Origin of the sequence: Pedobacter sp. KBW01, assembly GCF_003852395.1 — a bacterium.
In the GTDB taxonomy this organism is placed as follows: domain Bacteria; phylum Bacteroidota; class Bacteroidia; order Sphingobacteriales; family Sphingobacteriaceae; genus Pedobacter.
Genome location: NZ_QAJQ01000010.1, coordinates 339327 through 396997, shown reverse-complemented (window position 1 = coordinate 396997; position 57671 = coordinate 339327). Strand labels below are relative to the sequence as shown.

The following is a 57671-nucleotide window of genomic DNA, read 5'->3' as shown; positions in this document are numbered from 1 at the left end:
CGGAAACTGTTCCACCATTAATCAGCACCACCAATTTTCCATTAAAATGATATTCTTTGATTGGATCAAATTTCTCTAGTGCGACATCGGATTTTGTCACCTTAAAAGTTCCATCCATTTGCTTAGCCAAGCCAAAGTCTTCATCTAATTCAAGTTTAACGCCGGTTGCTTTCAAAAAGTAGTTATCATTCCCCAATGTAGTTACTTCTTTAGCTGGAATTATGGGCTTATTAATAAAGTATTGAAGTAAATAAGCGGCATTTTCCGCCTTACCACCACTATTATCTCTTAAGTCGATGATTAAGTCTTTAATTTTGTTAGCAGAAATTTCTTTAAAACATTTTTTATAATAATCAGGAAAGGTATTTTTGGGTTCATTAAAACTGTCTTTGAAAAATCGATCGATTTTGAGAATTGCATGATTTCCATGCTTATTAAGCGTAAAATTAAAAGCATCTGTCGATTGGATGGTTAATGGATAACGTTTTCCTTTGAGTGCCATGTAGTTTTGTTCAGAGACGGGTTCCACTTGTGCGGTTAAAATTTTGTTAGACTTATAATCCCGGTAAGAAAGATTGTAGGACAATTTTTCTCCAAAAATCTGCGGATATAGTTTACCAAACAGATGGAAGTAAGAAACTCCTAATTTATGTAGTGTAGGAGATTCGCTGGTACCATCGGAAGAGAAATATTTCAAAGTTTCAGATAAAATCTTATTGCTTAAATAACCATCTATTGCCAGAATTTCAGAGCCTTCAGGGATTTGTAGATTACTCAAGTTGTTGACAATGAAAATGCGCTCATCTTTAACGTAAATTTGAAAGGGTAGCCATTTTTGATTAGCTATAATATCACCCAAATGGTTAAAAGCTTTTACACTCGTATGGTCATCATGAATATTAGCAATCATTTGGAGTACAACCTTGTAAAAATCTGCAGCCTGCATAGGTTTGGAAGTTTCCAACATCAATTTGTCTACCATTTCTTCAAATTTCTCCGGGGATTGATTTGTATAAAGGCCTGGATGTGTTTTGATAAGTGCATTTTTAAATTTATTGAGATCAGCCTGCATGGCTTCAGGCTGATAGATTATGGGTTGTTGTGCAATTACCGTTTCAGGTGTAAAGTTATCCTTGGTAAACAAAGATATGTCGCCGCCCTGGTTCACTGTCATTTCACCTTTGGTAGCATCAAATAACAACTCAATGCCAGCCTTATAATACAAGAACTGATCTTTGGCACGGGCCTCCAATGGAAATGCGTTCTGCCCGGTTGCTTGGGCTATTAGTGTCGTATTATTTTTGCTGATGGTTATTTTGAGCGACGATTTTTTACTGCTATAAATGCCTAGGTAGCTGTCTAGGGGTGGCATCATGATGGTTTGTGCCGCTACGCCAAAGGTAAATTTAATAAAGATTGATAAGAGTATAAAGATTTTTTTCATGATAAGAGCTTTCTTATAAGACGAATATAATATAAAAGACATCACTTTTAACAAACTTTCCAGATGGCCTTTAAACGCTGAAGATTGAACCAAGTTCATATCACAGCGGGATCACAGAAAGCCTCACAGAAATGTGGGGCTTTTTGCATTAAAGATCCTTTCTAACCAAGTTAAAGATACTTAGCTGCAATTTTGTTCACCGTTTTTTTGTTTAGTAAGTGAATCAAGGTGTTTCAGTAATTTTGGAATTCGATAATCTCCAGCCATACTAGCAATGTATTCAACTGCTTTATCAATATTAAGACCAATTGAAGTGATGAAAAGAGGATTTTGACTATCTCCTCTCTTTAGTTCTCGTTTGTTTTTTACAATTGAGGCAAAATTAGTTTTAGCAACCCCTATTATTGGCACCTTTTCTTCCAATTGTTTGTATAAATGACCGCCTAAGCCCAATTTATCATTATCATCTAAAAATACGAATCCGTCAACTACAATCATCTCTATTTTTTCGAACCTGATTTTTTTCAATAAACTTAGAATGCAAGGTAATTCCCGCCTGTAAAATTCACCAGGAATATATTCTTCAATATCTTCAAGGATTTCACAATAGACCGAGAAATCATCCATTGTTTTCCAGTTTTCAAAAGCCAGACATACTGTTTTAGCTTTATTCTCGTAGTAATAGGTATCAAAAGATAAAATCATCCAATATTCAAATTTTATTGATGGGCATCAATCTGTCTGCTATACTTAATGTATATGTCAGTTCTGGATAATCGAAATTTATAAGGCGATTTTCCTGCCCCCGAAGCTTAAAGAATTCTGCTTTTTGTTCTTCACTAGCAGACTCTAATAATTGACCGTTAGCAAAATAAGGCAAGTTATCCTCAAATTGGATAAATGTTTTTGACTTTCTAAATGTTATGCCCAACCATTTATTATCTGACTGTAATGTTTTTTGATGGAACATACGATCTAATATAATTTTATGAAGAAACTTACTGTTCGTTTCTACAGAAAATAAAATCAATGAATTATGTGTTAATGGAATTTCAAGTTCTTCATCACTACCTTTTTCTTTTACTATTAACTTTCTCAACTGGTTATCGGACAATTCTTCTGGATTTTTATAACAGGAAAAAAGCCCTATATAAGAATTAGCGTCCAAATCCAGGCCTTGGTCGGAATGATAATTCATTTTGGAATAATTAAAATCATAGACTTCAATCAAAGCATTATTGAAATCAACTGGTGGTAAGTTATTCAATTCGCTATCTTTAATTGCAAAATTTATATGTTCGATAATAAAATCGTGAATACTAGAAAAATTTTGTGCGGCTATATGATATGCTGTTGTAGTTCTAACGATTGGAACACCCTTTTCTTCGATTTTAACCAGATGGTTACCTATTCTTCCTTTGGCAACGCATTCAAAATCAACAGAAGTAATTAATTTCTCATATAAATTTATATCGAATGAAAGAGTGATTTTTTGAAATCCAGGAGTACTCATAATTATTTAATGAAGCATGTTAGTATATTGGCCTTTCATAATCACCAGAATTCATACTAAAATGAATTCTACCATAATCAATTATGCTTTTAGTTGTATTTTCCCTGTAATAAGAATTACGTAAATCTTCAAGCATTTCAGAAGTCATATCCTCAAGTTGGAAAAGATTATTATTCTCCTTAATGTATGTTTGAGCATTCATATATACGGCCTCAAGGTTAGAACAACGTACCACATATCCCATTCTGGTAGGAATTTGATCAATGTTTAAAATGGATGGTTTGATTTCATGAGTATATAATCTATTTGTTGAAAGAGGAATAATAAAGACTGAATTTGGATATAGCGTTATACTAAACTCATTGATCAAAGCAGGATCGTCAACTGATTTTTTTAACTTGAAGTGAAGTCTTGTTAAAGCACTTGTTTCCTTATAACACCAATCATATTTATCCGTCTTGGAAGGCTTTATATTGTCCATAGCCGACATGTCATAGAAAGTACAAAAGGCGATAAGTCCATCTTTGGGCATATCTTTCGTTTTGTCAGAATGTGCACTAATCTTCGATTTTATTTCTTTCTGATTTTCCTTTCTTTTGTTTTCATAGATCTGTGCTAATACGTGATTCAATTTCGTTTCTTTCTCAAAAACAAATTTTACAGAATCATTTAAAAGATCAATTATTTTACGGTCCGTTTCGCGAAAGTTGTCTGTTGGCCCTGTTAAATTACTTGAACATCTCAATAACCTAAAATGGAGTACTTCATTGTTATCAATTGTTTCTTCTTTTAAGATTTCTGTCAGATAGATTCCTTTTCTAAAGGATTTTGACTCTTTTGTAGATTCCGTCAATTCCTGAAATTTATGTTCAGTCTCTATGCTATTAAAATAATCATCATTAAATAGATTTCTAAAATAAACCCCAGCATTATTAACAACAATAGGAACTTCGCCAAGTTCAACAACATCTATATTGTCCTCATTAACCAAATTCTCATAATTACTTGAAAATTCTCGAATGATATATGTTTGTATTTTATCCAACTTGATGCTACTCAGATCTCCACATACATAGAGCCTTTTACCTATTGTGGTCTGTACTTCCGGAACTGTATTTACTACCTTTCCACAGAAATTGTCAATTAAATCACTGATTTCTAAGTGTAACTCTCTCCTTTCAAACAAAACAAGCAGTATATTTTTGTCTTTAGAAATTTGATTTTCAATCCCTTCCATTTCATTTTGTTATTTAATAAATTTTGGTCCCCTATCAAATATACAGAACTAACCATTGTTTCAAAATTTTCAACGAAAGAGAAACATTCGCTTAAATCATCCCACCCGATCTGTGTACCCTATACATTAGCTTGACCTCCTGCCCTTTCCCTTCTCTAAAAATGAGACTATTTGTAGGGATTTTGATACGATTAGTTGAGTTCGGCTATCTGATTTATTTAATTTTACAAGTTCAACAAATAACCATTTATAAGCGAAAACATAACCATCACAATGTCTGATAACCTTTCTGCAAAACCACATTATCCAATACTAGATGGATTACGTGGTATAGCTGCCATTATCGTTGTAACCTTTCACCTCACTGAGCCACTAGGCACCGGACATTTCGATATCCTGGTTAACCATGGCTACCTGGCGGTCGATTTTTTCTTTCTTTTATCGGGTTTTGTAATCGGCTATGCTTACGACGATCGCTGGAATAAAATGACTGTGGGTACTTTCTTTAAACGCCGTATCGAACGGCTTCAACCCATGGTGGTATTAGGCATGACCCTCGGCGCAATCGGTTTCTATTTTACCGATTCAACCATCTGGCCACTCATCCACACCATTCCACTGTGGAAAATGCTACTGGTAATGCTCATTGGTTACACCATCCTGCCTGTTCCCCTATCGCAAGATATACGCGGCTGGCAAGAAATGCACCCGCTAAACAGTGTGGGCTGGTCGTTATTTTTCGAATACATTGCCAATATCCTGTACGCCGTCGGTATCAGAAAGTTTTCTAAAACGGCACTAAGCATTTTGGTATTAATTGCAGCCATAGCGCTGGCTCATTTGGCTATTACCAGTCCCAATGGCGATGTTAGCGGAGGCTGGACACTAAACGTAGAACAGGTTCGTGTAGGCATAACGCGCACAATGTTTCCTTTCTTTGCGGGTTTACTACTCTCTCGAATAGCGAAACCCACGCACATTAAACATGCCTTTTTATGGTGTAGCCTAATGGTTGCCATCGTTTTATATATGCCACGCATAGGTGGTACCGAACACCTTTGGATGAACGGAATCTATGAATCCATATGTATTATCCTTGTTTTTCCGTTCATCGTTTACCTGGGGGCCAGTGGCGTAATACACAGCCAAACGGAAAGCCGGATATGCAAATTCCTGGGTGATATTTCCTACCCGCTTTACCTGGTGCATTATCCACTGGTGTATTTTTATGTCGCGTGGATTAGTAACAATAAAGGTACTTCCATTGTGCAGGCCTGGCCTTATGCTTTATTGATTTTAATCGGCAGCATTATTTTAGCTTACATCACTTTGAAATGGTATGATGAACCTGTTCGCAAATGGCTGAGGAAAAAACTGGGATAAATTTGAGGTTTACGAAATTCTAGCTTGCTGTTTATTCAGTGCTAATACAAAGAATATTATAAAGGCATCCACAGCGGTGCCTTTTGTGCAAATAAACAATCCTGCATCGCAGCCCAACCTACCCAAATTACTGATCCACTACCAAAATTACCGATCAGCAAACTTTTACCGTACAAAATTGTAAATTAGTGTATTGAACAAAATTTAGCTGTTGTTATCTCATCCTGGCGCAGTTAAGCAGTACAACAACTGCAATAATTAACAAAACATAAAACGAATCTTATGATTTCATTAAACGTTAATGATCAGATTTTCGACATTGATGCCGATCCTGACATGCCCTTACTTTGGGCCATCCGCGATTTGGTTGGCTTAACCGGTACCAAATATGGTTGTGGGGTAGCTCAATGCGGAGCCTGCGTGGTACACCTCAATGGCGAGGCAGTGAGATCGTGCATTACCAAAGTGAGCCGTGCCAAGGGCCAAAAAATCAGAACAATTGAAGGTTTATCTAAAAATAACGATCATCCTTTACAACTGGCCTGGAATGAGGTAAATGTTCCGCAGTGTGGCTATTGCCATTCAGGTCAGTTAATGTCGGCGGCGGTATTGTTGCGCGAGAACCCCAACCCTAGTGATGCTGATATTGATCAGGCCATGGCCGGTAATATTTGCAGGTGCGGCACTTACCTACGCATCCGCAAAGCGATACACCTAGCTGCCGAACTGCAAAAGAAAGGAGAAAGTAAGGGATGAGGAGAAAATTTTCAAATTTTACCAAAGCCCATGCAGGTACCCTACGCATAGCAGCGGTAATGGGTGTAATCCTCTCATTGGTAACCCTTATGGCTTTTACGCTTCATCACGATGTTAAACCAACCACTACTCCAGCTGTGGTTAAAGATAGTGTGGCTTCGGTTGCAGCTTTCAAAAAGGTGTACAGCGTGCTCAAGAGTCCGCGGTGCATGAACTGCCATCCCAGTGGCGATATTCCTTTGCAGGGCGATGATAGTCACCAGCACACCATGAGTCCGCGCCGCGGCTTAGATGGTAAAGGTGTGTATGCCATGAAATGTAGTAATTGTCATCAACCCACCAATACAGCCGGAAAACATACGCCACCTGGTAACCCTAACTGGCATTTACCACCAGCCAACATGAAAATGATTTTTCAGGGCCGTTCGGCCAATCAGCTGGCCAAACAATTGGTAGATCCAAAGCAAAATGGCAATAAAGACCTGAAAAAATTGCTCGAACATGCCGATGATGGTCTGGTTTTATCGGGCTGGAACCCCGGCGAAGGTCGTACCTTACCACCTTTGAGTCATGCAGAATTTAAAAAACAATGGACCATATGGCTTAAAACGGGAGCTTATGCGCCTGCCAAATAGCAACAAAGAAATTAAAGCATTAGCCCTCACTATCAAACCGATAAACTTCGAGCAGATATGAACGAAATTACTGAGATCCTGAAAGCCTACCATAAAGCCAGCAAAGCCAATATCAGGACAGCGCTGGCTACAGTAGTAAAGGTAGAGGGCTCCTCTTACCGCCGGCCCGGGGCCAGGATGCTGGTTACTGAAACCGGCCAGCTCACCGGAGCTATTAGTGGCGGATGCCTGGAAGGAGATGCACTCCGCAAGGCACTGGCAGCCATACACCTGCAGGAAAACCGACTGGTTACTTACGATACCAGCGATGAGGATGATGCAAAGCTTGGTGTACAACTGGGCTGCAACGGCATTGTATATATTCTTTTTGAACCCTTAACTGCAGATGCAAAGATCAACCCGATAGCGATACTTAACGAAGTGGAAGGAAAGCGCGAGGATGCGGCTATTGCGGTTCTATTTTCATTAGAGGGCCAGCAACATGCCGGTACGCAATTACTTTTAAAAGCGAATGCCGATTTCAAAAACATATCTGGCTTAATAAACAGCAGCATTGAAGAGGATCTTCAGGAAGTGTTGCTGAGCAAAACCTCAATATTTAAAGCTTACAGCTTCGATAATCAGCCCGTTACAGCTTTCCTCGAATTTATCAGTACCCCGATTGCGCTTGTTATTGCAGGTGCAGGTAACGATGCCCAACCACTTGCTCAAATGTGCCATTTACTGGGCTGGCAGGTTACCGTTATCGATGGCAGGCCTGCTCAGGCAAGCAAAGATCGTTTCCCAACAGCCGATTGTGTACTGGTTGCCAAAGCAAGCGAAGTTGATGTAACGAAAAGCGATGCACGCACGGCATTTGTACTAATGACGCACAATTACAATTATGATGTAGAACTGCTCGGCAGATTACTGGCCACCAATACACCATACATTGGTTCGCTGGGGCCTAAAAAGAAACTCCTGAAAATGCTTGATGAACTGGGCTTAGATACCGAATCAAACAGGCTCAGGGTACATGGCCCAGTTGGCCTTGATATCGGTGCCGAAACTGCAGCTGAAATTGCCGTTTCTATTGTTGCCGAAATCAAGGCCTTCTTTTCCGGCGCGGCGAAAGAACCATTGAAAAACAAAATCCTACCCATCCATCAACATGTTGGCTTATGAAAACAGGAATCATTATGCTGGCAGGCGGAAATTCGAGCCGGTTGGGCCAAGCTAAACAGTTGCTTACCTTTAATGGAAAACAGCTGATTGATATTGTAACGGAAGCCATGCTTACCAGTGGTTTCTCGCCTGTACTGGCCGTATTGGGCGGGCACGCAGGGCAACTTACAGCAAAACTGAAAATAGATTTCATCATCAATCAGCAATGGGAAGCAGGAATATCAACCAGTATTGTAGCCGGGCTTAGTGCAATGTTGCAAAGTAATCCAGATTTGGATGGCGTAATCTTATCCGTTTCCGACCAGCCATTTATCAGTGCGGCTGTATTTAAAACCCTTTTTGAAACGCAGCAAATAAGTGGAAAAGGAATTGTTGCCAGCCAATATGCCAGCACCATGGGTACACCGGTATTATTTACCAAAAAATATTTTGCGCCACTTTTAGCCTTAAGCGGCAACAGCGGTGCAAAGGCTATTATTGTCGAAAACCCAAATGATGTAGCTACAATAGCCTTCGAAATGGGCCATATAGATATAGACACAATGGCCGATTATACCAATTTAACTCAACAACACACCTGAAAAGGGCAAAATTAAAATATACAGCTATGGAAGAAATTTCGAGACGCCATTTCATTAAAAGTGCAGGTACTGCAGGCTTTGCAATTTGGTTAGGTTTATCGGCAAAAGGAAATCCATTAATGGCGATGGACATTGCTTCAGCTAATTTTAGTCCTTACATCCTGATCGAATCCAGCGGACTGATTACCATTTTCAATACCAAACCGGAAATGGGTCAGGGAACGCTGCAATCTTTTCCGGCATTAATTGCCGAAGAGCTCGAAGTTTCCATGGATCAGATCATTATCAAACAATCGAATGGCGAAAAAGTGCTTGGAGGTGGGCAAAGTGCCGGCGGAAGTGCATCAATCCGCACCAACTATCTGCCCATGCGTAAAGTAGGTGCGGCAGCCAAAGAAGTACTGATTATCGCTGCCAGCAGGATTTGGGGAGTTGATGCTGCTGAATGTTATGCCGAAAACGGAACAGTAATTCATAAAGCCAGTAAAAAAACACTTCCATACGGTAAACTGATTGAGGAAGCCTCGAAAATAGAATTACCTAAAAATCCTAAACTAAAAGATCCGAAAGATTTTAAAATTTTAGGAAAAGCAACCAAAAGGCAGGATATCCCACTTAAAACCAATGGAAAGGCTGGCTTTGGTATTGATGTAAAGCTACCGTGTATGTTGTATGCTGTGGTAGAAAGAAGTCAGGTTTTTGGGGCCACTTTAAAAAGTTACGATGCTACAGCGGTGATGAAAATTGCAGGTATTAAAAAAGTTGGACCGATAGAGCGTATTGTTGGAAAATACAAATATACAGGCATAGCCATTATCGGGAACAGCTATTGGACGGTTAGCCAGGCGCGTAAAAAGTTGAAAGTAGTTTGGAAAAACAATGGCCACGAAACGTTTAACACCGTTGATTATGAAAACCATTTGCGCAAACTGGCTGCAGAACCTGGTGTAACGGGCAAAAATATCGGTTCGGTTGAAACGGTGCAGATTTCGCCCGAAAATACCTTCGAGGCTTTTTACGAAACCCCTATGGTGGCGCATCATACCTTGGAACCCATGAACTGTACAGCCCATGTGCAAGGCGATAAACTGGAAATATGGACATCGACCCAGGTAGCCAGTGCTATGACAGGAAGCGGTGCGAACGATTTACCCAAACAAGTGGGCTTTGCACCCGAAAATGTGAAGCTAAACAACCAGTTTATAGGTGGTGGCTTTGGGCGCAGATTGTATTTCGATTATATTGTTGAAGCTGTAAATGTGGCCAAACTGGTTGATGTACCGGTAAAGCTAATCTGGTCGAGAGAAGATACCACCACACAGGGACCATTTAGGCCAATGACTTTTTCGAAACTTTCGGCAGGCTTTTCTACCGATGGAAAACTGAGCACCTTTCAGCACAAGGTAATCAGCCCATCTTATTTTGAATCGATGCAGGCCAATTTCGACCGTACAAAAGTGGATAGCATTATGATGGAAGGGATTGCTGAGCAGGCTTACGAAATCCCCAATTTAAAAACTACTTACGTTAGGGCCGACCTACATATTCCCGTAGCTGCATGGCGTTCGGTTACCAGTTCTACGCTAGCTTTTGCACATGAGGGTTTTATTGATGAACTGGCCTATAAAGCCAAAAAAGACCCGATGGATTTTCGGCTGGAGATGCTCACTAAACCTTCCGATACTAAAAAAGTGCTGCTTAAACTAAAAGAAGTATCCAACTGGGAACAAAAACTACCTCAGGGTAAAGGTCGTGGTGTTGCCGTATGGGATTTTTTCGCCGGCCTCGCCGGACAGGTAGTCGAAGTAACCCATCACCCCGATAAAACCATTAGCATTGATAAGGTGATTGCCGTTATTGATCTCGGAGCGGTGGTGAACGCAGATAATGTTAAAAACCAGATAGAAGGAGCCATCATCATGGCGCTGGGTGCTGCAATTAAACCCGGTATTACCTTTAAAGATGGTAAAACGGTAGAACAAAACTTTTACGATAATCCGCTGGTGCGTATTAATGAAGCGCCTGCTGTTGAAGTGCATATACTGGCCGATGGCGGAAAAGTGAAAGGTGTTGGCGAACCGGGCTTACCTCCTTTTGCCCCTGCCCTTGCCAATGCCATTTTTGCTGCCAGCGGAACCCGGTTTAGAAAAATGCCTTTTGAGCTAAAAACAGTAGAATAAATATAAAATGGTGTAATGCTGATTGGCATTTGTATCAAAGGCTTTGCCATTACTTGTTTCGATTGGTGAGGATACCAACCGATAGGATGAGCTACTGGTTGGTGTCTCCACCAACCAGCAAAATTAGTTTTAGCGACACCAGCCAATAGCAATATAACTAGTCAAATTTCAGGGTATAGCTTTTATTCGCTACGGTATTCATCTCTTTTAATTTACCATTATACATCACTTTACAGTTACCACCTTTACGGGAAAGCATAATGGCGCTTGTTAATTTTCCGTCTTTCCAGGTCATATTCACCACAAAATTACCTCTGGCTACGAAACCTTTAACAGCCCCGGTTTTCCATTCAACAGGCAATGCGGGCAATAATTCAATGTAGTTCTGATGGCTTTGCAAGAGCATTTCGGCTATACCTGCCCCACCGCCAAAGTTTCCATCAATTTGAAAAGGTGGATGAGCGCCAAACAAATTGGCATATATACCGCCGCCGCCATATTTAATGGCCGCATCTTTACCAACAAAACGCATCAGTTTTTTTACGGCATCGTAAGCCCGCTCGGCATTTTGCATCCTGGCCCATAAGTTTATCCGCCAGGTAATGGCCCAGCCTGTACCTTCGTTTGTGCGTAGTTCAAGCGACTTACGTACAGCATCGGCCAGTTTTGGTGTTTCGGAAGTCGTAATGCTGTAACCCGGATACGCTGAAAACAGGTGTGATAAATGCCTGTGGTGCGGTTCGCGATCTTCCCAATCATGATACCACTCCTGCAGGTTTCCTTTTTTACCCACCTGATAAGGATAAAGTTTAGCCATGGCCTGCTTCACTTTGGTTTGGAAGGCTCCGTCTACTTTTAATACCGCAGCTGTTTTTAGATAGTCGGTAAACAACTCCCTGATCATGGCCAAATCGGCAGTACTGCCGTATAAGGTCTGGCCTACATAACCTTTATCGGTTATATAAACATTCTCGGGCGAAGTTGAAGGTGCGGTTACCAGGTAGCCTTTTTTATCGGCAGTTAAAAAATCGAGGCAAAACTGCGCCGAACCTCTTATTAAAGGGTAAGCCTGTTGTTTTAAAAATTGCTGATCGCCAGTAAAGGCATAATGCTCCCATAAATGAGTGCTTAACCAGGTGCCACCCATTGTCCAGTTGGCCCAGCAAGGATCGCCCTCACCACTATCGCCTACAGGGTTAGTCATGGCCCACATGCTGCTGTTGTGGTGACATACCCAGCCCCCTGCATTATAAAAATTCTTTGCCGTAAGGGCACCGGGGCCGGCCAAACGACCAATAAAATCTAACAAAGGTTGGTGCATTTCGGGTAAGTTAGCTGCTTCGGCGCCCCAATAATTCATTTGTGCATTAATATTAGTGGTATAATTGCTGCTCCATGGTGGGCGTACCGATTCGTTCCAGATGCCTTGTAAATTAGCGGGCAATCCACCCAGGCGCGATGAACTGATTAACAAATACCGGCTGTACTGATAAAATAAAGCGATTAAACTGTTATCGGTTTTACCTGAGGCAAAACGGTTAAGGCGGTCTATAGTGCTTAATTTTTCGTTTTCGGTATCGCCGAGTTGTAGCGATACCCGGTCAAAATATTTCCTGAAATCGACCTGATGTGCAGTTTTTAAGCTTTCGTAATTGCGGTTGGCTACGTTTTTAAGGTAAGCTGCCGCTATCGCATTTTCGGCCTTGCCTGCTGTACCCGGATTCTTGTCAACCCCATTGTAACTGGTAGCCATTGATAGTGCTAAAACCACTTCAGTTGCGCCTTTAATGCTTAAAGTACTGTCTTTCAAAACCTGTTTACCGTCAGTTTTTAGCACTTTCAGCATCGAAACAAAGCGCATGGCATTTACAGTATCGTTTACTACAGCATTGGCAATATTGCCGCGATAATTGGGTTCAGTGTGCACCGGAGCCCAGCCTTTAAGCAACAGCATACCTTGTTTAACCAAACTTTTGGCCAATAGTTTACTATCGAAATTACAGGTGAAATTAAGTTTATCTTTACCGGAAGCGGTTAGCCTAAAAATAATAAGCTGTTGCGGATGCGAAGCAAAAGATTCGCGTGTATAGGTGGTCTGATTCGACTGATAACTAACTTTCGACACCGCGTTCTGAATATCGAGCTCCCTCCTGTAATTGGATACCTGGCCGGTGTTGGCAAAATTAAAAAACAGGTTGCCCAGGGGCATAAAAGCTTCAGAGTATGGTCCCTGCATAAAATGTACCAGCGAATCGGCCTTTTTATAATCTTCGGCAAACAATGCTTCCCTTACCGGAGCCAGGTAATTTTTAGCATTGGGATTGATTTTCGAAGCATCAATCGGCCCACCCGACCATAATGTGGCCTCATTAAGCGAAATCTGCTCTTTATCAATACCGCCATAAACCATCGCACCTAAGCGGCCATTACCAAGCGGTAAAGCTTCTTCAAACTGTGTGGCGGGCTTGGTGTACCAGAGCTTAAGGGCATTATTTTGCTGTGCATTAACGATTAGGCATACACTCACATAAAGTAAAGTCAATAAAAATCTCATTTTCATTTGGTTAGTTTATAGGAACTGGAAGTAAATTAAACAAAAAACCAGGCTTTAATCATCAATTGTTTTGGCAAAATCCTAAACTTAATTATCATGCTTGCCTAATTCGCTGTTTACAGGTATATCAAACTTAATATCAGATTTGATATCTGCCTTAACCATATCTTTCAATTGTATTGTTGGTTTTACGTTGCCAAACTGGTTTCCTTTAATTAGTACGCCGCTACAACCCCAAAAATTTAGCGCAGCACGCACTTTACCTGCTGGCATAAAATCAGATTTTTCTATCTTGTTATTAATAAAACTCAGTCCTTTTGTACTTTTTGCCGATAAAACCGGATAGTCGTACTGCTTGAAAGTATTATTTTCGATCCTGATGTTGCGGTGCACATAATAATTCTTAACCCACTCGCTGTTTTCGGGATTGATTTTAATGGCGTAATTATCAGACCCACTATTAAAACCACATTCTATAAACTGGTTATTGCGGATGGTTACATCTGCTACCGGGCCCGATTCGTACCAGCCCATGGCATCATTTTCGATCAGGATAGCATGCATGCCTGTACGGTAATACACGTTATTTTCAATGAGTACCTTGCGCCGCGTAGTAATTAAGGTTCCGCGCGAAATGGTGCCTTCAAACCTACAATTGGTAATTTTTACGGCTGGTGTCCAGGTTACATTTTCTAAAGCGTCGCCCACTTTTAATTCTGTAGGAAAAGGTTTATCGAGCTCTACGAGCATTTCGCGTGCTGAGATTAATTTAGCTGTTTTAACTACACCTTGCGCAAAAATCTGTAGGGCGGCACTGTGTAAATAAGCCACGGTATCACCAGGTACAAAAGCATTAAAGCCATAGGTTTGGTGGTGCATAAATTTTAGCTTTAAGACATTGGGCGATACAATTTCACTTACTTTTAAATGTGTTCCGTGCACATTAACCGGATCATCGTGCATGCCATTATACCGGCAATTATTAAGCGTAATCTGCCCTTTGCAACCCGAAAAGTGCATGCCATCGGCCGATGAAGCAATTACACGACCGCTACCCGGCTCTGGTGCTACGGCAACATTATCGTAATGCAGGTTTTCGCAAAATTGCGATACAATGCCTAAACCATGCATCGAATACATATTAACGTTTTGCAAACTGATGTTTTTAGAATGGTTGTTAAATGCGCCCACATAATCGCGGTAACGGTCCCTAACCGTCAGCACATCGCCAGGCTGCGCTTTAAACCTTGAAAAGTTACCAGTAAATTTCACTGTTGATGATGACACCTGTTCGGCTTTGCTTTTGGCAAAAACATCCCAGTTGCTGTAAAACAAGGTACCAGCCGTTGGCCTTACCAATACGGCATGATGGTTTTTGGTAATCCACTTTTCGCCATACCACTCCAGCTGGCCGTTAATAATCGCAAATTTGCTGTCAGGATGTACTTTAACGGTAACCGATGTTGGAGTAATTTCCTGCAAGGTCATTTCCGACATCCCTGGTCTTTCGTAATTAACCGAAAGGTTTTGAATGCGGATGTTTTCGCTGCCATCAATTACCCAGGTAATCATTTTACCATGAAATACAAAAACAGAACCGTTGCCTTCCAGAGTCAGGTTTTTTAAATCTTTCAGATATAAACCCACCCTTTGCTTCTTTACCGGAAATTCTACTTCCGACGAGCTGTTTGAAATATAATAATGGCTTTCTACAGCACTGTCGGGCCAGAAATCGTATCTTCCTTTGGGGAAATTTAACACGGCATTGGTTTGGCTTTTTGCTACTTCAATTGCCTTTTGTACACTTGCAGTAGCATCGGCAAAACTGTTGGGCTGGGCACCAAACCCGGTAACATCAATGGTTTGGGCATAGAGCTGATGCCCTACGCAGCATAGTAAGAAGAAAATATATTTTTTCATCGTGCGTGGTTATAAATATAGCTTTAATCAATTAATAAAGCATCTTTACAGCAGAGATTAATGCTTCAAATTTATAATAGTTTGATACTGTGGAACCGCAGTAATCGAAACAAAGCTTGTTCCTTTGGCTTTTATTTCCTGTACTTTATCTACTGCTACACCTGTCGTTTTATCGTCCCAATCTTTTAAATTAAGGCTAAAGCTGCCTTTTTTCCAAAACCTTTGGAGGCTGATTTGCCAGGTTTCGCCATTAAACAGGTTATCGGTTTTAACTAGTCCTTGCTGAACCAGATCGCAATCATTGCCCAGATAATTTACATTTAAAATAATATCATTTACATTTTTAGGTAGTGTAGGGTTCAAAGTAACTTCGGCTGTTTTATTGCCTGGATATTTAACTTCTACTTGTGGCTTATAAACTGGCGACTGCCAACGATAGGTATCGAAAAGCGTGCTGGTAGTTTTTGCTGTAACCGCGCTAAAAACCTGCAAACCTTTGGGGTAAACCATTAAATCGAACACTGGTTTGCTTAACTGTTGTAATGTAACCTGGTCTTTTTGCACCAAAACATCGGCCTGAGTAATTAGCAGTGCATCTTGCCCCTTAAGTTTGGTACACCAGGCATTTTCGGCCTGCGAGGTGGTAATAAACACCACATTAATCTGGTTTCCATCTACATCAGCAAAACTACAATCGGTGCGACTGCCTGCTTCGAGCTGTAACTGATTAGCGGCTTGGGTAACTTTCCAACCTGTAATATCTTTGCTTTTCAGCGTACGGGTATCAATTGCCAGCTGGGGATTTACACCGTTTAGACGCTTAAAAAACAAGGTAATATTTTTATCATTTACAAGTTTAGCGAAAGGCTGTGCAGTGGCATATTTAATTAAAGCCGAGCCCACTTTTAAATTAAATGGCAAAATGGCCGTAGTTTGTCCTTTCAGCAATAACGCCGGGAAATGAATGGTTTCGTTGGCTAAATTAACCTGCATCGAAACCGTTTTATCGGGCATGGTTATGCGCGCCTGTGTGTTGCCTAAAAAGAGAAAGCCGCTGTTACCACTGGCCCTGGCCACATACCTTAAATCGCTGGTATTTTTTTCATCCCGTACCGGATTTTCGGGTTCGTAAACCTGCATAGGCGCCAGTTCAGTACCGAAATCGTTAATAAAAGTATGCAATACCTTAAGCTGTTTGTACGAAGGTCTGATCAAGCCAAATTCGTCAATAGGAGACTGAAAATCGTAACTTTCAGGATAACCGGGTTCTTTTAATCCGGGTGTTTGGGTACCGCCATGAAACATATAATACCCCACCAGGTTCATTCCGCGACCTATCTGATTTTGCAAATGTGCCGCCACAACTTCTGGCGCAACTACAAAACGGTTGCGGTAAGTCATTTGGCTACCAGCGCCCTGCTCGCATAATCCTCTCGGAAATTTATTTACATCGTAAAAAACTTTGCCCAAAGCATCAGTCATGATCCATTGGTCGTTACCATACAAAAAGTCTTTGGTGGCTACTCCTCCGGCCCTTTCCCAACCCCTGTAAGCATAAGAACCCTGCAAAGGAATTACTTCCATTTTGCTATCGTCGAACACAGTATTGGCCGTTACACTCCAGTAAACCGGATTAATTTGTGCTTTTTGAGCCATTTCTTTCAATGTACTGATATGTGCGGCCTGTCCGCTGGCATATTCATTTTCTAACTGTGTACCTATAATCGGCCCACCAGCTGCAAAAAACAAATCTTTGGTTTGTTGTGCAATCTGGTTAAACAAAACAGCCGATTCTTTCAGATACTCGGGGTTATTACTCCTATGTCCCTTAAGCTTTTGTATCCATTCCGGATAACCGCCATTTAACTGCTCACCATGGCTCCAGGGTCCGATCCGTAACCACACATACAGACCATGTTTCTGGCAAAGCTGAATAAATTGACGTAGATCGCGGTTTCCTTTCCAGTCCCATACGCCTTTCTCTCTTTCATGTTCGTTCCAAAAAACGTAGGTAGCCACAATGGATAAGCCTCCGCTTTTCATCTTTAAAATTTCTGTTTCCCAATCTTCGGGCCTTACTCGGTTATAGTGTAGTTCGCCCATCATCGGAAACCAGGGCTTGTCGTTTTTAGTGAAGTATTGATTGTTTACGCCCAGCTTTGTACCGGCTGGGTTTGTGCCCAACATTGGGATATTATCGCGTTTGGGTGTTGTTGCGTTTTTGATGTTAATCTGGTAAACCTGTGCTTGTAAAACGGTTACAAAGAGCATAAGTAAGCCAAATAAAAATGTTCTAAACATAATCATCTTAATTAATTTCAAATGTGTGTGTGAAAAAAGAGCCGTTAAAAATTTTAACGGCTCCAAACTAAACCAACTTAACTAACTAATTATTTGTAAATGAGGTTATATTAATGGTCCATACCCGGCTTGCGCCGTTTGCTGCAGTTACTACATATTTAAGCTGCTTTGTTGCATCAGTAGGATCGCCAAGTGTAGGCGTTCCGCCTGTTGGTGAAATACTTGCTGCAGTAGAGATATTCATATAAAACCACAGTTTACTTTGCACTACTTTGGCTTTCTCGGCAGCTGTAAACTGGCCATTCGCAGCGGGCACAGTTATTTGTACGTTTATTGTCGAATTTGCCTGGTCGATTTGTTGTGCCAATCCCAACTTTTGATAAGCTACAATGGGCTGCCCGTTCATGGTTTGCGTACCATTAAAGCGGTGCTCAACATTTACGAGTGTAATTTCGTTGGTATCAAATACCGCGTAATCAGTTAGTCCCTTTTTTAAACAAGAAGACAACAAACCCAATGATAAGATCATCATCAGTAAGGATATATGTTTTATTTTTAGTTTCATGATTTTTACTTTAAGGTTACCATCCTGGATTTTGTGGACCGAACTTGGCATTATTATCGATATAGCCTTGCCCTATCGGGAAAAGGTATCTCCTGGAAGCATCGAATTTTCTATTGTTATATTGATTGTTAAATGGCCCGGTTACTATCGAAAAAGATTTGCTATCTTTTGATAAATCCATTACACGGATGGGTTCAGTTAACTCACTAATGGACTGACCAGAAGCCAGGCCATTGTTTGCATCGCCGCCAAATCTGCCCCAACGCAACAAGCTATAATAATGATCGTTTTCTTCTGCGAGTTCTACCCTTCTTTCAATTTTATAATCTTTCCATGCAGCAGTTGTTGTACCTGCTGTAGAAGCAGGAAGCTTACCATGTAAAACCCTGGTTTTGTTTAGGTTTATGAGCGCATTGGCAATATCTCCTTTAAGTAAATAGGCTTCGGCAAGGTTTAAATATATCCTGCCCAACCGCATACAAACCCAATGGTAGTCGGTATTAACACTATTTAAATAACTTGGCGCTACATTGGTATACAATCCCTTACGCCAGTACATATTACTTAAACTGGTTTCGTATCCACCACCATTAATAGTGCCCAAAAACCTACCCGAATTACCTTTTAAGCTCGTAGTAAATAATTCTCCGTAAAATGTATTTTGATCGCTAATGATAGAAGCTTTCCAGCGTGCATCCCTATTCTCGTTGGTTAAGGTTAACATGGTTTCGGTACTTCCAGCTTTAATGCGACCCATTTTCACCAACACGTCATTATTCAGTTTAGCTGTTTTATCATCAGGGAAGCCTGATTTAGCAAAGGGTGCAATTACATTTACGCTTTCATCAACAGCATTAAGGTACTGAGAGGTTTGGTTCCAGGGCAACGCTTTGGTAGGATCGGCCTTATCGATTGTTAAGTAATCATCGGTAAAGTTCTGCGTAGGAAAGTTCTCTGGCCAAACCTCAAAAGGCACCGGCTTGTTAAATAAAGGTGAGCCGCCAAATTGCGTAATTGTTTCTGGCTTAATATTTGGCAGTTGGTGTTGCATTGGCGTACCACTCAATGAAGTGTTAATCGCTTTTCTGTACACAGCGAAAATAATTTCATTTGATGTACTTTTGGTTTCGTTAAACATGCCTTCATAATCCGTATCGAGCACATAGCCGCCACCAATTACCAATTGGGCATTGGTTATAACTTTATCAAGCAATGGATCGTTAGCCGCAACATTTGGTGCTGCCGGATAATTTTTATAAGCAAGCGCTTGCAAACAAACTTCAGTTAAAAACCCTGCTGCCACATATTTATTAGTTCTACCCGATACTTTGGTAGCTGGCAAATCAGCAACTGCATCTTCGAGATCTTTGATGATGTAATTGTAACTTTCGGAGGGGTTTGCGGTACTTGGTAATTTAAGCTCATCATTTTCAGTTAAAACCTTATCTATCCAAACAATGCGGCCTGTTTTTCTGGCAATACTGAAGTAAGACATAGCCCTTAAAAACTTGGCTTCGGCAATCAGTGTTTTTTTATCAGCGTCTGCGATACCTGCTGATTCGGTTACGTTTTTAATAATTACATTGCAACGACGAACCGCTGCCCAGTTATTAAAACCGTAATCGCTCCTATTGGTTAAAGTTTCTGTAAAAACCGGGAGTGCATCGCTTGCATTGCCATAAGCACCTATAATGTTTGCGGTATAAGTATCTTCAGCACCCTTAAGACCACATGTGTAAGCGTTCATGATCCCCGAGTAAGTGCCATAAATAAAAGTTTCGGCATTGGCCTTGCTACTCCATACTACATCAGGACTGATCAAACTTAAAGGTTCTGCATCCAATACTTTTTTACATGAGCCTAATACCAGCAAACCAGTAAAAACTCCAATTATTGTTATAATTTTTTTCATGATTTTTAATAGTTTAATTAGAAACCTACACTTAAACCCAATGCAAGTGTGCGCTGAATAGGGTAATTGTAATTATTGGTATCTGATTCCGGATCAATAAAATATTTCTGGCTTTTTGCCGATGTTAATAAATTCGTACCCGACGCAAATAACCTCAGGCTTTGAAATGGCGATTTTTTTAGCAAACCTTGTTTAAAATCATAACCTATTTGCACATATTTTAGACGTACATATTTAGATTGAATCAACCAAAAATCACTTCCACGCGAACTATTACTGCCGTTAACGGCATCATTACTAATTGCTCTGGGAAAAATAGCATTTGTGTTATCTGGTCGCCAATAATCAGTTTGAAAATCATAAACGAGTAAATTTTGTCCGCTTACACCCTGAATTACATCTCCGATATAACGATCTCTATTACCTGCTCCCTGTACAACGGCATTTAAAGAGAATCCTTTATAAGCCAAATCAACCGTAATACCATAATTGGTTCGTGGAGTTGTATTACTACCTATTCTTCTAAAATCATCTCCGTTAAGTTGTCCGTCTCCATTTAGATCAAGGTATCTTAAATCGCCTGCACCTACATTAATTGAAGTGATACGACGAGCTCCGGTTAACAATTGGCTGTTATCTGTATAAAATCCACCATTTAAATAACCAGTTTGTAGAAAACTGCCAGTTGTATTGGTTGTTCTGGTATATGGATTTTTCAATGTAGCGTCATCATCTGCTGCCGAGCGCTCTGTCAATGAATTGAATCGGGTAAAGTTGACACCAATTTTATAGGTCAGGTCGCCGATGTTACTCGCCCAATTCACATTAAAATCAAAGCCTTCAGTTCGGGTAGCGCCTTCGGTAAAGTTTATTTGTGGCAAACCAATGCCCAGTGTTTGAGCAAAACGAGGGTCGCTGGTTACAAATCCGGTTCTACGGGTATAAAAATAATCGAAGGTGGCATTTAACCGATTATTCAGGGTTCCAAATTCTAAGGCTAAATCTCTGTTACCAATAGTTTGCCATGAATAAGTATTACTAGGCAAACTACCAGGTTCTGATGTACCCTGAACCATATTGCCGTTAACTACATAAGCCTGGGCATTAATGCCATATGCGGGTACATATCCAAATGCACCAACACCGGTTTTATCGCCCAATACACCATAAGAACCTCTTAATTTCAAAAAGTCCAAAATATGTTTTTCTTTTAGCGATTTCATAAACGGCTCATCAGAGATGATATAACTTCCTGAAACGGCGTAAAAAGTACCCCATTGTTTACCGGGCACGAAAAGATAGTCACCATCCCTTCTAACCGATCCCTCTACTGAATATCTTGATTTGTAAGTATAGGTTAACCTACCTAATAACGCTGCTCTTGCTGCTTCGCTTTCGCCACCACCAACAGTTTGGTTTAAAGCTGGCCCAGCTACTAACTGATCAAAAATAATCTGATAACCTACTCTACTCCCATTAACAGATGATAATTCATCTCGCTGACGTTCTGCTACCCCTGTAAAATCGATACTATGATCGCCAAAAGTTTTATTGTAAAGTACGTAACCTTGCAGGGTTAATGTACTTCCCTGTCCTTGCGATACGGTTAAGCCTGGTGCATTACCAAATATTGGTGATGTACTGTTTAAATTATAGGCAGGTGCAAGATAATTCCAACTTTTACCAACGTTATTGTAGGTAGTATAAGCACCATTAAATTTAAATCTTAAACCATCTAAAAAGTGAGCTGCATACTCCAGACCTAAATTGGTATTTAAAATTTTAGCAAAGCCTTTATTATATCCGGATTTAGGATCCAACTCCCTTACCGGGTTATCAGACTGCGTAGTTGGCAAACCAAATTCGTTAACAGCCAATTGCTCTGGTGTTCTATTTTGAATGTGGCTATATATATTTCCATAACCTGCACCAGGCTGAATATTACTTTCAATAAAACCATCTAAACCTGCAGTTACCTTTAGATTTATATTTTCAAACTCGCTGGTTGTATTTAAACGGTAAGTAGTACGTTTGTTGTAATTGTTATCGGTTTTTAAAATGCTACTCTGATCGTAGTAAGAAAGACCCGCATAGTAAGTTAATTTTTTAGTTCCTGATGTAACTGCTAAATCATGGCGCATTTCCGGCGCAAAATTCTTCATAGTCAGTGCCTGCCAATCGGTATTGGGGAAATTAAAAGGATCTGAGCCGGTACGCAATTTTTCTAATTCAGCATCCGTTCTAAACGGGGTTCTACCTTCGGCTGCATATAATTTATTTTTTGCAAGCGCCTGGTCATAAGAACTAAGTTTTTCAGGGAATAAGGTTGGTTGAGAAAATATTTGATTGTAGGAATAATTAATTTTGATTACCCCTTCTTTACCTCTTTTGGTAGTAACAAGTACTACTCCATTTGCACCCTGATTACCGTATAAAGCAGTAGCACCAGCATCTTTTAAAATCGAAAAGCTCTCAATATCGTTAGGGTTAAGATTAGAAAAATCATTTGCAGAACGCACAATATTATCGATAACATAAATTGGACTTTGGCCACGAATTAAAATACCACTTTTAGTACCCGGGGCTCCATTACTTGCTGTCACGATTATTCCAGGTACCCTACCTGCCACAGCATCGTTAATAGATTGTACCGGCAAAGGTGCTACATTACTCATATCTAAAGTACTGATGGCACTCGTAGTTTTACGCTTGGTTGTTGTACCATAAGCTTGTACAACAACCTCATCCAAACTATTATCATCGGGCGTTAAGGTAACTGCCATAGAAGTTTTAGCTGGTACTTCCAGTGTTTTATATCCTACCATTGAAAATATCAAAACTGCATTATCGGGTACTTTAAGGGTAAAGCCTCCATTACCATCGGTAGAAGCGCCTATTCCCTTTGTACCTTTCACAATAACGGTAACTCCCGGGAGCCCTACACCTGTAGTGTCGCGCACCGTTCCTTTAACAATGATATCCTTGCTGGCTTCTCCGGCAGGTAAAATAGTAATGAGGTTGTTCTGTTGAATATTAAAATTAAGTGTGGTCCCTGATAACAACGCACGCATCACCTCTTCCAACGAGGCTTCGCTTGTTTTGATATTGATTAATTTGTTAAACGGCCCTTCTGTTGGGCTGTATACAAAACGGTATCCGCTTTGTTTTTCGATGATCTGCAAGGCTTTTTCGAGTTTGATATTTTTCATATCAAGCGAAAGTTTTTCTTGTGAGAAAACCTTGGCAGAAACATTTAAACAAGTAACAAATACTAATAAAAATGCAATCTTCATGGGGATGATGATTTTAGAAAGCAGCCTGAGCCATGGCGAGGCTTGACTAATGTAAATTTTAATCATATTTTTGTTTTTTGATTGGTTTATTTGGGGCTACGCATTTCCAGTGAGGAACCCCAGATTAGAAAAAAGATCAAAAAATTTAATTGGGGAATGTGTTCGAGCACTTCCCCTTTTTCTTTTTGATACAGGTTTATTTTGGTTAGTTTGTTTATTTGGTTATTGTAATGTGATCTCCTTTCTGTTTAAAATTAAAATATTTAACCTGTTGCAAATTGTGCAATACCGTTAGGATGTCTTCATTTCTAAAATTGGCGGTATAAATATATTCGGCTACTTCTTTATCCCCGAACTCGATAGTTACATTAAACCAGCGTTCAAGACGCTCTTTAATCTCTTCAAAATCGTTGTTTATAAAAATGATATCGTTATTGGTCCAGGCCGATTCTACTACCTGTTTATTCATTAGCGTAAGGTTATTGACCTCAATTTTAGGTAACCTGTACTGGCGCTCTTTAATTGATTGACCCGGATCTATCGGTGCCATTAACATGTGATAGGTGATTTTTTGCCCTGCTTTAAGGATAATGGTATTTTTATTTAAGCCGGTATTGTCTTCAAGCTTAATCGTACCCCGTACCAGGGTTGCAGCCGATTCGTTCTCATTTGCATAACTTTTCACATTAAATGCAGTACCCAACACCGTAATCTTAAAATCTTTGGTGTGTACAAAAAAGGGTTTGGCAGCATTGTGCTTTACGTCAAAGTAGGCTTCTCCGGTTAGCTTAACATTTCTATCTTTTTGATCGAAGTTATCTCCCAGTTCAATTTTACTGTCGCCATTTAGATAAACCAAAGTACCATCGGGTAAGGTAACTTTCTTCTTCTCTCCTTTTTTAGCTGCAAAATTTTCGGCATAATGCAAGCTGTTATTCGGTTGATTATAAATGTTGTACAATAAACCTATAAACAATACGACCAAAAGAGAAGCGGCGATAGCATAATGTACAGATCTGAAGCGCTTAACTTTAGTTACAGGACTTATCTGGTTAGTAAGGTAATCTAGCTGTTTATTAACCGGTTTTAAATTACCGCTTAATACCTGGTATAACTTTTTAGCTGCCTGCAGTGTTTTATGTTTTTCAGGATGTTTGGCTATCCATGTTTCCCAGAAAATCACACATTTTTCGTTGCTACCTTCGCAATACTGCTTAAAGGTATCATCCATTAAAAAATCTTCAGGGTACTTATATTCATCAATCATGGAACGGGCTTTTAATACCAGTGCACAGAAAGTGATTTTTTTACCAAGTATTTTTTACTTTTTTTTTATTTTATTTAAAAATGTGCTTCAAAGCGCTTAGAGCACTAGAATTTAAGCTGTGTACGCAAAAATTTTAATGCGCTATAAATGGTATTATAGGCTGTTCTTACTGTTAATTGTGTTCTTTTGGCCACATCTTCGTAACTCAATCCATCATAAAACCGCAATTGGATTAATTTTCTTTGCTGAGGGGTTAGTTTTTCGAGGGCAGCAAGCAAACTGGTTTTTACCAGCTCGTCTGATTGAATTTTTACGATCAGTTCTTCATAAGGCATTTCCAAAAGAGCTTCATCTTCTCTTACAATTACTGAAATGGCTTTGTTTAAACGTTGTTCGTGTGCAATCCGTTTTAAAATTTTTCTTTTTAAAATCGTACGCAGATAAGATTCAACCTGTTCTACACGGGGTAGTGTTTCGTGTTTTTCCCAAATTTCGAGAAATACCTGGTTTAATGTATCGGTAACCACTTCTGAGTCGCTGCAAACCCTCAAGCCAAATCCGGCTAAACTTCTATAGAGGCTTTTATACAAATTAAGAAAGGCATCTCTTTCGCCCATACATAGGGCCTCCCACCACAATACATGGAACGTAATTTTATCCTCGGCGAAATTATGCTTGTCCATGATAAAATTTACGACTGCTCTTTCCTTTTACCGGAAATGAAACACTTGTATTGGGATAATTTTGCAAAAATATAGTCATTAATCGTTTAGTCAGCACACGATTTAGGGATATTGTGCTGTGCAGTTTTTTGGTTTTGTTGTAGCTTGGTTTGTTACAAGGTACAGGTTAATCTTCAAATACCTTTCCTTTAATCACTTGTTTTTTTTATTTCAGCTTATGGTAAGCCAAAATATTTTCAAATCTGAACGAGAAAAAGTTTAGCAAAACTAAAAAAATTAAGCTATTATAAACAACATAAATTGCTTTCGGCAGCTTAAAACAAAAAGTGTTGAACTCAGACAAGCCGAATCCAACACTTCAAAAAACAAATATCTCTGTTTAGTATTTATATAAATTACCGACTTTTTTTAATCCTGCTCAATAAAGTTAAGTTCCCTGTCGTGCGTTTCGGGTATAGTGAGCACACTGTATATGCCAATACTAAAACAAATTACCCCCACCACTGCCGCAGCATTAAGCGCTAGTATATCGGGTTTTAAAGCCGCATAAAGTGTTGTCATTAATACCACCGTGCCACGAACCATATTGGGAATGGTAGTTGCTGCCGTAGCCCTTAAATTGGTTCCAAACTGTTCGGCACCAATAGTAACAAACATAGCCCAATAGCCAATACCAAAGCCTAGCCAAAGGCACATGAGGTATATTCCTGTAGGATTTGCCAGACCTCCATACAGGTAAATAATCGAACCCAAAAGCGTAAAGAGCATGAGTATCATTACAGCCTTCTTTCTGGAGCAAAGCAGATAACTTAATACACCACTCAGCAGATCGCCCGTAGCTAGGCCAATGTAACACCACATTACCGAGAGGCCTGGTTTTACCTCTTCCGTTATGCCTAAAGCCTTGGCAAATTCGTTGCTAAAAGTAGCCAGAATACCGATTACATACCAGGTTGGCAATCCGATACCTATACACCTGGCGTAGAGTTTTAAGCGGCGGGTATTGGTAAAAAATGATTTAAAACTCCCCTTACGAACCTGCTCACGTTCGGCTATCTGTGTGTACATGCCCGATTCGAAAACCCCTATTCTCAAAAGCAGCAGCAATATCCCTAAACCACCGCCCGTGAAATAAGCATAACGCCAACTAAAAAGCTCAACGGTAAAATAGGCTGCAACAGCGCCTAGCAAACCCACGCCTGCAACTACCGAGGCACCAATACCGCGCAATTTTTTAGGCAGGCTCTCTGAAACCAAAGTTATGCCTGCTCCAAGCTCTCCGGCCAAACCTACACCGGCAACAAAGCGCAAAACTTTATATAGGGTAATATCCTGAACAAATCCGCAGGCAAAATTGGCTATTGAATAGGTAATAATCGATCCGAAAAGCACCGATAACCTGCCTTTTTTATCTCCCAAAATGCCCCACAATATGCCGCCCAATAGCAAACCACTCATTTGCCAGTTCAAAATGCTCGCTCCTTCTACAGATTGTGCTGTTTCATCCAGGCCCAATTCAATCAGGCTCGGAATCCTAACAATGCCAAACAGCAGCAAATCGTATATATCTACAAAATAACCTAAAGCTGCAACAATAACTACCGTGCTGAACAAGTGCTGCCATACACTTTTACCACCAATCTTTTCCATATTTATTGATAGATAAAAGTAACGCTTACCACACAGTCCTTATCGGCCACAGCCCTTACCCAATGAGCACTAAAGCCGGCAGGAAATTCGTATTCAACGGGTTTGCCTGGAGTAAGGTTAAAGGTTTTGTATTGGTGAAAACCAGTGAGGTCGAAATCAACTTCAAGGGTAATTTTCACAGGGATATTTGCAGTTAAGCTAACCTTTTTACGGTCGTAACCCGTCATTAAGTAAGGCAACGAAGCTTCTCCGGCTTTTACTGTAGTATTTTTCCAAACGCTTCCCGTGCCTACTGCTTTTCCCATTTTCCACATATCATCTACCCCACCATACCACAAGCCGTTCGAGGAGTTGCCAAAGTACTGGCCATCAGCCCGTGCATCTTTTTTTGTTCCGCTGAGCACCAATAACCCGCGCCAGGTACAGAAATCAATAATTTTTTTATTATGGGTGGTAATCGGTCGCAAAGCAATAAAACCACTTTCCCTGCCAACTTCATAAAAGGTGCCCGAAATATTCAGCATAAACCGTTCAGATTCGATTTCCCTTTTATCGCGATAGGCAAAGGTTTGGTAAATATCTGAACCTTTGGGCAAGCGAAATGTACCTGTTGCATCTTTTACAATTACCGAAGCCTCATCAACCGTGTATCCCTTAACTAATTTTCCTAAACGCAAAACCTGTGCGCTACTGTCGGTTGTTGGGGTAACAGTAACCAGTTTCTCATCTACTTCCGTGTACTTATTTTCGCTTGTTTGCAATACCTGCAGGTTTTTATTAAAATTTGCCGGACGGATAATGTTTGCATTAACCGGACTTGTTTCCGTAATATCGGCCAGCGATTTAAACAATGTATTATTTGGTGTATGTGGCTTTCCGCTGAAATGCATAAAGGCTGTTGCGATGCAATCTTTATCGGTTTTAAACCTGATCCAGGTGGCTTTCAAATCTGCCGGCAGCAGAAAATATTGATAATGGTTAGCATCCAGCCTGATTTTTTTATAATCTTTCCAGCTATTGTTTCCGCTTACATCGATCTGGAGTGTCACCGTAGTTTGCTTATCGGCTAACAAATGGAGTACCTTTTTATCAAATCCATTAATGAGATAAGGATCTGATGGGGTATTGCCCTTAACTGCATCCTTTTCCCAGGGGCCGCCCCATCCCGTAGGACTGCCCCATTTATTAAGATCGTTCCACTGGCCAAACCATAAGTTGGATTGAGCCCGTCCGGCCAACGGATTTTCTAGCACCGTGGTTTCGTCTGTTGCAATTACAATCTGATTGTTCCAGTTGCAAAAATCGGGGATATAGCGCAAATGGGTGTTAAGTGGTGCAATTCCTCCACTGTTTGCCCGGGAAAAGGTTTTTGGAAAATCATACATCATTGCATGCATATCCATCAGCATTTTGCCATTCCCCACTTCACGGATGCGTGGCCATTCGGTATACCAGCCCCCACGGTGATCGTAAGTATGGGCAGCCTTAGGTAAACGGTAGGTATACCATTGCCCTTTATCCAGTAGTTTAAGTATAACCGAACGTTTATCCCAGCCTATACTCCATAGCGGGGTCTTATTGTCTGGACTGCCATAAATACCTCCCGGTCCGGTTACATCGGTAAACTGCCTGCGTTCTACTATTTCCCATTTTTTACCATCCCAACTGGCCAGTACTCCTTTTTCTTCATTGTTACCGGGTAAACTGCCTGCCTGAAGCATGTCTTTCGTTATTTTAAAAACGGCTTCCTCACCATTGTTGGCTACAACTAATTTGCCCTGTGCTGTATAAGCCCCCTTACCGTGCCAGCCAGGAACAGGCTTATGAAACAGTTTATTAACCGCGAGTGTATGTACGTTTACTTCATATAGCACACCTTCCATATCATAAAAATACACCATGTTTTCGGGATCAGACAGGTGCCTGGCTGTTGCGGTCATCCGGCCAGGCATTACACTGAAAGGGATGGTCCTCACTTTGCCCTTATCATCAATAAAATAACTGCTGGTAATAAGCTGGTTGGACTCACGATGGATCATCCTATTGGCTGGTGTACCACCAATACTTTCCGGATGAATGGTTACATTTAAATCTTTATCTAAACTGTAAAGCTTATCGGCGCTGCCATGGGGCTCATGTGGCGAATAGGTAACCATCCAAAGCTGACCGGCCCAGGGTGTAATGGCGCCTATACCGTTTTCAAAACCCTGGCCTCCCTTCTTATCCTGCAGTTCTTTTTTTGGCCAGCCTTCGTTAAAGGTGGCCAGATGCGGATATACACCGCTAACCTGAATGGGTTTAGTTTGGGCTTTAACTAAAAATGGTATAACGAGTGCGGCTACTGCACTTAAATAGATATTCGGTCTTATGTTTTTCATCTCTTTTTAAAAATCTTAATAATTAGGGTTTTGCGTAAGGCTTGGGTTTAACCTAACCTCCTGCTGTGGTATAGGCCAGAGGTATTGTTTGGTGGCATCGAACTTTCTTACAAACTGTATTTTAACATCGCTACCAAAGCCCGAATAATCGGCGATACCGTCAGCATCAATAGGTGTTATGCCCGGAAACGGCCATTTTGCTCTATTTTGGTTTGCAGGATCGGGCAGTGCAATAATGGGTTTATTAAGTGCTCTTTCAGCCAGTTTCCATCTAATCAGGTCCATATAACGCAGGCCCTCGAAAGCAAACTCTATCCTCCTCTCCCGCCTTACTATTTTTTTAAGCTGAACCGGATCCAGTGTCGTAATCGCCGGGTAAGAACCTATACTGGTAGCAGCAACGCCGTATCCCCTTGCCCTAACCCGGTTTATTGCCTCCAATACTGAAGCATCTAACTGCCCCAGTTCTATTTTGGCTTCTGCGTAGGTAAGCAGCATTTCTGCAAAACGTACAATAATGGCGTCATTATCTTCGATATGGGTATCGGACCAGCTTTGCTCAACGCCTTTTTTAAACAGGAAACCGGTAAAGCTGGCAAATGGTGCTACTCCCCTCGAGTCGTTATTGGTAGCCTTTCTGGCCAGTTTTGAGCTCCATACCTGCAAAGAATCGGGATGTGGATTGTAGTTGTAGCCTAACCAGTAGGTATTGAAAGGAACCACAGTAGCTGCAAGTCGCGGATCGCGGTTAGCAAAGGGATTTAGTGGATTGTAAAGCGGCGATTCGTTAATCGGTTTTCCGTCTGTACACTCATAAGCATCTACCAGCTCACGGGTTGGCATGGTTGCACCAAATCCTCCAGCATTTCTCGATAAGATATCATCGGGTGTTGCTGAAACTTTCTGTGCCTGATCTCGCGGAATGCCAAGAATAATCTCGGGACTAAGTTCTCCTGCTCTCTGAAAAAGAGCGCTGTAAGAATTATTTAGACTATAAGCTCCGGCACCGGTGAGATTCATCACAGCCAAAGCAGCCTCGCGGGCAGTTTCCCAATCGCCCATATAAAGGGCTGTTCTGGCTTTAAGTGCCAATGCAGCTCCTTTTGTTAACCGTTTTATGCTCGAAGAGGCATAATTTTGCGGCAGGTTCTGCGCTGCAAAATCAAATTCCGCTTTCAGAAAATTATAGATATCGGCTTTACTGCTCTTCTTAACGTTGTAAGATTCTTCGAGCGTAAGGATTTTAAGGTTAAGCGGAACATCTCCGTAATGGGTAATCAGTTTACTGTATTGATAGGCCCTGATTAGCCTCATTTCGGCTTCCAAAGTAGTCATTACAGTTGCCGGCGTACTGGCTGCCGCCCGATCTTTATTTTCGAGGAAAGCATTAACACGTGCAATAGCTTTGTAAGCATTGGTCCAGAAGGTAAGCGAAAAAGCATCTGATGATGACTGTGTACCGGCGATAACCGGGTTTGAGCCGCTTCCACCGCGGTAGTAACAGTTATCGGAGAAAAACTCTTCCCAGGCACCTGTATTTTCTTTAATTGGCGCCCAAAAATCTAAACGATAAAGGTCGTTTACCGCCAGTTCGAGCTCTACCTGGTTGGAATAAAAGCTGCTTGTTGAAGGCGAACTTAGGGGATTTAGATCGAGCTTTTTGCATGACCAAATGCAAATGCCCAACATTGCTATAATAAAGAGGTTCTTTTTCATTTTAAATAAGGTTTGATATATCCCTGTGTATTAAAATTTTACGTTAACACCGCCAAGAAATGTGGTTACGATTGGATAAGCTGCATTTCCCGATTCAGGATCGGCATATTTGGGGAATTTGCTACTGGTAAAGAAATCGTTTACTGCCACATAAAAACGGATAGATTGTAATCCCACTTTCTTCAGCAATGGCTTATCAGCTAAGGTGTAACCCAAAGTTGTATTCTTGATCCGGAAGTAAGCTCCGTTAAACAGCCAAAAATCAGACAGCGCATAATTATTTCCGGAAACGGTATTGGTTAAGCGCGGATATTGGGCAACCATATTTTGCTCAGGCGTATTGTTTTTGCTGTAGAATTTCCCGTCAATCAGTTCCGGAAAATTGCCAAACTGCTCCTGAAATGGCCTCACCACTTCACTATTCAACCTGCTCAAACGTTTAGCTACCCCCTGAAAGCTGATGCCGAAATCAAATCCTTTATAAGCCAGATTGATGTTACCACCATATTGATATCTTGGTAATGAACCGCCAAGCAGCACCCTGTCATTGGCATTGATAATACCATTATTATCGGTATCTGCGTAGCCTAAATCGCCTGCCGTAACCGCGTTACTGGTTCTGGGCGCTGCGTTTGCACTGGCAGTGTTTTGGTAAATACCTGTTGAACGGTAGCCGTACCATTCGTTAAACTGGCTACCCTCAAAAATAGACTGATCGCCAAGAATTTGTGTGCCGCCCATATTTACGATATTCGATTTGGCATCCGAAAGGTTAAAGCCGGCACTATAGCTCAGTTCCCCAATTTTATCTTTCCAGCCGATGGCCATTTCCCAGCCTTTAACATCTAATATTCCGGCATTTTGTGTAGGCCTGTCAAAACCAAGGTTTATCGGAATATCCAGTCCTAAGAGGATATCGGTAGTTCTTTTTTGGTAATAATCAGCAGTCAGGCTTAATCTATTGTTCAGGAAAGCAGCATCAATACCTATATCGGTAGACTTTGTGGTCTCCCATGAAATGTTTTGAACGGCATAAACGGTTTGTGCCCCTCCATTTAACGGAATTACGCTTCCGTTCTGATAAAACAACGCGGTACTCAAATCAATACTGGCCTGGTAAGGATAATTGCCAATACGCTCATTTCCTACCTCTCCATACGAGCCCCTCAACTTTAGAAAACTAACCCATTTGATGTTTTTCATAAATTTTTCTTCGCTCAAACTCCAGCCCGCCGAAAATGATGGAAAATAGGCATCGCGATAAGCAGGTGCAAAACGCGAAGACTTATCATACCTTAAATTTGCCTGTAAAAAATAACGGCTTTTGTAATCGTAGCTTAAACGACCAAAGAACGAACGGAGGTTAGCCTCTGATGCATCGCCCGAATTATCTCTCAATAACTGTGAGCCTGCGTCGAGATAAGGAAAATCGGTAAGTACAAAACCACTTCTCGAAGCTCCTAACGATTCCTGGTTGCTATAAACACCTTCGTACCCCAGCAACCCACTAAAATTGTGGTTATTAACCGTTTTGTTATAGTTGGCCAGAAACTGACTGGTTAACTGGTAAATCTCATTCCTACCCTCATTTAAAACCGTTAAGGCGGTATTGGATAAGGTAGTAGGCGACCCATCTGCCAGTGTATAGGTAATTTTTTTAGAAAAGGCTTTTGTTTTATTAAAATCAAAGGTCGGAGCCAGAATACCAGTCAGGGTTAAACCCGTTACGGGTTTAAAGTTTAATGCCAAACGCCCCTGCAATTGGTTAGAGCGGCCCGTTGTAGTTCCACCTTCGTTTAATTGCGCAAGAGGGTTTCTACCATCCTTAGCAATAGAATACTTACCATTGGTATAGCGGTCGGCATAAACCGGAGGCATTACCCTTGCCTCGTAAATTGGTGTTTGGCCACTAAAGGGATTCGATACCGGCGCCAAACTGTTAAGCCTTCTTAATCCAAGATCAACAATAGCACTCAGTTTCTCTGAGATTTTGATATCGTTATTGATCCTGAACTGATAGCGCTCATAATTGTAGTTATCGTAAAATGCCCCCACATTCTGGTAACCTAACGAAGCCTTGGTTTTCAGCTTTTCATTGCCAGCGGTAAATACCACGTCATGCTGCTCCCTGGGGGCATATTTATTAGTCATAATCAGTTGCTGCCAATCGGTATTGGCAAAAGGAAATTTATCGGGTGTTGCAGCCCTGTTGGCTTCGAAATTCACAATGTAATCGTTGGCATATGGCCCTGTTGCAGCGCCATCATTAGTAGCCTGCTCGTTAAAGTATTTCATGTAGGTTGGCGCATCAACATAAGCCGGCAAGGCAGTAGGTTTTTGTAAAGCATACTCGAAATTGTATTCGAGATTCGAGGCACCGTTTTTACCGCGTTTGGTGGTAATTAAGATTACCCCGGCGGCACCACGCGAGCCGTATATGGCAGCCGAAGCCGCGTCTTTGAGCACATTAAGCGATTCGACATCATTCGGGTTCACCAGGTCCATACTGCTTACCGGAATACCGTCTACCACCACCAAAGCATCGTTATTGTTTAGCGTGGTAATGCCGCGTACCCTAACCGTAGCGCCCGAACCAGGCGCTGAACTGCTCCGCGTAACCGATACTCCTGCTACCGCGCCCTGCAAAGATTCAGAAACCTGCAGGGTTTGCCTGCCCGAAAGTTCTTCGCCGCTAAGTGTAGCAATGGCACCGGTTAAATCTTTTTTCTTTTGCGTTCCATACCCCACTACCACCACATCATTTAAATTGGTTTGATCGGCCATTAGTGCAACTTCAAGTGGCTTTCCGTTAAGAATAATTGTTTGTATTTGATAACCCACATAACCGAAAGTCAAGCTTTTTACAGCATCAGGTATGGTTAGGGTAAATCGACCCTGAGTATCGGTTAAGGTTCCATTTTTTGTGCCTGGTACACTCACAGTTACACCGATCAGGCTCTCCTTTGTTTTCGCATCGGTAACTCTACCCGAAACGATCTTTGTTTGTGCATGAGCTGCATAGTAAATACAGGCTAGCACCAACAATAGCAATAGGTTCTTTTTCATTCAAGATTTGGTTAGTTATTAAATAGTTTGTTGGTTCTCTTCACTGATGATAACACCAGCTAACTGTAAATTTAGGGGCATATTTAGCTAAAAACACGCTCAACAGCTGACCAAAGCTGAGCCATTATTTAGTACAACATAAAACACTAACTAACAGCACCTTAAACACAAAAAAGAACTTAAATGGATAAGCCGATAAAACGAAAAAATAGTTGATCTGAGCCTTACCGTTTATTTCATCGATTTTAAATTGTGAATCGCAACCCGAAACCATGCGCTTTTATTTTGATATGGTGGCTTTTTCTGTATTTTTATGGCACATCCGATAACCGATCAACTAACCAAACATATTATCATTACCCGTCCCCAAGTGATACAACAAAGCATGAACGAAGAATCCCTACAGGCTGAAAACATCTTATTCTTCCGCAACCTGGATAGCTGCTGTCAAAAAATAGCAGAACAGACCGGTAACCAGGATATAGCTTCGTGGAAAAACAGCGATTATGTTAAGCTCAGTGGTTTACTTTATCGGAAAACAAAAGTGCATTTGGGCGAGAATACCCTGAAACGGATATTTGGTAAAGTCAAAACCTCTAACCGCTACTACCCGCAGAAAGCCACTCGTGATGCGTTGGCACAGTTTATTGATTTTCGCGACTGGCAGGAATTTGAGCGTATTAACTCACTTACTATTGAAAAACCTCCCCTACCAAAGCCGACACAGCCAAAAGAGCCTGTAAAACCATCGAAAAGGGCTAAGCACACGCTTAAAGTTATTTTATTTGCTATAACAGTATTGGTAGGGATTAGTTTGTGGATTTACATTAAAAGTCTGATTAGCGATCAGGACATTAAACTTCTGTGCCTAAACCCCAACGGGATAAGTCCACACTCTGCACTTTTTAAACTAAACGTTAAAAACAATGCGAAGATTAACCGCGCTGAATACCTTATCGATTTTGCAGATGGCAGTACCATGAAGAAAAGTTTTTCGGCAAATCTGGTTAACCATTACTATGAGGCTCCCGGAAGGTATTTCCCTGTACTGTTCCATCACAAAAAGCCAATAGATACAGGATGGGTTTACCTTCAAAGCAAAGGTTGGGATTTGATTGCTATGGTAGAACATGATACCACCAGGGTATACCCAGTGAGTTCTGCCGCGCTCCAAAACGGAAAAAGAATATCTGCATCCACTTCTGCGCTTATCAAATCAGGCGTTGATACTACCAAAACCTTTTTTGTTTCATTTGCCAACGTTAAACCGACTACCATAAGTGCCGACAACTTTGAGTTAAATGTTTTCATCCAAACCTCGCCCTCTCGCCCCGGAGTACGCTGTTCGCAAACAGATTTAATTGTATATGGAGAAAAAGACTTTCATGCGGTTAACCTCATTAAGCCAGAATGTGTAGTATGGAGCAATTTGAAATTTTCTGAGAACCAGCTTGATGGTACAAAAGATGACCTGAGACCACAGGGCCAGGACCTTCGCAATGGCAAACACATTAAGCTAAGGATTGAAAACCAGCACGCCAGGCTTTTTGTAGATAACAGGGAAATCATTAATAGCAGATATAAAATCCCTATTGGTAAGCTCATGGGAGTAAAAATAAGATTTGCAGGTGTAGGTAGCTTTGAAAATTTTGAGGCCTATGACCTAAAAACAAAAGAAAAGTTTTAACTGCTATTAATTAGCATTCCAATAGCAATCGATCAAACAAGTGAAACAGGCAATCTTCAAATTATTTTCTTGTTGAGCAAGCGCTTAAAAACAAAAACGGGGACTTTCTTCTTTCGATTAAGTTCCCCGTTTTTAACTTTAAAAACAACCATAGCTGTATTTTAAAGCATCTAATTCTTGTTACTTTGATTTTTCCGTTATCGTTAGGTCTTGCAACTTTTACGATTCGTGAAAATTTATTTCCAACTCTTCTGTCCGTAAACTTCTTAGCTTTCAATAATCTCTGTTAGGCCTGTGCAGTTTTCTTATCGGCCAATCTCTCGATGGTGATATATATTCTTAATCAGTTTAACCCTTTCTGAAACTAACCGTTATCCTTGTAAACTATCCGAAATCTGTCACCTCTCGGTTCTTTATTTCTTTTGGATTGTTTTATCAGAATTCAAAGTACTTCGTATTTGATATGATCTAATTTAGGTGTAAAACCATTATCTGTCAAGAAAAAACAATGGTTTTTATAAACAAAGTTTTCAACCTAAATCAACTGGTTATCAACAATTTAAAAACAACAAAACCTTGTTTTTAACCATAAAAACGCATTTATTTTCAGTTTATTAACATTGGCTCCATTTTTACTCATACACAAAACATAGCCAACTGGCAATCAGAACCTTACTGTTTTTCGGCGTAAAATGCTAAAAAAACAAAAAACTTAATTTCAATCTCAACAAAAAGAATTGCTATTATGTTATTTTTGTAATATGCAGATCAGGCAACCCATTAGAAACATACAAGACTTTTTATTGAGTACGTATTTTGCCGACGGTCTGCGCATTACCATCGGTGTACTGCTACCCTCTTTGATATTTGCTCAGTTTGGCATGCTTAAATATGGCATGACTTTATCGCTCGGTGCTTTATGTGTGAGCGTAGTGGATAGTCCGGGGCCAATGGTGCACCGGAGAAATGCCATGTTTATTACCACGGCACTCATTTTCACCTTTTCAATTATTACCGGTCTTACCAACAAGAACCATTATTTTATTGGCTTTTTACTGGCTGTATCGAGTTTTATATTTTCGATGTTTTACATCTATGGCCTCAGGGCAGCCTCGGTTGGTACTGCAGTGTTGCTAATTATGGTGCTCAGTATCGACGATATCAGGCCCTGGCAGGAAGTATTGCTTCACTCAGCACTGGTTCTAGCAGGTAGCTTATGGTATACCGGTTTAAGCTATTTTGTTTACCGCCTGCGCCCCTTCCGGCTGGTGCAACAATCGTTAAGCGATTCGATTTTAGAAGTAGCCGAATTTTTAAGGGAAAAAGCCAAATTTTATCACCAGAACAACAATTACGAAAAAACCTACGCCGATCTGCTACAACTCCAGGTATCGGTGCATGAAAAACAGGATGCGGTTAGGGAATTGCTTTTCAGAACGCGCGAGATTGTACGCGATTCGACACCTGAAGGTCGTTTCCTGTTATTGGTTTTTGTTGATATGGTTGATCTTTTTGAGCAGGTTATGTCTACTTATTACAACTATCAGCAGCTGCACGATCAGTTTGATAAGGCAGGTATCCTGTCTGATTACGAAATGGCCATTAAACGTATTTCTTATGCTTTAGATGATATTGCTTTTGCACTGAAAAGCGGTGGTACACCAGTTGTTTCCAAACGGCTGCTCATTGAAATAGAACGTTTAAAAATTAAAATCAATAACCTCGAAAAAAATAACCAAAACCAGGAATACAATACGCTGGGGATTATTGCGCTGAAAAACATTGAGGTGAACATCGAGAATATCCTTTCGCGTGTTAAAACCATTTTCAGCTATTTTAAAATCAGGAATAGCAAGGATATTCGCCAGGCAGAGGTAGATACGGAAAAGTTTATTACGCGCCAGAAGTTCGATTTTAAACTGTTTACCGAAAACTTAACCTACAGTTCTTCCACTTTCAGGCATTCGCTACGTGTTACTGTAGTAATGTTACTTGGCTTTGTTGTATCGCTGGTCTTAGATTTTTCGCACAGTTACTGGATTTTACTCACCATCCTCGTAATTTCCAAACCTGGCTTTAGTTTAACCAAAGAACGCAATTACCAACGTTTAATCGGTACAACCGTGGGGGCGTTTGTGGGAATGGGTGTGCTTACCTATATCCACGACAGAAATACCTTATTTGTAATTTTGCTGATTTGTATGATTGGCTGTTACAGTTTTCAGCGTAAGAATTATGTAGTAAGCGTACTTTTTATGACACCCTATATCCTCATTCTCTTCGATTTTTTAGGGATGGGATCTATTGCGTTGGCCAGAGAAAGGATTTACGATACTTTTATCGGCTCGGGCATTGCACTACTGGCCAGTTATTCTCTCTTCCCCACCTGGGAGTACGAAAACCTGAAAGAGGCCATGATCGATATTTTAAAAGCCAACAAGGATTATTACGACCAAGTTATTAAATTGTACTTTGAAAAGAGCTATAACCGTACAGAATATAAACTGGCACGTAAAGAAGTATATGTAAGTACGGCCAATCTGGCTTCCCTGTTCCAGCGAATGTTTTCTGAGCCTAAAAGTAAACAGCTATTTATTAAAGAAGTACACCAGTTTACCTCTTTAAGTCACCTGCTGTCATCATATGTAGCTACACTTTCGCTTTATAACAAGGAACATGAGTTTGTTTTCGAAAGTTTTGATCACTTAAAACCGATTGCGAACAATACCAATTACCTGTTAGATGCAGCCCTCAACAACCTTTTGCAGGGAGCTGGCACCTTAGATAATGTACCTTTAATTAGATTGAACGATAATGGTTTAAGTGCTAAAAAAGGCGAAGACCTTGTGCCAGAGCAGTTCGATTTGATTCAGAAAGTAGCTTATGACATTTATAAACTCTCGGTTAAAATAAAACTGTAACCTTTTATTTAATCAGACAGGCATTAAAGGGTAAAGTGTACGATTCTCCGTTATCGAGTTTAAAAGTAATCTGCCCATCACAGCCAAGCTGCTTCTCTGCAATATCTTTGGCATTAAAAACGACTGAATAAGAACGTTGTTCTGTATTGTCTGATTGAATTGAATCAGTTCGAACTTTGAATTTCAGTTTTACCTCAATACTACCTGCAGTAACAGATATTTTTTCAATCTTATTGAATTTAGATTTGGTAGTAAAATCGAGTAACAAGGCTCTGGGTGCATTAGTCGTATCGCTAAAAAGGCTAAAAGCATAGTAAGTTTTACCCTCGCGGAAATACTGGTAATCGAGTTGCTTTTTCTGGCAATAAGCGGTGTTGGCCAACGCAAAGCAAAACAGGAAACAGATAAAGGTTTTCATCATATTAAAATCTGGGGCAAGGCACTTTAAACCCTTTAAAGTTATTGTGCCGGTATATAAAAGAGAGTTCGTAAGTGCGTGGCGTGGCATTTAATAATTTACTGCCATATACCGTATAATTTATGCCTGCACTAATATTGCCAACAGCCGCCCCAACATAGGGGAAAAACGATGCTTCGTTAAATTTATACCAAAGTCCTAAATTTAGTTTTACTTTGGTTTCTTCGCCGGGTTTTAAACCTAAAACAGTACCTAATATGGCATCTTTGTTTTTATTCTGCGCATTGTAAACCCCGGTAACATTTAGATCTGCAAAATCATTTAACAGGTAAACCATACCCAGGTTAACGGTTCGGCGGGCAGCTACAAATTCGCGACTGCTATTTAAAAGCGCATCTTTAGGACGGGTTAAATGGTATTGCGCATAACCACCGGCAATGCTCAGCCTATCGAAATTTGCGGCAAAATTAACCCCGATGTTTACGTCGAAATAAGCCGTTTTATCGTTTTTTAAATCGAGGTAATTGGGCATCGAAGTATCAAAACCACCACCGTTATACTGCGAAGCAAAGGTGAGTTTATTGTAATCGAGGTATTTGGCTACGTAGGCAATTTGTGGAGCCAATCCGAATTTAAAGCGGTGTTCTTCATCAAAATACTGGTAGTAAGAAACACTGGCACTGAGATATTGCGATTTTAAGGCTTTATTTAGTGATTCATCAAACAAGCCACTTAAGCCTATGCTAAAGTAGTTATTGGTAAAATTTTCGTCCTCAACCAGTTTAATATCACCCGAAACGCTATAGGTATTATAAGGATCGCCGAGATTACCCCATTGCTGCCTTGTATTAACTGCAATACGGTACTCGCCATCAAAGAAACCCGTAAAGGCCGGATTTAACGAGAGTGGTGCAGCAAAATACTGCGAAAATTTGGGGTCTTGTGCCGAACAACATACAGCAGCCAGGCACAAAAAGAATAGTATCAGCGCTTTGTACATCATAATATCAGAATAGTTTTTCCTTTTGATTGAATTTTTCCGCCAAACAGATCAATTCCTTCTGCAAACCACGAAAATGTTTCAAGCGGCTGCATTTTGCTCTTAAACTGACCATCCCAACCTCCATTAACAAGAGCCTCACTTTCGTAAACCAAAATACCCCATTTGTTGTAAACCCTGAAACTCGTTAGTTTCTTAACGCTTACCAAAAAAGGATACAAGCGATTATTGGTTTCCTTTTGTGGCGTAAAAGCGGTTGGTACTATAATTTTAGGCTGTGGCAAAACAGTTAAGGTAATTGAGGTGCTGCTTATACAGCCATTCGTACTTTGTATGGCTACATAATAAACTCCTGCCCTGTTTATTTTTGTAGGGTCCTGTACTGGACGTTTCAGGTCCTGATCTTCAAAATAAGTAGCCTTAACAAATGCGCTGCTGCCTTTGGTAATTTCTGGTGCGGTTAAGTCGATAAATTCATTATCAAAAATGGTTTTTGGCTGATTTAAAACAAGTTTTGGCGGTTCATTGAAGTTGACTACAATTTTAGCGGCGCTAAAACAACCGCTTTCGTTGGTTGCCTTTACATAATAGATACCTGGTTTTACAATCGCTTTAGGGTAAGCAAGCGGATTTGCAAGGGCTTCATCACTAAAAAAAGTGTAAGTAAAGTGTCCATTGGTTTCGGTGTATAATGCCGGATTGGTTAAATCTACCTTGTCAGGATAACAGACTATTGCAGGCTGATTTATTGTAAAAACAGGTGGACTCGTTATGTTCACAACTATTTTATCACTTACCACACAACCCGCTGCACTAACTGCTTTTACATAATAAACTCCGGATTTATCAATGTGCGAAGGATCGCTTAAAGCTTTGCTCAGCGCCTCATCTTCATAAAAACTATATTTGAACGTAACGTCGCTGCCGATAAAATTTTTCAAAGTGGTAAGATCTACCAAATCGCCCAGGCAAACGGATTTTAGATTGGTAATTTTGAGCAGGGGCATCTCTTGAATTGTTACCTCAACCGGAACCAGCTTGCTACAGCCAAATTCGTTTGCAAACTTAATAAAATACCTGCCAGAAGCTTTAATGTGCTGTGGGTCGGTCAAAATTTGCGTGGCAGCCTCATCAGCATAATAGGCTTTGGTTATGCCGCTCAGTTCGCCCACACATAATTCGTTCTTCGTAATATCCACACTTTCCGAATAACAAACCGCAGCGGGGCTATTAACTGTAATATTGGTTACTTTATATACAGCAATATCGATTGGCACTACACTCTCACAGCCTTTGTTATTGGTGGCTTTAATGTAAAAGGTTTTATCGGCAGTTATTTTAACAATAGCCCCAATTTGCTTAGTCAGGTCTTTATCTTCATAAACCAGATAAGTAAAATCGGCCGAACGGTTTAAGATGTACTTTTCGCTTAACAAATCGATTTCACTGCCCTGGCAAACGATATCTTTATTTAAAACCTGTAATTCATAATCTACTCCTTTTATTACCGTACTGATTGTACTCGGACAACCAAAACCGGGATAAGGAACTACATCTAAAACAATCTTCGATCCATCGGCCGGTTTAGGTTTAATGCTGATGGACTGGCCTGTACCATATTTAACCGATCGATCTGCATTGTACCAGCTATAGCCCTGAAAGCCACTTGGCCCCGAAATATTTAGGGCATCGGAACTTTTGCAATAAGTACTTCCTGCTATCGGACCACCGCAAACATTGTTTATATCTACATAAGCATAACCAAAATGGCCACCTCTGGCGCAATCGGTACTGATAAACTCAATCAGCAACTCCTTGCCCTGGTAACCCGATAAATTTATGGTAACCGCCGACCAGTCTTTATAAATTACGCCTTCATAATCGGCAGATTTTTTAAAGCCAGGTAAGGAAGAAGTAGCTACATACTCAAAAGAAGCGCAAGGGATATACTCGTTTTTTTCTACATCCTTTACACGCGCAATAAACCGTGGTTGCTCGTAAGGTTCGTGATCGGGGTCTTCTAAAACCACTGCATACTGATACGTTAAAGTAAAATCAGGCCGGTCTGCAGGTACGGTCATCTGATACGAAATACCATCCACCTGGCTTCCGGTTCCGTTATCACCAATTTTAGCTACAAAATTGCCTCCAGATGGCGGGATAAGATTAAAGCCTCCATAAGGGTCAATAAGGTTTTTCTTACTAATGATCGTATGTCTTCCCGTAGCAGGTTTAGCAACTTCGTTTAAAGTAAAGGTGGTTTGGTTGTTTTCAATGCTAACCAGACCGGTAAATATCTTCCAGTTCTGAAAATTTCCATTTTCAAAGCCAATATTCTCCGGGCAGGATTGCGCATAAGACCTGGTTGGCATAGCAAAGCATGCTATGAGCAACATCAAAAACAATCTATTGATCAACGGGATGATTTAAATAGTTATGACATAAAAATATCGTTTTAGTATATGCAGAGATTTTGTGTCAGGATAAAGTCATGCTTTTTTACACGAAACCGGATACTAATAAATGAGTAGAGCTAATTCTTACATGTACTCAATCTTAACACTAAAGATCATAACTGTCTGATTTTCAATAATATTAAAAACAAAATTATTTACCCTACAATTTTCAGATTCATTTTCGTTTTCATTTTTGATGATAAAAGTGCGGATATAACTCCTGTTTTTTTACATGAAATGATTTTAAAATATTTCAACTATCGCCAATTATGCCCTTAGCAGTATTTTTAAGCAGTCTAACCATAGCTAAAAACAAAGACAACTGTAATTTGTTAAACTAAATCAATTAAGAAAATATTATGGAAAAGCTATATACAGCTGAAGTTACAGCTACTGGAGGAAGAGACGGACACATTAAATCTGGCGATGGAATACTGGATTTCGATTTAAGAAAACCAAAAGAATTGGGTGGACAAGGTGGTGCCACCAACCCCGAAGAGTTATTTGCTGCAGCATGGGGTCCATGTTATTTGGGAGCTTTAGGTTCTATAGCCGAACGCGAAGGTATAGATGTAAGTGAAGCAAATGTAAAAGTTTTGGTTTCGTTTAATAAAGATGGAAATTCATTTGTGCTTTCTGCCGATCTGGATGTACATATCCCGGGCATCTCTCATGAAGAAGCACAGTCGCTGGCAGAAAAGGCGCACAGAACCTGCCCTTATTCTAAAGCTACTAAAGGGAATATCGAGGTTAGGGTTACTGCGGTGTAGGTCCTTGTACAAACCTACATGATAGTCGTCATCTCGACCGAAGCGCAGCGAAATGGAGAGATCTTTAATTAGATTTCTCGACTACGTTTCACTTCGGTCGAAAGGACGAGCTACAATAAATATGTATTTCTTCAAGAAAAATTTCCTTTAAACACAAAAGATCCCGATTAAAAACCGGAACCTTTTGTGTTTTTATCAAAGTCAGCTGTCAACTGGCTTAAAATTATATCGCTTCTTCTTTAACCAAAGTATTAGCCGGACGGCCGTTTTTAAAAGCATCGCGGGTTTTTAATCCCAATAGTTCGAACATGGCCATATCATCAACAAAAGCCGGGTTTGGTGTAGTTAGCAATTTATCACCTGCAAAAATAGAACTTGCACCTGCCATAAAACAGAAAGCCTGCTCTAATGTGCTCATTTCATTTCTTCCGGCAGATAAACGTACCACTGAATTTGGCATTACAATACGTGCAGTAGCAATCATCCTTACCATATCCCAGATCGGTACACGGGGTTGATTTTCTAAAGGCGTTCCTTTAACAGGTACCAAAGCATTAACCGGCACCGACTCCGGATGTGTTTCCATATTTGATAAAGTCTGTAGCATCGAAACGCGGTCTTCTACGGTTTCACCTAAACCAATAATACCACCGCTACATACGGTTAATTTAGCTTTACGTACATTATGAATGGTATTTAAACGGTCATCGTAAGTTCTGGTCGAGATAATACGTTTGTAATCATCTTCAGAAGTATCCAGATTATGGTTATAAGCATATAAACCGGCATCAGCTAAACGTTGTGCCTGATCTTCTGTAAGCATCCCCAGGGTACAGCAAACCTCCATATCCATATCGTTAACAGCTTTAACCATATCAATAACACGGTCAAAATCGCGGTTATCGCGCACCTCGCGCCATGCTGCGCCCATACATAAACGTGATGCACCACCCTCTTTTGCTTTTACTGCAGCGCTCACCACCTGGCTAACCTGCATCATAGGCTGTACTTCTACATCCGTATGGTAACGGGCAGCCTGCGGGCAGTAAGAACAGTCTTCTTTGCAGCCACCTGTTTTGATAGAAATCAATGAGCTTACCTGAACCTCATTGTAATCTTTATTCGCTCTGTGTATGCTTGCTGCTTCGTAAACCAGATCTAAAAATGGTCTATTGTAAATTTCGTATATTTCTTCTTTTGTCCAATCGTGTCTTGTCGTTTGCATTCGGATCAGGATTTGTTTAAGCTATAGTAAAAGTTTGCTGGCTAAACCTAAAATTAACAGGAAGCCAAAAACATCGGTAAAAGTAGTAATAATTATAGATGATGCAATGGCAGGATCGATGCCCACCCTTTTTAAGATTAGCGGAATACCAGCCCCGGTAATGCCTGCAATAATCAGGTTCCCAGTCATTGCCAGAAAGATAACCAGGCCCAGCATCGGATTTCCATCAAAAAAGAAGGCAAAAATAAATACAATTAATCCGTTAGAAGCTCCGTTGATTAAACCTACTGTAAACTCTTTTAAAACGGTTCGGTAGGCTTGCTTGTCGGTCAAATCGTAAAGAGAAATACGCCTTACCGTTACTGCGAGGGCTTGTGTAGCTGCATTACCGCCCATACCTGCAATAATGGTCATGTAGGCCGCTAATGAAGGAATTAATTTAATGGTTGGATCGAAATACCGCACTACCGATGAGGCTAAAAAAGCCGTACCTAAATTGATGATTAACCAGGGCAAACGCGATTTCACCGCCTCTACCCAGTTACCGCTCAGTTCCTCGTCTTCTGATACCCCCGAAATTTTAAGGATATCCTCGGTACTCTCCGCTTCCATTACATCGATTACATCATCGAAAGTTACCCTTCCGAGTAGTTTCTGGTGATCGTCTATAACCGGGATACTGGTTAAATTGTATTGCGAAATTAAATTAGCTACTTCTTCCTGGTCGGTATCGGGATGCACATAAACGGCATCAACCTTTACCAGCTCGGTTATTTTGGCATTGTGCTTGGCTTTGATAATATCTTTAAGCGATACAATGCCTTTAAAAATCTCCTCATCATCCACCACGTAAATGGTGTAAAACTCTTCCATTTCCTCGCTCTGACGGATGATCTCGTCGATTGCGTCTTTTTTGGTGAGGTTAATATTTACACAGATCAGCTCTGTGTTCATCAATCCACCCGCAGTTTTCTCGTCGTAGGTTAACAGGTTTCTGATCTCAGAAGCATGGTCATCTTCCAGGTCTTCGAGAATTTCTTTCTGTTCGTGGTCTTCGAGTTGCGAAATAATATCGGTCGCATCATCGTAATCCAGCTCCTCAACAATTTCGGTACGTTTATCAGGGTGCAGTTGAAAAAGCAGGTCTTCGGGATGGGATTCTTCATCCATCTCCGAAATAATTTCGGATGCAGTTTCTGCAGGCAGCAAATTAATGATGTGCTGCTGTTCCGATTTATCTAAACGTTCAAATAAAATAGCAATTTCTGAGGCATGGTATTCTGCCAAAACCTCTACCAAAATTTCATCACCGGCTAAAATTGCATTTTTAACCTTCAGTACGTCGCTTTTATCTATTTCGAATGACTGCATTTATCTCTTCAGCTGGATGTTTCAAAAGTAAAGGTTATTTTCAATAATCAGGGCTAGACTACACTCAATTAATTTAATGATTTATCCAGCTTTTTGAAAAATAAAATTTCAAAAACTTGGAAATGCGAAATTATCTCTATACAAAATCATTATTTAAACCAACCTTTGCGCCAAAAATAAATCACCTGCAATACCGCAATTATCCCCATTATAATCCATGTCCAGGTGTAACCATGCGGACTGTAAAGCTCAGGCATGTTATCGGGCATTACTTTACCCGTTACCGGATCTTCACGACTAAAATTCATGCCATAAATACCTGCTATAAAGGTTAGCGGAATAAAAATAGACGAAATAATGGTCAGTACCTTCATAATCTCGTTCATCCGGTTACTGATAATCGACAGGTTCATATCAATATTAGCCGAGGCAATCTCCTTTAAAGATTCTATAAAATCAATAATCTGAATACAGTGATCGTAAGCATCCTTCATATAGGTTTTAGTCAGATCGGAAATTAACGGACTGTCTGTTCTGATAATATCATTCAGTTTATCGCGCTCTGGCCAGGCCACCTTCCTGATCGTAATCAGTGAGCGCTTAATACCCTGGGTATCGTACATAATCCGCTTATCCGGGTTATCGAACAGCCGGTCTTCAATTGCATCCAGTTCTTCACCCCAAAAGTTCAAAAGCGCGAAATAATTATCAACGATCACATCCATAATGGCATACATCAGGTAGCTGCTGCCACCAATCCGGATATTCCCCTTGCCTATTTCCAAACGTTTCCTTACCGGCTCAAAACAATCGGCATAAGTTTCCTGAAAAGTAATTAAGGTTCGTTCGGAAAGGATAAATGAGATCTGATCGTTATTTAAAACTCCCTCATCGTTTAAATACAAGTGGCGGCTTACCGAAAAAATGTATTTGTCGTTATCGTATTCATCTAATTTTGGTCGCTGGTAAGAACTGGTAATGTCTTCTAAAACCAATCGGCTGATGTCATATTTCGAATATAGGGTTTCAAATATGGTTGGGTCACCCAGGCCCTTAATATCAAACCAATAATTAAAATCCTTGCTTTCAATCAGTTTATCAATGTTATTAATATTGTCTAATTCTACTTTCTTATAGCTTTTATCGTTATAAGTATGCAATACAATAATTGGTTTTAAAGCATCTTCATCAATAGCATATAAACCCGGACTAGTGCCTGGTGCCGGCACTTTGTAGTGCTTATGCCTGTTACGTGGTTTGTTTTTCCCCATAATTATAAATATAACCGGGCCTGTGGGCCCTGATTGAATAACAAATCAACAATGCTTAAGTTGGGCAAAAATTGATGCCGGTCTTCAAATACCTGATAATACGGCTTATTATTTACCATATCTTCTTCCTTTTTAGGGTTCATCATCCCCCTATAATCGAGCTCCGGTGGTACCGTATCGTTATATTCGTTGGTAGTATTCATGATAACGGGCAGTTTGAGTTTTTTATTTAACCATTCTATCAGCTCGAGGTTATAATCGAACAAAAACTCAAATTTTTCATGATAAAAGCGTGATAGCTCGTCTTCGTAATATTCAAAATATGCGGAACTTCTGTAACAGCCCTCTAAACTAAGCCAATGTAAACGCTGCCATTTAAAATCGTAGCTAATGCGCACGTCTTTCATTTTGGTATGCGTTTTTGAACCTTTAACCACAGGCACGGTAAGATCTAGCTTCCCGTTAGGCGAATAAATACTGGCCCGGTTCCGGTACGTTTGCTTAGCCAAATGTTCGTGTTTTTCAATTAAAAAATCTGGCCCCAGCTTTTGCAATAAACTAAAATAACCAACTGGTGGAAGATAAAATAATGGAAGTATAGCTGTATTCTGCATTTGAAAATTTATGTTTGTAGCTGAAACGTTTAAAAATAATGATTTAAAGAGGGATTTCGCATTCTGGCCTGTTTTTTATACCAGCTATAACGCTTTACACCTTCCCTGCTATTTTTTTGCAAGATTACTACATTATCTGCTTTATTTAAGCAATGGGTTTAGAAAAATTATAGTAATCGTCCTTATTTTTAAATTTTATTAAAAGATGATTTGGTTCCGTAGCGATAAACAAGCGGAAATTTAACCCGAAATAAAAAGAATGAGTCCTTCTGTAGCCATTGTAATTTTAAACTGGAATGGAAAAGCATATTTAGAAAAATTTTTGCCCCGAATTTTGCAGAGCAAGTATGATAACCTGCAAATTGTTGTAGGAGACAATGCCTCGACCGACGATTCTGTTGCTTTTGTACAAGAAAATTTCCCCAGCATTAAAATTATCCGGAACGAGGTTAATTATGGCTTTGCAGGCGGCTACAACAAGGTTTTAGAACGTGTTGAGGCAGATTATTTTATTCTGCTCAACTCAGATGTAGAAGTTACCCTTAACTGGATACAGCCAGTTATCGATTTAATGGAAAGTGATGCGCAAATTGCAGCTGCACAGCCTAAAATAAAATGGTACAGCGACAAAAACCAGTTCGAATATGCAGGTGCAGCCGGTGGATACCTTGATATTTACGCTTTCCCGTTTTGCCGCGGAAGGTTGTTCAACGTTTACGAACAAGATAATGGCCAATACAACAATACCCAAGAAGTGTTTTGGGCCAGTGGTGCAGCGTTTTTCATTAAAAGTAAATGCTGGAAAGAAGCTGGCGGACTAGATGCTGACCTTTTTGCGCACATGGAAGAAATAGACCTCTGCTGGCGCTTAAAAAACCTGAATTATAAAATCATGTACTGTCCCGATGCAGAAGTGTACCATGTGGGTGGCGGTACTTTGCAGACCGAGAATCCTTTTAAAACCTACCTTAATTTCAGGAATAACCTCATTATTATGCAAAAAAACCTGCCTGCAAGCGATGCCGTTTTCAGGATTTTTATCAGGATGTGTATAGATTTTGTAGCCTGGTGGCACTTCCTGCTAAGTGGAAAACCTAAATTTACCATGGCGGTAAGCAAAGGGCACTGGCATTTCTTAAAATCGCTAACTAAAACAAATAAAAAACGAAAAGCCTTTCAAAAGCCTTATGCTACACATCAGGGTGTATTTAACAACAGCGTGGTTTGGGCATTTTTTATCCGGAAGATTAAGTACTTTTCTGCTTTAAAATAATTTTAACTACAAAGCACGCTAAGCATGGCGCAAAGAGCGCAAAGTTAGGCATACAAAACACTCTTAAAATCTTTGAGTTTCTCTGTGTAAACTTTGTGACCTCTGTGGTAAAAAATGCTCATGTCTTATTTCAAAGATTCTTCAATCGATTTCTCAACCCAGTTTACCGTATTCGATCCTAAACCTAGCGTACTAAATTTAATGTAACCCTTTTTATCAATCACAACATGTGTTGGATAGCCTTTTACGCCGTATTTACTGGCGATAGAGCGTCCTCCACCGATAATGTGATAATCAAAAGGCATTGTTTTTAAAAAAGGTTTAAGTTCATGCTTTTCATCCAGAGCAATCGCCAGGAAAACCACATCTTTATTGTCTTTATATTTCGCAACAATTTCGTTCAGGTGCGGAATTTCGGCCTTGCAGGGCGGACAATTGATAAACCAGAAGTTAATCACATACACCTTTGCGGTACTATCCTTCAAGTTGTATCTATTGCCTTCAATATCGCTGGCCTTAAAGCCATTAAATAGTTCGCCTTCTTTAAAAGATTCGCTTTCACGTGGCCTTGGCATTTTTTTTACATAAGCCGCTTTCTCATCAGCAGAGAGCTCATAAATCAGATATTCCTTTTCACCACTATCTGTGAAGGTTTTCCTGTCTTTTATTCCATATTTACCTGATTGCATTAATTTTTTCCAGGCATTGTAAGGATAAACCATCCCATCTTCTCCTCGTATAACCGATTGTTCGTTAAGAATGGTTCTTTTTTGTGTAGTTTCTTGTGCTTGCCCCAACAAGCAGTTAATGAGTAGAGCAGTTAATATTAGATATTTGAACATATAATTTGAGATTTATATAAGCAAACTTTCAATAGCCAGGCGGTAACCATTCATGCCAAAACCGGTTAAAACGCCCTGGCAATTCTTACCCGTTAAAGAAACATGGCGATACTCTTCACGCGCATAAATATTTGAAATGTGCACCTCAACTACCGGGGTTTTAATGGCTGCTATGGCATCTGCCAGCGCAACTGATGTATGGGTATAGCCACCAGCATTTAAAATAATTCCGTCGTAAATGAAACCAATTTCATGCAATTTATTAATCAATTCGCCTTCTACATTGCTTTGGTAGTAATCGATTTCGATAGCCGGGTATACTGTTTTCAGTTCTTTAATGTAATCTTCAATGCTGGTATTACCATAAATAGAAGGTTCGCGTACGCCTAAAAGATTTAAATTGGGGCCATTAATAATTTGTATTTTCATCTGTTTATAATCTTGTTTTAATGATGATTAAGCTACCGTCATTTCCATAATCTATTCGATTTTTGAAAAAATCATGATGGTTTCATGATCACTTGTAACGTTAAATGTTGTAACGTTGCAATGTTATAAAAAATCTCAAATAAAAGCATGCTTTGGCAATCATATATTAAAGGTTTTAGATCTTATTTAAAACTCGAGCGATCGTTAGCTGTCCATTCGGTTGAGGCTTACCTGAGCGATATCGAAAAACTGGTGCAGTATTATCAATCGTTAGATGAAACTCCGCAGCTTACCGATATCCGTACAAGCGATATCAAATCTTTTATTTCGTGGTTAAATGAGTTGGACATGCAGGCCAGTACCCAGGCCAGGGTAATTTCGGGCTTGAAAGCTTTCTTTGCTTATTTGATGATTGAAGAGGTAATTACCAACGATCCAACGGCGTTAATTGAAGCGCCCAAACTTAGCAGAAAGCTACCCGATACACTGAATATTTATGAGATCAACGCCTTAATAGCCGCCATTGATGCCTCTAAACCCGAAGGCATGCGCAACAAAGCAATAATTGAAGTACTATACAGTTGTGGTCTACGCGTTAGTGAGTTAACTGATTTAAAAATATCAAACATTTTTCCTCAAATCGAATTTATTAAAGTAATTGGTAAAGGGAATAAAGAGCGTCTAATCCCGATTGGAAGTGAAGCACTGAAGCTGATGGAGATTTATATTAACGAAGTGCGGGTGCATGCCAATATAAAAAAAGGTCACGAAGATTTTATCTTTCTAAACCGCTTTGGAGCCAAGCTTTCCAGAATTTCGATATTCAACCTGATTAAAAGTCTGGCTGTAGGTACGGGCTTAAAGAAAACCATTAGTCCACATACTTTAAGGCATTCTTTTGCCACACATTTAATTGAAGGTGGAGCCGATTTAAGGGCTGTACAAGAAATGCTGGGGCATTCGAGCATCACCACTACCGAGATTTATACGCACATTGACCGCGATTATTTAAGAGAAGTAATTACACAATTTCATCCGCGGTCTTAAGCAGGTAAACGGCAGCAAATCATCCGGTCTTTTCCTTGCATATCTTTTCGTAACTCAATGTTTTCAAATTCTTTACTAACCAACATATCAACGGTTTCCTGACCTAAATATTCATTGATTTCAAAGTATAACTTCCCATTAGGTTTCAGGTTTGTTAGCGCAAAAACAGCAATGGCTTTGTAGAAAATTAGGGGATCATCATTACTTACAAAAAGTGCCAAATGTGGTTCATATTCTAAAACATTATAGTGCATTTCAACTTTCTCTAAATACCTGATATACGGCGGATTACTTACAATAACGTCAAATTTTAATTCACTTGAAAAAGTTAATATATCAGCCAAGATAAAATTCACTTCCACACCTATTTGCGTAGCATTTAACTTAGCCACAGTTATAGCCTCTTCCGAAACGTCTAACGTAGATACTCCTGCCTGTGGCAAATGTTTTTTAAGCGTAACCGGAATACAACCCGAGCCTGTTCCAATATCTAAAATTTTAATATCGCGAACTGCAAACTGTAAACTGCTATCTGAAATAATCCACTCCACCAACTCCTCAGTTTCGGGTCTCGGAATAAGTACATTTTCATTTACCTTAAATACCAGTCCGTAAAAATGAGCTTCGCCCAAAACATGTTGCACCGGTTTCCCCATCTGCAAATCGCTAAGCATGCTTAACAATTGCTGTTCGTTAACCAAATCAACAGCTGTATCGCGCAGCATCCTCAATTGAGTGAAAGACAAACCTAACACATGCGCTGAAGCAAGTCTAAACAAGGCACTGGCTTCCTCGCCATCATATAAAGCTTTAAGCTCTAACTGATAAAATGCTTCTAATTCTCCAATTTTCATTAACAACAGTTTTGTTTTAGCAGGTAGTATCGGGTTAATGCACAATTTACAGCAGCATAACACCTTTCCTCCTGACATTTCAATGGCTGCAAAATTACTTATTTAGGATGATATCAATTCTGTTTAGCGCGCTCCATGACTCTTTTTTTACTACTTTTGCCACCATGAGCGACGAATTTTACATAAAACGCTGTCTGGAATTGGCCGCTTTGGGTATTGGCCAGGTTAGTCCAAATCCTATGGTTGGTTGCCTAATTGTAGCTAACAATCAAATTATTGGTGAAGGCTACCACCAGCAGTACGGCCAGGCGCATGCCGAACCCAATGCAGTAAAAGCTGTGTTCGATAAATATGGCGACCAGGCCGAAAATTTATTAAAACAAGCTACCGCTTATGTAAATTTAGAGCCCTGTGCGCATTTTGGCAAAACCCCGCCTTGTGCCGATTTATTGGTTAAACATCAGCTCAAAAGAGTAGTAATCGGAAACCGTGATCCATTTTCGGGTGTTGATGGCAAAGGAATTGAAAAACTTAAAAATGCCGGAATCGAAGTGATTAGTGGCATTGCAGATGCTGAATGCCGCCATTTCAACCGCAGATTTTTTACCCGAATACAGCAACAACGGCCTTATGTTATTTTAAAGTGGGCCGAAACAGCCAATGGCTATTTTGCTACAAGTGATGGTCACCAGAAATGGATTAGCGGAGCCCTAGCTAAACGTCTTGCACACCAATGGCGAACCGAAGAAGATGCAATCCTGATTGGCAAGCAAACGGCTATTATCGATAATCCACAGTTAAGCTCAAGAGAGTGGCCGGGTAGAAATCCGATACGCCTGCTTATTGATAAAAACCTGCAGGTTCCGCAATCCAATCACATTTATAACGAAGCGGCTAAAACCATTGTTTTTAATGAAGTTAAAACCGACGTGGTTGGCAACATTCATTACATTCAAATGGAAGACATGCAATTCTACCTCCCGCAAAAGATTGCCTTTCAGCTCTATTTGATGGATATACAATCGGTAATAATTGAAGGTGGTGCAAATATTTTGAAGCAATTTTTAGATGCAGGTCTTTGGGATGAAGCACGAGTTTTTACTTCCTCAACCAGCTGGAACGAAGGTATACCATCACCCGCAATAAATGGTAATCTGCAAGAACAGGTTCAAATCGGAAACGATAAACTATCTATCTATATAAACAACCTAAATAAATGATCTACATTACTTTAAGCATTTGCTGTAGTGTTACCGTAGCCGTGCTGTTAAAGCTGGCCAAACGTTATCAAATCAGCATTATCCAGGCAGTTGCCGTAAACTATTTTGCCGCCTTAACACTTTGTTTTTTCTTTTTCAAACCCGATATCAAATTAGTAAGCAGTGCAGCGCCATGGCCCATATACACTGCTTTGGCTATACTCTTACCTACTATATTTTTGTTCCTTGCTGCTTCTGTTAAAAACCTTGGCATTGTTAAAACCGATATCGCTCAGCGTTTGTCGCTATTTATCCCAATACTGGCCGCTTACTTTATTTTTAAAGAAGATTTTAACAATCTAAAAGTAGTTGGCCTAACCGTTGGTTTTGTTGCCATTTTCCTAACATTTTTACGCAAAAGTAATCCTGATCAAAAAACAGGAAACCTTATTTATCCGGTAATGGTATTTATTGGCTTTGGAACAATTGATGTACTGTTTAAACAAATTGCCTTATACAAAGAATTACCCTATACCACCTCTCTTTTTACCATTTTCTGCATGGCTTTTGTGGTTTCGCTGGTTATCGTTGCCGTAATGACAATTTCCGGGAAGATAAAATTACAATTGGTTAATCTGGCCTGTGGGTTGATTTTAGGCTTCTTCAACTTCGGAAACATCCTTTTTTACCTAAAAGCACATAAAGCCCTGTCGCAAAACCCTTCTACAGTGTTTGCGGCAATGAACCTGGGCGTTATTATAGTCGGTACCCTAATAGGTGTTGCAGTGTTTAAAGAAAAATTAACAAAGATAAATTACCTTGGAATAATCCTGGCCATTGCCGCGGTTATTTGCATTACCCTTTCGCAAAATGTTGTTCGATGATTCGTATAAAACAATCGGGAGTGCATCAGAAGGCATATTTCGAGATAAAGGGAGCAAATTTATTGCTTATACCTATCCCATCCGTTCGGAAGAAGAAGTTAAACCTCTTATTACCGCTTTAAGGGCTGAGCATGCTAAGGCAAGGCATTTTTGCTATGCTTACCGCTTAACACCGGATCGGTCCGTATTCCGGATTAACGATGATGGAGAACCATCTGGCACTGCTGGCAGACCTATACTCAACTGCCTGTTATCAGAAGATGTGACCAATATTTTGGTGGTGGTAGTTCGTTATTTCGGCGGAACCTTATTGGGTGTTCCAGGTTTAATTAACGCATACAAAACCGCCAGTATAGAGGCGATTAAAGCAGCAACTATTATAAACAAAACTGTAAATGATGTTTATGAAGTTAATTTTGATTATCTTCAAATGAATGATGTGATGAAGCTGGTGAAGGAAGAAAACATTGAAGTTTTGGCGCAACAATTTGATACGCAGTGTGTATTGAAATTCGAAATCAGAAAAAACCAACTGAACCAGGTTTTAGGTAAATTTGATAAAATAGCAGGCGTTAAATTAAAATACCTGCAAACCATTTAAACCTGACCATTATTACCAGTAGATTTTAGTTACCTGTAAAACGAAGAATAATCAATAATCAAATGAAAATAGCTGAGAGCGATTTAATTATCAACCCCGATGGCAGCATTTATCACTTAAATTTGTTGCCAGACGATATTGCGGATAACGTAATTACCGTAGGCGATCCTGACCGGGTTGGCGAAGTGAGCAAATATTTCGACAAAATTGAGTTTAAGAAAGGTAAACGCGAATTTATAACGCATACAGGCTATGTAGGTAAAAAGCGGATTACCGTGCTTTCAACCGGCATTGGCACCGATAACATTGATATTGTTTTTAACGAACTTGACGCCCTTGTAAACATTGATTTCGAAACCAGGGAGATTAAAAAACATCTTACTTCTTTAAATATTATCCGCATAGGCACTTCTGGCGCGGTACAGCCCGATATCCCGATGGGCACAATTCTGGCCTCATCTTACGGTTTAGGAATGGATGCCCTGATGAATTACTACTACCATGAATTAACTGGAGATGAACGCAGTTTAATGGATGACCTGAAATCGCATTTTGGCCATCTGAAAAATATAAACCCATATTTAACAGCAGCTAACGATAATTTACTAAATACCATCGGTAAAAATATGCACCATGGCATTACCATTACGGCACCAGGCTTTTACGCACCCCAAGGTAGAATTGTACGCGCAAAAAACGCAATCCCCGATTTTATTAGTTTAATTAACAGCTTTAGCAGCAACCAGCACCGCATAACCAATTTAGAAATGGAAACCGCGGGTATTTATGCTTTGGCTAAAGTTTTAGGACACAAAGCACTATCGGTAAATGCCATTTTAGCCAGCAGGGTAAAATTCGAGTTTAGCAGCAATCCCAATAAAATTGTAGATGATGCTATTAAAATGGTTCTGGAGAGGATTTGATTGTAATAATTGAATTTTGAATGACCAAATGAGTGAATTTTCTATGCTCAGGCACAGCTTTATGCAATCATTCAAAACTCAATCATTCAATCATTTAAACTTTAGGTATTTCTTCTTTCACCAGATCATTTCCGGCGCTATCTAAATACGTACAGGTCATTTCTTCTGTATCAATAATCCATTTTTCTACGCCAGCATCGGCCGCCTGCTTACAGAAAGTAAAAAAATCGGTTTCGCCCTGCTGATGTATTTTTAAAGCATGCTCCAGTTTTTCAGCAGAAGATACTTCGTTAATAATTAAAGCAGGATAATCCTCCGGACTCTCCTGCTGTGCATTATCTTCATCATCAAAGTAAATAGATAAGCCATTGTTTACATAAACATCATTTCGCTTAACCCCCATTGCCTTAATTTCTTTAATAAATTGAGGAAAATCTGCACCGGTTTTAATCTTTGCCGCTGCTGCCTGGATATTCGAAATGGTAAACATACTTTATCTGTTTAATGAAACTTTGTAAACTGTTGTTTGTGTATACAAATCATCTGGCCTTAACACAGTACTCGGGAATTCCGGAATATTAATTCCGTTCGGATGATGTTGTGTTTCTACGCAAAAGGCGCTGTAACTTTCATAATCACGTCCATCTTTGCCATTTTTTACATCTAAGTATTTAGCTGTATACAAATGCGCTACCGGCTCAGTAGTATATACACTTAAAGTTAAACCGCTTTCTGATTCAATTGTTTTGCTAGCCAGTGATAAATCTCCATAGATTTTATCAAGGACAAAAGTTTGATCGTATCCTTCATCCTCGTTCCAGTCGCGACCAATTTCTTTTAACTGCGTAAAATCATGTTCAGTATCTTTAACCGGAATTAACTTACCTGTTACCGAGTAATTATCATCCTGTTCCAAATAATTAGCGGCAAAAATCTGTAATTTATGGTTTTTAATGTTTCCACCTTTTGGCGCAAGGTTAAAGTAACCATGGTGGGTTAAGTTAATCGCAGTAGCCTGATCTGTTTCAGCTTCGAAGCTTAAAATCAGTTCATCATTTTCGGTCAGTTCGAAGGTTAAATCAACGATCAGGTTTCCAGGATAGTTCTCTTCACCATCCGGGCTTTCATATTGCAATGTAACTGCTGGTTGTGGACCCTCAACTACATCAATTATATCCCAAACTTTTTTATCGAAACCAGTTATACCACCATGAAGGGCATCGGTACCAGCATTTTGAGCCAGCTGGTAAGTTTCGCCATCAATTGTAAATCTGCCGTTTTTAACACGGTTGGCATAACGACCAACTACCGCTCCTAAATAAGGGTAACTTGCCAAATATGCAGGATCAAGATATCCTTCAATGGTATCGAAACCCAATACAATATCCTGCATTTCGCCATTGGCATTTTTAACTACAAATTTGCTGATGATAGCACCGTAATTAAATATTTTAACATAAGTGCCTTTGCTGTTGGTTAGTTCGATTGCGATAACTTCTTCGCCATCAATAATTTTTCCGGTTGGTATTTGCTGAACGCTCATAAATTGTAACTTAGGGCTTTTGTTTCCTAAACAAACATACCATTATTACTCGCTTTTTATAAATATTTTTAGTCAAATGAACATTAATCTTGAGGAAAAATTTGCCGAGCATTATCATAAAAAAGCCGATGCACTTTATTTTACA

44 protein-coding genes (1 of these 44 only partly in view) are annotated in these 57671 nt (G+C 40.1%); 16 read left to right on the top strand and 28 right to left on the bottom strand.

Going from position 1 to position 57671, the window contains the following annotated elements; genetic code table 11:
- The 4 genes from DBR40_RS12250 to DBR40_RS12235 form a co-directional block, all read right to left on the bottom strand.
- Positions 1-1444, bottom strand: the 5' portion of a protein-coding gene (locus tag DBR40_RS12250; protein WP_158674038.1) for a S41 family peptidase. Its footprint begins 302 nt before the window's first position; 1444 of the gene's 1746 nt are visible here — the first part of the coding sequence; it begins with the start codon at positions 1442-1444; its stop codon lies beyond the left edge, outside the window.
- A gap of 180 nt (positions 1445-1624) precedes the next feature.
- On the bottom strand, positions 1625-2149 hold the full coding sequence (locus DBR40_RS12245) for an endonuclease V (protein ID WP_124560020.1): 525 nt from the start codon (positions 2147-2149) through the stop codon (positions 1625-1627).
- A gap of 7 nt (positions 2150-2156) precedes the next feature.
- Entirely contained in the window at positions 2157-2957 is an 801-nt protein-coding gene (locus DBR40_RS12240) for an alpha-ketoglutarate-dependent dioxygenase AlkB (RefSeq protein ID WP_124560019.1), read from the bottom strand.
- Positions 2958-2976: 19 nt separating this feature from the next.
- Positions 2977-4194 (bottom strand): hypothetical protein, encoded by a 1218-nt coding sequence (locus DBR40_RS12235; RefSeq protein ID WP_124560018.1) that lies wholly within the window; start codon positions 4192-4194, stop codon positions 2977-2979.
- 273 nt (positions 4195-4467) lie between these two features.
- Here DBR40_RS12235 and DBR40_RS12230 point away from each other — a divergent pair, with 273 nt between their 5' ends.
- The 6 genes from DBR40_RS12230 (at position 4468) to DBR40_RS12205 (ending at position 10893) form a co-directional block, all read left to right on the top strand.
- Entirely contained in the window at positions 4468-5577 is a 1110-nt protein-coding gene (locus DBR40_RS12230; RefSeq protein WP_124560017.1) for an acyltransferase family protein, read from the top strand.
- Positions 5578-5859: 282 nt separating this feature from the next.
- Positions 5860-6333 (top strand): (2Fe-2S)-binding protein, encoded by a 474-nt coding sequence (locus DBR40_RS12225; RefSeq protein ID WP_124560016.1) that lies wholly within the window; start codon positions 5860-5862, stop codon positions 6331-6333.
- Entirely contained in the window at positions 6330-6968 is a 639-nt protein-coding gene (locus DBR40_RS12220; protein ID WP_124560015.1) for a hypothetical protein, read from the top strand. The genes DBR40_RS12225 and DBR40_RS12220 overlap by 4 nt, the downstream gene beginning before the upstream one ends.
- 57 nt (positions 6969-7025) lie before the next feature.
- Positions 7026-8132, top strand: coding sequence for an XdhC family protein (locus DBR40_RS12215; RefSeq protein ID WP_124560014.1), 1107 nt, complete (start codon positions 7026-7028; stop codon positions 8130-8132).
- Positions 8129-8713: an NTP transferase domain-containing protein gene (locus DBR40_RS12210; protein WP_124560013.1), complete on the top strand. Its 585-nt coding sequence runs from the start codon at positions 8129-8131 to the stop codon at positions 8711-8713. Before DBR40_RS12215 ends, DBR40_RS12210 begins: the two co-directional genes overlap by 4 nt.
- 26 nt (positions 8714-8739) lie before the next feature.
- Positions 8740-10893: a xanthine dehydrogenase family protein molybdopterin-binding subunit gene (locus tag DBR40_RS12205; RefSeq protein ID WP_124560012.1), complete on the top strand. Its 2154-nt coding sequence runs from the start codon at positions 8740-8742 to the stop codon at positions 10891-10893.
- A gap of 157 nt (positions 10894-11050) precedes the next feature.
- Here the strand turns inward: DBR40_RS12205 and DBR40_RS12200 are convergent, their stop codons facing one another.
- From DBR40_RS12200 to DBR40_RS12145, 12 genes are all read right to left on the bottom strand, one after another.
- Positions 11051-13447 (bottom strand): glycosyl hydrolase family 95 catalytic domain-containing protein, encoded by a 2397-nt coding sequence (locus DBR40_RS12200; protein WP_233603877.1) that lies wholly within the window; start codon positions 13445-13447, stop codon positions 11051-11053.
- A gap of 87 nt (positions 13448-13534) precedes the next feature.
- Entirely contained in the window at positions 13535-15367 is a 1833-nt protein-coding gene (locus DBR40_RS12195) for a right-handed parallel beta-helix repeat-containing protein (protein WP_124560010.1), read from the bottom strand.
- A 57-nt stretch (positions 15368-15424) separates the two neighbouring features.
- Entirely contained in the window at positions 15425-17668 is a 2244-nt protein-coding gene (locus DBR40_RS12190; protein WP_158674037.1) for a beta-galactosidase, read from the bottom strand.
- Positions 17669-17753: 85 nt separating this feature from the next.
- Entirely contained in the window at positions 17754-18233 is a 480-nt protein-coding gene (locus DBR40_RS12185) for a DUF5018-related domain-containing protein (protein ID WP_124560008.1), read from the bottom strand.
- A gap of 16 nt (positions 18234-18249) precedes the next feature.
- Entirely contained in the window at positions 18250-20145 is a 1896-nt protein-coding gene (locus tag DBR40_RS12180; RefSeq protein WP_124560007.1) for a RagB/SusD family nutrient uptake outer membrane protein, read from the bottom strand.
- 17 nt (positions 20146-20162) lie between these two features.
- Positions 20163-23504: a SusC/RagA family TonB-linked outer membrane protein gene (locus DBR40_RS12175; protein WP_124560006.1), complete on the bottom strand. Its 3342-nt coding sequence runs from the start codon at positions 23502-23504 to the stop codon at positions 20163-20165.
- Between the two features lie 148 nt (positions 23505-23652).
- The gene (locus DBR40_RS12170; RefSeq protein WP_124560005.1) at positions 23653-24705 is read right to left on the bottom strand and encodes a FecR family protein; all 1053 of its coding nucleotides are present in this window, start codon (positions 24703-24705) and stop codon (positions 23653-23655) included.
- A gap of 104 nt (positions 24706-24809) precedes the next feature.
- The gene (locus DBR40_RS12165) at positions 24810-25388 is read right to left on the bottom strand and encodes an RNA polymerase sigma factor (RefSeq protein WP_233603876.1); all 579 of its coding nucleotides are present in this window, start codon (positions 25386-25388) and stop codon (positions 24810-24812) included.
- A 408-nt stretch (positions 25389-25796) separates the two neighbouring features.
- Positions 25797-27038: an MFS transporter gene (locus tag DBR40_RS12160; RefSeq protein ID WP_124560004.1), complete on the bottom strand. Its 1242-nt coding sequence runs from the start codon at positions 27036-27038 to the stop codon at positions 25797-25799.
- Between the two features lie 2 nt (positions 27039-27040).
- The gene (locus tag DBR40_RS12155; RefSeq protein ID WP_124560003.1) at positions 27041-29416 is read right to left on the bottom strand and encodes a hypothetical protein; all 2376 of its coding nucleotides are present in this window, start codon (positions 29414-29416) and stop codon (positions 27041-27043) included.
- Positions 29417-29431: 15 nt separating this feature from the next.
- A complete protein-coding gene (locus DBR40_RS12150; RefSeq protein WP_124560002.1) occupies positions 29432-31132 on the bottom strand; it encodes a RagB/SusD family nutrient uptake outer membrane protein in 1701 nt (566 codons plus the stop codon).
- Between the two features lie 30 nt (positions 31133-31162).
- On the bottom strand, positions 31163-34198 hold the full coding sequence (locus tag DBR40_RS12145) for a SusC/RagA family TonB-linked outer membrane protein (protein WP_124560001.1): 3036 nt from the start codon (positions 34196-34198) through the stop codon (positions 31163-31165).
- Positions 34199-34511: 313 nt separating this feature from the next.
- On the opposite strand from DBR40_RS12145, the gene DBR40_RS12140 reads away from it, so the two are divergent.
- Both DBR40_RS12140 and DBR40_RS12135 read left to right on the top strand, forming a co-directional pair.
- A complete protein-coding gene (locus DBR40_RS12140) occupies positions 34512-35885 on the top strand; it encodes a hypothetical protein (protein WP_124560000.1) in 1374 nt (457 codons plus the stop codon).
- A 761-nt stretch (positions 35886-36646) separates the two neighbouring features.
- Positions 36647-38806, top strand: a complete 2160-nt coding sequence (locus DBR40_RS12135; RefSeq protein ID WP_124559999.1) for an FUSC family protein — start codon at positions 36647-36649, stop codon at positions 38804-38806.
- Between the two features lie 4 nt (positions 38807-38810).
- Here DBR40_RS12135 and DBR40_RS12130 read toward each other — a convergent pair whose 3' ends face one another.
- Genes DBR40_RS12130 through DBR40_RS12120 form a run of 3 tightly spaced genes read right to left on the bottom strand, consistent with a single transcriptional unit; the run spans position 38811 to position 42596 of the window.
- Positions 38811-39227, bottom strand: coding sequence for a hypothetical protein (locus tag DBR40_RS12130; RefSeq protein WP_124559998.1), 417 nt, complete (start codon positions 39225-39227; stop codon positions 38811-38813).
- A gap of 1 nt (position 39228) precedes the next feature.
- Positions 39229-40227 carry a PorP/SprF family type IX secretion system membrane protein gene (locus DBR40_RS12125; protein ID WP_124559997.1) on the bottom strand — a complete coding sequence of 333 codons (999 nt, stop codon included), beginning with the start codon at positions 40225-40227 and terminating at the stop codon, positions 39229-39231.
- A complete protein-coding gene (locus tag DBR40_RS12120) occupies positions 40224-42596 on the bottom strand; it encodes a gliding motility-associated C-terminal domain-containing protein (protein ID WP_124559996.1) in 2373 nt (790 codons plus the stop codon). The genes DBR40_RS12125 and DBR40_RS12120 overlap by 4 nt, the downstream gene beginning before the upstream one ends.
- A 443-nt stretch (positions 42597-43039) precedes the next feature.
- Between DBR40_RS12120 and DBR40_RS12115 the strand changes: the two genes are divergently transcribed.
- Positions 43040-43450 carry an organic hydroperoxide resistance protein gene (locus tag DBR40_RS12115; RefSeq protein WP_124559995.1) on the top strand — a complete coding sequence of 137 codons (411 nt, stop codon included), beginning with the start codon at positions 43040-43042 and terminating at the stop codon, positions 43448-43450.
- 223 nt (positions 43451-43673) lie between these two features.
- Here the strand turns inward: DBR40_RS12115 and bioB are convergent, their stop codons facing one another.
- The 4 genes from bioB to DBR40_RS12095 all read right to left on the bottom strand — a co-directional run bounded on the left by bioB (position 43674) and on the right by DBR40_RS12095 (position 47931).
- A complete protein-coding gene (gene bioB, locus DBR40_RS12110) occupies positions 43674-44675 on the bottom strand; it encodes a biotin synthase BioB (RefSeq protein ID WP_124559994.1) in 1002 nt (333 codons plus the stop codon).
- A 21-nt stretch (positions 44676-44696) separates the two neighbouring features.
- Positions 44697-46046 carry a magnesium transporter gene (gene mgtE, locus DBR40_RS12105; RefSeq protein ID WP_124559993.1) on the bottom strand — a complete coding sequence of 450 codons (1350 nt, stop codon included), beginning with the start codon at positions 46044-46046 and terminating at the stop codon, positions 44697-44699.
- Between the two features lie 149 nt (positions 46047-46195).
- Positions 46196-47317, bottom strand: coding sequence for a magnesium/cobalt transporter CorA (corA, locus tag DBR40_RS12100; protein WP_166211803.1), 1122 nt, complete (start codon positions 47315-47317; stop codon positions 46196-46198).
- A 2-nt stretch (positions 47318-47319) separates the two neighbouring features.
- A complete protein-coding gene (locus DBR40_RS12095; RefSeq protein WP_124559992.1) occupies positions 47320-47931 on the bottom strand; it encodes a WbqC family protein in 612 nt (203 codons plus the stop codon).
- 259 nt (positions 47932-48190) lie between these two features.
- On the opposite strand from DBR40_RS12095, the gene DBR40_RS12090 reads away from it, so the two are divergent.
- On the top strand, positions 48191-49204 hold the full coding sequence (locus DBR40_RS12090) for a glycosyltransferase family 2 protein (RefSeq protein ID WP_124559991.1): 1014 nt from the start codon (positions 48191-48193) through the stop codon (positions 49202-49204).
- Between the two features lie 125 nt (positions 49205-49329).
- On the opposite strand, the gene DBR40_RS12085 is transcribed toward DBR40_RS12090, so the two are convergent.
- Entirely contained in the window at positions 49330-50046 is a 717-nt protein-coding gene (locus DBR40_RS12085) for a TlpA disulfide reductase family protein (RefSeq protein ID WP_124559990.1), read from the bottom strand.
- A gap of 12 nt (positions 50047-50058) precedes the next feature.
- Positions 50059-50475, bottom strand: a complete 417-nt coding sequence (gene aroQ / locus DBR40_RS12080; RefSeq protein WP_124559989.1) for a type II 3-dehydroquinate dehydratase — start codon at positions 50473-50475, stop codon at positions 50059-50061.
- Positions 50476-50622: 147 nt separating this feature from the next.
- Here aroQ and xerD point away from each other — a divergent pair, with 147 nt between their 5' ends.
- Positions 50623-51522 carry a site-specific tyrosine recombinase XerD gene (gene xerD / locus DBR40_RS12075; protein WP_124559988.1) on the top strand — a complete coding sequence of 300 codons (900 nt, stop codon included), beginning with the start codon at positions 50623-50625 and terminating at the stop codon, positions 51520-51522.
- Here the strand turns inward: xerD and prmC are convergent.
- Complete coding sequence (prmC, locus tag DBR40_RS12070; protein WP_124559987.1) at positions 51519-52376, bottom strand: peptide chain release factor N(5)-glutamine methyltransferase; 858 nt, start codon at positions 52374-52376, stop codon at positions 51519-51521. The two genes, xerD and prmC, sit on opposite strands and share 4 nt — an antisense overlap.
- A 164-nt stretch (positions 52377-52540) precedes the next feature.
- Here prmC and ribD point away from each other — a divergent pair, with 164 nt between their 5' ends.
- The 4 genes from ribD to DBR40_RS12050 all read left to right on the top strand — a co-directional run bounded on the left by ribD (position 52541) and on the right by DBR40_RS12050 (position 55983).
- Positions 52541-53596, top strand: a complete 1056-nt coding sequence (gene ribD / locus DBR40_RS12065) for a bifunctional diaminohydroxyphosphoribosylaminopyrimidine deaminase/5-amino-6-(5-phosphoribosylamino)uracil reductase RibD (protein ID WP_124559986.1) — start codon at positions 52541-52543, stop codon at positions 53594-53596.
- Positions 53593-54459, top strand: a complete 867-nt coding sequence (locus DBR40_RS12060; RefSeq protein ID WP_124559985.1) for a DMT family transporter — start codon at positions 53593-53595, stop codon at positions 54457-54459. The genes ribD and DBR40_RS12060 overlap by 4 nt, the downstream gene beginning before the upstream one ends.
- The gene (locus DBR40_RS12055; protein ID WP_124559984.1) at positions 54446-55060 is read left to right on the top strand and encodes an IMPACT family protein; all 615 of its coding nucleotides are present in this window, start codon (positions 54446-54448) and stop codon (positions 55058-55060) included. Before DBR40_RS12060 ends, DBR40_RS12055 begins: the two co-directional genes overlap by 14 nt.
- A 62-nt stretch (positions 55061-55122) precedes the next feature.
- Positions 55123-55983, top strand: coding sequence for a nucleoside phosphorylase (locus DBR40_RS12050; RefSeq protein WP_124559983.1), 861 nt, complete (start codon positions 55123-55125; stop codon positions 55981-55983).
- 94 nt (positions 55984-56077) lie between these two features.
- Here the strand turns inward: DBR40_RS12050 and DBR40_RS12045 are convergent, their stop codons facing one another.
- Positions 56078-56473, bottom strand: a complete 396-nt coding sequence (locus DBR40_RS12045) for a DUF1398 domain-containing protein (RefSeq protein WP_124559982.1) — start codon at positions 56471-56473, stop codon at positions 56078-56080.
- Positions 56474-56476: 3 nt separating this feature from the next.
- Positions 56477-57526 (bottom strand): aldose epimerase family protein, encoded by a 1050-nt coding sequence (locus DBR40_RS12040; protein ID WP_124559981.1) that lies wholly within the window; start codon positions 57524-57526, stop codon positions 56477-56479.
- Between the two features lie 76 nt (positions 57527-57602).
- Between DBR40_RS12040 and DBR40_RS27125 the strand changes: the two genes are divergently transcribed.
- Positions 57603-57671, top strand: a 69-nt coding sequence (locus DBR40_RS27125; RefSeq protein ID WP_255420104.1) for a hypothetical protein, incomplete at its 3' end; no start/stop codon positions are given.

Excerpts from the sequence above, each read along its gene's own strand:
- DBR40_RS12245 (WP_124560020.1), bottom strand. The coding sequence starts at position 2,149 with ATGATTTTATCTTTTGATACCTATTACTACGAGAATAAAGCTAAAACA.
- DBR40_RS12240 (WP_124560019.1), bottom strand. The coding sequence starts at position 2,957 with ATGAGTACTCCTGGATTTCAAAAAATCACTCTTTCATTCGATATAAAT.
- DBR40_RS12235 (WP_124560018.1), bottom strand. The coding sequence starts at position 4,194 with ATGGAAGGGATTGAAAATCAAATTTCTAAAGACAAAAATATACTGCTT.
- DBR40_RS12230 (WP_124560017.1), top strand. The coding sequence starts at position 4,468 with ATGTCTGATAACCTTTCTGCAAAACCACATTATCCAATACTAGATGGA.
- DBR40_RS12225 (WP_124560016.1), top strand. The coding sequence starts at position 5,860 with ATGATTTCATTAAACGTTAATGATCAGATTTTCGACATTGATGCCGAT.
- DBR40_RS12220 (WP_124560015.1), top strand. The coding sequence starts at position 6,330 with ATGAGGAGAAAATTTTCAAATTTTACCAAAGCCCATGCAGGTACCCTA.
- DBR40_RS12215 (WP_124560014.1), top strand. The coding sequence starts at position 7,026 with ATGAACGAAATTACTGAGATCCTGAAAGCCTACCATAAAGCCAGCAAA.
- DBR40_RS12210 (WP_124560013.1), top strand. The coding sequence starts at position 8,129 with ATGAAAACAGGAATCATTATGCTGGCAGGCGGAAATTCGAGCCGGTTG.
- DBR40_RS12205 (WP_124560012.1), top strand. The coding sequence starts at position 8,740 with ATGGAAGAAATTTCGAGACGCCATTTCATTAAAAGTGCAGGTACTGCA.
- DBR40_RS12200 (WP_233603877.1), bottom strand. The coding sequence starts at position 13,447 with ATGAGATTTTTATTGACTTTACTTTATGTGAGTGTATGCCTAATCGTT.
- DBR40_RS12195 (WP_124560010.1), bottom strand. The coding sequence starts at position 15,367 with ATGAAAAAATATATTTTCTTCTTACTATGCTGCGTAGGGCATCAGCTC.
- DBR40_RS12190 (WP_158674037.1), bottom strand. The coding sequence starts at position 17,668 with ATGTTTAGAACATTTTTATTTGGCTTACTTATGCTCTTTGTAACCGTT.
- DBR40_RS12185 (WP_124560008.1), bottom strand. The coding sequence starts at position 18,233 with ATGAAACTAAAAATAAAACATATATCCTTACTGATGATGATCTTATCA.
- DBR40_RS12180 (WP_124560007.1), bottom strand. The coding sequence starts at position 20,145 with ATGAAAAAAATTATAACAATAATTGGAGTTTTTACTGGTTTGCTGGTA.
- DBR40_RS12175 (WP_124560006.1), bottom strand. The coding sequence starts at position 23,504 with ATGATTAAAATTTACATTAGTCAAGCCTCGCCATGGCTCAGGCTGCTT.
- DBR40_RS12170 (WP_124560005.1), bottom strand. The coding sequence starts at position 24,705 with ATGATTGATGAATATAAGTACCCTGAAGATTTTTTAATGGATGATACC.
- DBR40_RS12165 (WP_233603876.1), bottom strand. The coding sequence starts at position 25,388 with ATGGACAAGCATAATTTCGCCGAGGATAAAATTACGTTCCATGTATTG.
- DBR40_RS12160 (WP_124560004.1), bottom strand. The coding sequence starts at position 27,038 with ATGGAAAAGATTGGTGGTAAAAGTGTATGGCAGCACTTGTTCAGCACG.
- DBR40_RS12155 (WP_124560003.1), bottom strand. The coding sequence starts at position 29,416 with ATGAAAAACATAAGACCGAATATCTATTTAAGTGCAGTAGCCGCACTC.
- DBR40_RS12150 (WP_124560002.1), bottom strand. The coding sequence starts at position 31,132 with ATGAAAAAGAACCTCTTTATTATAGCAATGTTGGGCATTTGCATTTGG.
- DBR40_RS12145 (WP_124560001.1), bottom strand. The coding sequence starts at position 34,198 with ATGAAAAAGAACCTATTGCTATTGTTGGTGCTAGCCTGTATTTACTAT.
- DBR40_RS12140 (WP_124560000.1), top strand. The coding sequence starts at position 34,512 with ATGGCACATCCGATAACCGATCAACTAACCAAACATATTATCATTACC.
- DBR40_RS12135 (WP_124559999.1), top strand. The coding sequence starts at position 36,647 with ATGCAGATCAGGCAACCCATTAGAAACATACAAGACTTTTTATTGAGT.
- DBR40_RS12130 (WP_124559998.1), bottom strand. The coding sequence starts at position 39,227 with ATGATGAAAACCTTTATCTGTTTCCTGTTTTGCTTTGCGTTGGCCAAC.
- DBR40_RS12125 (WP_124559997.1), bottom strand. The coding sequence starts at position 40,227 with ATGATGTACAAAGCGCTGATACTATTCTTTTTGTGCCTGGCTGCTGTA.
- DBR40_RS12120 (WP_124559996.1), bottom strand. The coding sequence starts at position 42,596 with ATGCCAACCAGGTCTTATGCGCAATCCTGCCCGGAGAATATTGGCTTT.
- DBR40_RS12115 (WP_124559995.1), top strand. The coding sequence starts at position 43,040 with ATGGAAAAGCTATATACAGCTGAAGTTACAGCTACTGGAGGAAGAGAC.
- bioB (WP_124559994.1), bottom strand. The coding sequence starts at position 44,675 with ATGCAAACGACAAGACACGATTGGACAAAAGAAGAAATATACGAAATT.
- mgtE (WP_124559993.1), bottom strand. The coding sequence starts at position 46,046 with ATGCAGTCATTCGAAATAGATAAAAGCGACGTACTGAAGGTTAAAAAT.
- corA (WP_166211803.1), bottom strand. The coding sequence starts at position 47,317 with ATGGGGAAAAACAAACCACGTAACAGGCATAAGCACTACAAAGTGCCG.
- DBR40_RS12095 (WP_124559992.1), bottom strand. The coding sequence starts at position 47,931 with ATGCAGAATACAGCTATACTTCCATTATTTTATCTTCCACCAGTTGGT.
- DBR40_RS12090 (WP_124559991.1), top strand. The coding sequence starts at position 48,191 with ATGAGTCCTTCTGTAGCCATTGTAATTTTAAACTGGAATGGAAAAGCA.
- DBR40_RS12085 (WP_124559990.1), bottom strand. The coding sequence starts at position 50,046 with ATGTTCAAATATCTAATATTAACTGCTCTACTCATTAACTGCTTGTTG.
- aroQ (WP_124559989.1), bottom strand. The coding sequence starts at position 50,475 with ATGAAAATACAAATTATTAATGGCCCCAATTTAAATCTTTTAGGCGTA.
- xerD (WP_124559988.1), top strand. The coding sequence starts at position 50,623 with ATGCTTTGGCAATCATATATTAAAGGTTTTAGATCTTATTTAAAACTC.
- prmC (WP_124559987.1), bottom strand. The coding sequence starts at position 52,376 with ATGAAAATTGGAGAATTAGAAGCATTTTATCAGTTAGAGCTTAAAGCT.
- ribD (WP_124559986.1), top strand. The coding sequence starts at position 52,541 with ATGAGCGACGAATTTTACATAAAACGCTGTCTGGAATTGGCCGCTTTG.
- DBR40_RS12060 (WP_124559985.1), top strand. The coding sequence starts at position 53,593 with ATGATCTACATTACTTTAAGCATTTGCTGTAGTGTTACCGTAGCCGTG.
- DBR40_RS12055 (WP_124559984.1), top strand. The coding sequence starts at position 54,446 with ATGTTGTTCGATGATTCGTATAAAACAATCGGGAGTGCATCAGAAGGC.
- DBR40_RS12050 (WP_124559983.1), top strand. The coding sequence starts at position 55,123 with ATGAAAATAGCTGAGAGCGATTTAATTATCAACCCCGATGGCAGCATT.
- DBR40_RS12045 (WP_124559982.1), bottom strand. The coding sequence starts at position 56,473 with ATGTTTACCATTTCGAATATCCAGGCAGCAGCGGCAAAGATTAAAACC.
- DBR40_RS12040 (WP_124559981.1), bottom strand. The coding sequence starts at position 57,526 with ATGAGCGTTCAGCAAATACCAACCGGAAAAATTATTGATGGCGAAGAA.